The organism is Erysipelatoclostridium sp. MSK.7.34 (genome assembly GCF_019041935.1).
In the GTDB taxonomy this organism is placed as follows: domain Bacteria; phylum Bacillota_I; class Bacilli_A; order Erysipelotrichales; family Coprobacillaceae; genus Thomasclavelia; species Thomasclavelia ramosa.
This window is the reverse complement of record NZ_JAHPYJ010000025.1, coordinates 1-52,988: the sequence shown is the minus strand read 5'-3', so window position 1 is coordinate 52,988 and position 52,988 is coordinate 1. Positions and strand designations below refer to the sequence as shown.

Below are 52,988 nucleotides of genomic sequence, written 5' to 3'. Positions count from 1 at the left end.
ACTTCAACTTAAATACATAATCATATTTCATATAAAAACCCTCCTTACTGGTTTGTCCAGTAAAGAGGGTACGCATCATTGCCCAAACAGAGGGGTTCACTACATATTAGGAGGATGTTTTTATATTAATTTTATTTTTCTTCAGTAATAAACATTTTGTAAATAGCACGAATTGCATTTTTGAAATGAATATTTTTTACACCAACAATAATATTTAATTCTGATGAACCTTGATCAATCATTTTTATGTTAATATTTTCTTGAGCCAGGGCTGTGAAGATTTTAGCAGCAGTTCCACGACCATCTTTCATTCCGCGCCCAACAATTGCAATTAATGCTAGATCAGATTCTAATTCAATTGAATCTGGTTGAACTGCACGATGAATACCGGCTAAAATTTCCTGCTCTTTATCAATAAAAGATTCAGTCTCAACGACAATTGTCATTGTATCAATTCCTGAAGGAGTATGTTCAAATGATAAATCATTATCTTCTAATACTTGTAGTACTTTACGACCAAAACCAATTTCACTATTCATCATATCTTTTTCAATCATGATTGTAGCAAATCCCTTTTTACCGGCGATTCCGGTAATAACATGATCTGGTTTATGACAAGTTGTTTCAACGATCAATGTTCCTTCATCTTCAGGACGATTAGTATTTTTTATTTGAATTGGAATTCCTTCATTACGAATTGGGAAAATAGAATTCTCATGAAGAACACTTGCTCCCATATAAGATAATTCACGTAATTCTTTGTATGTAATTGTACCAATAGTATCAGGATCTTTAACAATTCGCGGATCAGCAATCAAGAAACCAGAAACATCAGTCCAGTTTTCATATAAATCAACATGACCATTTCTTGCAACGATTGAACCAGTTACATCACTTCCTCCACGGGAAAATGTTTTGATTGTTTTGCTGCCATCATTAGCAGAACCATAAAAACCTGGAATAACGGCATTTTTAACGTTACTTAAACGTTTAGATAAAACTGGATCAGTCATTTCTTGATCATAATTACCATGTTCATCAATAAAGATAACTTCACTAGCATCAATAAATTCAAAACCAAGATAGTTAGCTAATACAATTCCATTTAAGTATTCCCCACGGCTAGCGGCATAATCAATTCCAATTTTATCTTGAAAAGCTTTCTTAATAATTTCAAATTCTTTTTCTAAAGAACAATTTAATTTTAATTCGTCAATAATATCTTGATAACGAGCTTTAATTAATTTAAATGTTTCTTCAAAAGTCTTATTATCTTTAGCATTATAAGCTTGATATAATAGGTCAGTCACTTTGATATCATCTTTAAATCTTTTTCCCGGTGCGGATGGTACCACGAAACGACGAGATTTATCACTTTTGATAATATTAGCTACTTTTTTAAATTGAGTTGCATCAGCTAAAGATGAACCCCCAAATTTAACAATTTTATTCATACTGTTCCCCTTTATATAAATGTTTAATAAAAAAATACCATTTTTTAGTGGTTACATCAAGAAATATTTAAGAAAATGATAAAATAAATGAACTTGTCAAAGTATTTTCATGAATTGAAATATTTTTCAGATGATGAAAGGACTAATTAGAGATAAGGATGATACGGTATAATGATAAATATATTAAGGAGGAATAAGAAAAAATGAGTTTTCCTAAAGGATTTTTATGGGGTGGCGCAACAGCTGCCAATCAATTTGAAGGTGCATATAATGAAGATGGTAAAGGACTAAGTACTGCTGATGTAATGACTAATGGAACGCATCAAGAAGCTCGTAGAATTACATACACGATGCCTGATGGAAGTAAACATAGTCAAGCAGTAATGCCATTTAAATCACTTCCTGATGGTGCGGTATTAGAATGTCATGAAGGTGAATATTATCCTTCACATCAAGCAATTGATTTTTATCATCATTATCAAGAAGATATTAAATTATTTGCTGAAATGGGTTTTAACTGTTTTAGATTATCAATCAACTGGGGAAGAATCTTTCCTAATGGTGATGATGAAACACCAAATGAAAAAGGACTAGAATTTTATGATCGAGTTTTTGATGAATGTTTAAAATATGGAATTGAACCGGTAGTAACAATTTCTCATTATGAAACACCATTAAATTTAGCAAATAAATATGGTGGATGGTTAGATCGTCGCTTAGTAGGCTTTTTTGAAAAATATTGTGAAACTATTTTTAAGCGTTATAAAGATAAAGTTAAATATTGGATGACTTTTAATGAAATTAATATTATGGATTTTATGCCACCGTTTGCAGGTGGAGTCTTAAAAAATGATCCACAAAGCCGTGCTCAAGCCGTGTATCATCAATTTATCGCAAGTGCAAAGGTTGTAATCATGGGGCACAAAATTAATCCTGATTTCAAGATTGGGATGATGACAGCTTATGGATCAACATATGCCTTAACATGTAATCCTGATGATGAATTAAAATTAATGTTATCTGACCAACAAAGACATTTCTTTAGTGATGTTCAATGTCGTGGTTTTTATCCAGCTTATAAATTAAAAGAATTTGAGCGTGATGGAGTTAAATTGATTAAAGAACCTGGTGATGATGAGATTTTAAAAGAAGGAACAGTTGACTATATTGGATTTTCATATTATTCAAGCTCTGTAGTCACTACTGATGAAAGTAAAAAAGTAACGGATGGAAACATGTCTACTTCAGTACTTAATCCTTATTTAAAGGCAAGTGATTGGGGTTGGCAAATTGATCCAACTGGCTTAAGATTAGCTTTAAACAGGTTACAAGAACGCTATAACTTACCTTTATTTATTGTTGAAAATGGGTTGGGAGCTATTGATAAAGTTGAAGCAGACGGCTCAATCAATGATGATTATCGTATTGATTATTTAGCTAAACATATTGCTGCAATGAAAGATGCGGTTGAATATGATGGTGTTAATTTAATGGGCTTTACTCCATGGGGATGTATTGATTTAGTTTCAGCTGGAACTGGAGAAATGCGCAAGCGTTATGGTTTCATCTATGTTGATAAGGATGATGATGGTAAAGGACCACTAACAAGAATGAAAAAGAAAAGTTTTTATTGGTATCAAAAAGTAATTAAATCAAATGGAGAAGATTTAAGTAATCAATAATTTAATAATTCTTGGTATTGTGTTACATTTGTAACATATATCAAGGATTTTTTAAAATTAATTTTTCATTTAAAATGATAAATAATAAATGAGCAGATTGAAATTTATTATAGTTATAAAATTATGAGGGTGATTTAAAAGCGCTGATGTCTTCTATGTAGGATTATTGAATACCGGGATTGCCCAAAAAATGTATTGAAACACATAGTATAGTGATGAAATAGAGGTAACTTCTATCCTTAATCAAAAAATATTCTTTACAATTGACTTATATAAATAAAAGGGAATGATAATGATTATATTTCATTATCATTCCCTTTTAGTATTTTTGGCTACTTTTATATTTTAACATATTCGGCAAACAAAAACATTAAATATTTAATGTTTTCTTTTTGTGCAAAAAATATTTTTTGTATAGACAAAAGTGGTATGATATTAATAAAGAAGTCATAACATAAGGAGGATAAAAAGTTATGAAGAAGTTAGGGAAAGCGATACTTGGCTTAGCTTTAGCACTGTCGATGTGCTTTAGTATGTTCATTCCAGTGTATGCTGAAGGGGAAACAGTAGATACACTAGTTGGCAGTTTAATCGGTTATTATCGAGATGGTGCTAGAACAGACGTTTTGAGAACTTTGGATACTTTAAAAGAGGTTTCTAAAGATGATTATGATCAATGGCAATCAATCATTGATTATTGGGACTGGATTGAAAACGATATGGTCGAAAATATTGGTGTAGCTCCTGATGGTCTACCAAATGATAATACCCATGCTTTTGTTGTACTAGGTTTTGCATTAAAGAGTGATGGAACAATGCAGCCAGAATTAGTAGGACGATTAGAGACTGCTTTGGCCAGTGCTCAAAAATATCCTAATTCATATATTTTAGTAACTGGTGGTGTAAAGAAAAACGGTTGGACTGAAGGGGACCGGATGCACGACTGGTTAGTTGAACATGGTGTAGCAGATAATCGAATTCTAGTTGAAAATAAATCAGCTAATACAGCACAGAATGCTGAATTTAGTTTTGATATTCTTTATAATCATCCAACAATTAAGAGTATTTCTATGATTACTAGCCAATATCATTTAAAACGTGGAACAATCTTATACTATGCGGAATCATTAATTCGAGCACGTGAGTTAGGGAAGACGCCAATTAAATTAAATGGTAATGCAGGATGGTACCGGGAAGATAAAACTAGTGAAACATTATCACAAAAAGCTAGCAGTTTATCACAAATTGCTGGAGTTTCTATTCCTTATGGTGAAAAATTACCAAAATCTAAATTAACAGGAATTGAAGTTACTGGTAAAAAAACTTATACTGTTGGAGATGCATTAGATATCATAGTTACTTCAACTTATGATACTGAATATAGTCGTGATGTTACAGGTCTTGCTAAAATTATTGGATTTGATGCTAATAAAGTCGGTAAACAAAATGTAGTTGTAGTTTATACGGAAACTTTACATCATTCTACAAGTAGTTCTGAAGATGTAACTATGACAGCTGAATTTGAAGTTGAGGTAAAAACAGCTCCAATTACAGTTCCAGTAAACCCACAGCCAACCCCAGATAAACCTGTAAATGCAGTAAATACTGGAGATAACAGCCCATTGGCAATAATGACGATGGTAGCAGGGTTAGCAGCTGCTGGAATGTTTTTAGCAAAAAGAAAAGAAAATTAATAGCTATAGTGAAAGCTGAATCGCAAAATGATTCAGCTTTTTTTAGTATATCAATGATAATGGAATTAAGTTTTATTTATTGAATAATATTTGTTTGACCGTAATCTTAAAATATTGTAAGATTATATTAATAAGACGGGAACTGCCCGTCATTTTCTTTAGGTTAGAGGTTATAATTATGAAAGATAAAAAATTAACAATGAGTGATATTGCAAAAATGGCTGGTGTTGGCAAGAGTACAGTATCACGGTATTTTAATGGTGGTTATATCAAAGAAGAAACGCGTTTAAAATTAAAAAAAGTAATTGATGAAAATAATTATGAACCGAGCACATTAGCGCAATCATTGAAAGCAAAATATACTAAGGTAATTGGTATTGTAGTACCTTGTCTTGATTCAATTACAACATCTCGTGTTTTGATGACGATGGATCAGTATTTAAAAGATCATGGTTATACAACTTTAATAATAAATACCAATCATGATGAAATGCGAGAATTAACTTCGATTGAACAGTTATGGCGAATGAATGTTGATGGAATTATTTTAATGGCAACGGCAGTAACGATGGCACATCAAAATATTGCTGCAAAATTAGATATTCCACTATTATTTGTGGCACAGCGTTATGGAGCAGGAGTCTCTATCATTAATGATGATTATAGTGCTGGATATGAAGTTGGAAAATATGCAGCATATATGGGGCATCGTAAGATTTGTTATATCGGTGTAAGTGGTAAGGATGAGGCTGTAGGAATTTATCGTAAAGATGGTGTGATCAATGGTTTAAGGGACAACGGAGTAAGCAGCGTTGATTTATTAGAAACTGATTTTTCATTAGAAAAGGCTCATCTTATTGCTCTTGATTATCTAAAAAAGAAACAGCCAACTCTATTTATCGGAGCAACTGATAATATCGCTTTGGGGTGTTTAAAAGCAATTAATGAGTTAAAATTAAAGATGCCTGATGACATTTCTTTAATTGGTTTTGGGGGTTATGAGACTTCTCAATTTATTAATCCCAGTCTTTCGACAGTTAGATTTAATAATGAAGAAACTGGAATTAAAGCAGGTCAAACAATCATTGATTTAATTGAAGGGAATGTTGTTGATAATTTACAGTTAATTGGATATACCTTAATTAAGGGACAAAGTGTCAAAGATTTAAATAAATAAATAAAAGTGATGATGTTTTAATAAAAAACATCTTTTTTTATTAAAAATATGGTATCGGTTTCAGCTTTTTGTTAAAAAGTATTGACAGGGTCACAACAATCGCTTATAGTATATTTGTGGAACCGATACCATAGAGGAGGATAAAACATGGATTATAACAAAATTGCCAAAGAAATAATTAATTGTGTTGGTGGTAAAGAAAACATTACGGGGGCAATGCATTGTGCAACTAGGCTACGTTTAAATCTAGTTGATGAAAGCAAGGTTGATGAAGAATCATTAACTGATATTGATGTTGTGAAGGGAACTTTTTTAGCTAAAGGGCAATATCAAATTATTTTAGGACCAGGTCTAGTTAATTTGGTATGTGACGAAGTAACAAATATTTTAGGAATTAAAACTGACAGTACGCTCCAAGTAGAAAAAGTAGAAGAAAAAGGAAACTTATTACAACGTGCAGTTCAGTTATTAAGTGATATTTTTGTTCCAATTATTCCTGCCATCGTTGCTGGCGGATTGTTAATGGGAATTAATAATATTTTAACAGCTCAAGGACTATTTTTTGCTAATAAAAGTTTGATTGAAGCATATCCGCAATGGGCTGATTTAGCATCAATGATTAATTTATTTTCAAACGCTGCATTTACTTTTTTACCAGTGTTAATTGGATTTAGTGCTACTAAAAAGTTTGGTGGGAATCCATATTTAGGTGCAGCTTTAGGAATGATCATGGTTCATCCGGATCTACTAAATGCTTATTCGTATGGTAAAGCAGGAGTAGAAGTACCAGTATGGAATATTTTTGGACTATCAATTGAAGCAGTAGGGTATCAAGGAACGGTTTTACCTGTATTAGGGGTATCTTGGATCTTAGCTAACATTGAAAAACGTTTACACAAAGTGACACCAACTTGGCTGGACAATCTTACAACACCATTATTAGCAACGTTAATTACTGGTTTTATTACTTTTATTTTAGTTGGCCCATTATTAAGAGAAGCCGGGGTCTTATTATCTGATGGAATATCATGGATGTATAATACGCTAGGATTATTCGGAGGTGCAATCTTTGGATTTTTCTATGCACCAATTTGTTTAACAGGAATGCATCATAGTTTTATTGCAGTTGAAACACAATTATTGGCATCGATCAAGACAACAGGTGGATCATTCATTTTTCCAACTGCATCAATGTCAAATGTTGCTCAAGGGGCAGCAGTTATTGCAATTTTATTAGTAACTAAAGACAAAAAATTAAAAAGTATTTGTTCAGCTTCAGGTATTTCAGCGTTATTAGGAATTACTGAGCCTGCAATGTTTGGAGTAACTTTAAAACTTAAATATCCATTTATTGCAGCTATGGTAGGTTCAGCAGTTGGAAGTGCTTATTTAGCGGCAACAAAAACACTTGCTAATGCTTTAGGGGCAGCAGGTATACCAGGTTTCTTATCAATCGATCCTAAGAATTATTTGAATTTTGCAATTGGGATGGTCTTAAGTATTGCAGTGTCATTTGTTTTAACAATTATATTATATAAACGTGATATGGCTAAACAACCTACTCAAGATAGTGAACTGCCAACTGAAGCTAAAGAAGTAAAAACAAACATTATCACTGCACCGCTAGCTGGGAAAGTAGCTTCAATAACGGAAGCACCAGATGAGATTTTTGCACAAAAAATGATGGGTGATGGGGTAGTTATCTTTCCTACAGAAAATATTTTAGCAGCTCCGATTGATGGTGAAATTACAATGATCTTTCCTACAAAGCATGCTTTAGGAATTAAAAGTAATGATGGAATTGAAATTCTTATTCATGTAGGTTTGGATACTGTAAAACTTGAAGGAAAACCATTTAATTTATTTGTTACTGAAGGTCAAAAAGTAAAACAAGGTGATAAATTAATGGAAATTGATTTTGCGATGGTTGAAGCAGCAGGATGTCCAATTGCGACACCATTAGTTATTACAAGTCAAAATCAATTTGAAATTATTAATCTTGGAACATGTAGTTTAAATCAAGATATAATCAAATTAGACTAGGAGAAATAGTTATGACCTGTTTAAATAATGAACAAATCAAAAAATTAGAAAAACAAGCAAGTAATGATGAATATCGCCTTAATTATCATTTAATGCCACCTACTGGATGGTTAAATGATCCTAATGGATTATGTCAGTTTGAAGGGATTTATCATCTTTACTATCAATATGCACCAGACGATTGCTTTGGAGGTGATAAATATTGGGGACATTATAGTACAAAGGATTTTATTACTTTTAAAAATGAACCTGTTGCCCTGTTTCCTGATTGTTCTTTAGATGCTGGAGGTGCTTATTCTGGCTCAACAATAATCAAGGATAATAAAATGTATGTTTACTATACCGGTAACGTAAAATATCCTGGGAAACATGATTATATTCATACTGGTCGTGACCATAATACAATTATGGTTATAAGTGATGATGGAATTAATTTTGGTGAAAAAGTATGTCTAATGAAAAATGACGATTATCCAGATGACTTGACTTTGCATGTTCGAGATCCGCAAATTATTAAAAATGGTGATCATTATTATATGATTTTAGGAGCTAGAACAAATCAAGATGTTGGCTGTTGTTTATTATATCGAAGTGATGATCTGGTTAATTACAAACTAGTTAATCGCATTATTTCTAATGAACCATTTGGCTATATGTGGGAATGCCCTAATCTAGTTAAATTTGATGAGCAGATGATTTTATTTTGCTGTCCGCAAGGAGTAGAAACAGCAGGTTATGATTATGAGAATCTATATCAGAACGGTTATTATTTAATCAACGGTGATCTTGAAAAAGATTATAGATTAAGTGAATTTATTGAATTTGATCATGGCTTTGATTATTATGCTCCACAATTATTTATTGATGAGCAAGGAAGAACTATTATTATTGGCTGGATGGGGATGCCCGATGTCCCTTATACGAATCCAACAACCAAATATAATTGGCAACACGCTTTTACGCTTCCACGTGAGCTAACCTTTAAAAATAATAAAGTATATCAATTACCAATAAGTGAAACTAAATCGTTGAGAAAAGCTAAAGAAATAATTAATTTGTCTAATCATGAAAAAATATCTTGTAAAGGCAATATATATGAGTTATATTTACCGATAAATAATCGTGATTTTACTCTAACATTACGAAATGATGCAGTTATTGATTATCACAATAATTTGTTGACATTTTCAATGGGTGCAAGTGGTTATGGTCGTGATTCACGACATATCGTTATTGATGATCTATCAAATATGACGATTTATAGTGATACTTCATCATTAGAAATATTTTTCAATGATGGAGAATATGCACTTACAACACGTATATATGATCATAGTAGCAACCTTGAAATATCTATTGACACAGAAATTCAATGTACTTACTATGAGCTAAATAGTTATCAGATAGTTTAGGTATCTGAAGAGGTCGTGACCAGGTTACGACTTTTTTATTTTCTTAGTATGACATTTGTCACTTTAAAATTGTGATGAAAGCAGTTACTATATAATTACAAATGTAATGTATAAAGAAATAGGGGGAATTTATGGAAATCAAAAATAATCAAAAAACAATTGTTAAAATGATGGTATTTCTTTGCCTCTGTATTACGTTGATGATTTTTGGATTTTATAGTTATCCAGATTTTAAAGCAACAGTAGGACAACAGCGTTTTGGGGCAACCTATATGACGATGAATAATCCATTTTTTGAAGTGATTAATAATGAGATAAAAAAAGCGGTTGAAGCGAATGGAGATGTCTTGATTACACTTGATCCAATTTTAGATGTTGATAAGCAGAATGAACAAATATTAGATTTGATTGACCAGCGTGTTGATGCGATTTTTGTTAATCCGATTGATGCTAAAAAAATAGAAATTGGATTAAAAGCAGCAAAAAAAGCTAAGATTCCGGTTATTGTAGTTGATGCCCCTATTTATGATGAGTCATTAGTAAATTGTTCAATTGCTTCTAACAATTATGATGCAGGTGTTTTATGTGCAAAAGATATGATGAGTAAACGAGATCATGCTAAGATTATTTTATTAGAGCATGCTACTGCAAAGTCTGCGGTAGAACGTATTCAGGGATTTCTTGATACTATTGCTAGTAATGCTAATTATCAAGTTATAAATCGTGCTGACTGTGATGGTCAAATTGAGATTGCAATGCCAACGATGAAACAGATGCTAAAAGAAACTCCTGCTGTAGATGTTGTTATGGCATTAAATGATCGTAGTGCTTTAGGAGCATTGGCAGCGATTGAATCAATGGAAATAGATAATGTTTTAGTTTATGGAGTCGATGGTTCGCCTGATGTTAAAGAATTGATCAATACTGGACTGATTCAGGCAACAGCAGCTCAATCACCTGTCAAAATGGGACAGTTAGCTTATCAAAAAGCGAAAGCGTTATTAGAAAATAAGAAGATTGAAAAGAAAATAGAAGTACCAGTAGAGTTGATTAGCCGTGATAATATTTCTAACTTTGAGTTAACGGGGTGGCAATGATGCAATACAGTGAGTATCGCTCTGTATCGTCAATTAAAAATATGATGATCATAATCAATTTTATTATTATTTTATTTGAAGCTAGTATTATTTTATTTTCAACAAAATATGTTTGTAATAATTTGATGGGGCGCGATTTTTTAGATACATTAGCATATTTACCAAAGAATCCGACTAAAGTATTTATTTATTCAATTATAGGATTTGCATTGTTGGTAATGATTATGTTCATTAGAAAATCTGAGAATTTTCAAGTTCGAAATGGACGAGTCATTTGTAATGGATTAGAAATAATTTTATGTTTCTGGATTATTTATAATCTTTATATGGGCTATAATGGAATAGCTTTATTAGTGTTTGCAGATATAATTTTTAATACCAAAAATGGGCGCAATACAATGGTTATTATCGGGTTTATTTTAATTATTTTTTTGTTATCTAACTATGACATTATTTCTAATATAATTCCAATGGTTTCTTTAGACAGCTATATACAGGTTTATGATGCCGCGACGAAAACTGCGATTTTAATAGCTAAAAATATTCTTGAATCAACAAACCTAGTCTTGTTTATTATGTTTTTAATTGTCTATATTGCAAATCAAATTAGAGAAAATGAGAACATTTCAAAAGAACTTTCTATGATCAACGAAGTTAATAAACAATTGAAGGATTATGCTGCGGTGACAGAAAAAATTGGCGAGAGTAATGAAAGAAAACGACTGGCACGAGAAATTCATGATACACTCGGTCATGCTTTGACAGGAATTGCAGCTGGAATTGATGCATGTATTGCAATGATTGATATCGATCCTAATGTAACTAAACAACAGCTTTTAGTTGTTTCTAAGGTTGTCCGTGAGGGGATTAGTGATGTCCGGCGGTCACTTAATAAATTGCGGCCTGGAGCTTTAGAAGAGCACACATTAAAAGAAGCAATTCAAAAAATGATTAAAGAATTTAGCGATGTTTCAGAGGTTGAGATTATGCTTGATTATCAGTTAGATAAAGTTGATTTTGAAAATACTAAAGAAGATATTATTTTTAGAATTGTTCAAGAAAGTATTACAAATGCATTAAGACATGGACGAGCTAAAAAGGTTGAAATCAATATTTACCAAAGGGTATCTGATTTAGAAATTGTTATTGCAGATAATGGAGTTGGCTGCGATGATCTAAAATTAGGTTATGGGTTAAAACAAATGCAAGAACGGGCTGCTATTTTAAATGGACGTTTAGAATACTATAGTAAAGAAGGTTTTACAGTTAAGGTTACAATTCCAATGAAAGAGGGGGAACGATATGATTAAGGTATTAATCGCTGATGATCAAGAATTAATTAGGGAATCATTGAAAATTGTTTTAAATACACACGAAGATTTACAAGTGATCGATACAGTAGAAGATGGTTTTGGTGTATTAGACAGTCTAAAACGAAATATTCCAGATGTTATTCTAATGGATATTAGAATGCCAAGAATGGATGGGGTATATTGCACAAAGATGGTTAAAGAAGCCTATCCGGATGTTAAAATAATTATTTTGACAACATTTGATGATGATGATTTTGTTTTTAGTGCATTAAAATTTGGAGCTAGTGGATACCTTTTAAAAGGAGTATCAATGGATGGATTGTATCAGGCTATTTTAACTGTTGTTTCTGGAGGTGCAATGATCAATCCGGATATTGCGACAAAAGTATTTAGACTTTTTTCGAAGATGGCAAATACTAATTATGCAATCAATGTTAATGATGATAATGTTAGGGAATTAAATAAACCAGAATGGAAAGTAATTCAACAAGTTGGTTTTGGTTTATCAAATAAGGAAATTGCTCAAAAATTATTTTTATCTGAAGGAACCGTTCGAAATTATTTAAGCTCTATTTTATCAAAGCTAGAACTTCGTGATCGTACTCAGTTAGCTATCTGGGCAGTCCAAACAGGTCAAACAACAAAGGATCTTGACGATGATTAAAAAGAATAAAATAATGATTATTGTCTTAGTTTTAGTTATGGGAATCGGGTTAATATATTACCACAATCAAAAGAAAGTTCTAACAATCGGAATATTTGCGGGAAGTAATTGGGATGTTCCTACGTTCGATTATTATGAAATGATTGATAAAATAATTGTCCGTTTTGAAAAAGAGCATCCCAATGTTGAAGTTCAATATAAAAGTGGAATTCTTAAGGAAGATTATTCTTTATGGTTATCAAATCAGTTATTAATTGGTGCTGAGCCTGATTTATACATGATTTTAAATGAAGATTTTAATTCCCTATCAGCATTAGGCGCATTAAAAAATTTAGACTCGATCATTACTGATGATCAAGATTTTAATAGTGATGAATTTTATCAAAGTACTTATCAGGCAGGACAGTATCAAGGTAAACAATATGCTTTGCCTTATGAAGTAAATCCTACTTTAATGTTTGTAAATAAAACTTTGCTACAACAAGAAGGAATCAGTCTTCCAAAGGACAATTGGTCGCTAGAAGAATTTTATAATGTCTGTCGACAATTGACTAAAGATAGTAATAATGACGGAATTATCGATCAATACGGCTGTTATAATTATGAATGGATCAACGCTATTTATGCTAGTGGAATAGAGTTATTTAATGAAACTGGAACGACCTGTGATTTTAATAATCACGAAGTAAAAAGTGCTATTCAATTTATTGAAAAACTGAATGCTTTAAATCGCGGCTTTAATATTACTTCCAATGATTTCGATCAAGGCAAAGTAGCTTTTGCACCAATGCAGTTTTCTCAATATCGAACATATAAGCCTTATCCTTATCGAGTAAGTAAATATTCTACATTTGAATGGGATGTGATTGAAATGCCTCAAAGTTCTGAGCAACATTTAACACAATTATCATCTTTAATGATGGGGATGTCGATGCGAACTAGTGCTCCTGAGTTAGCTTGGCAACTATTAAAAGAATTTACTTATAGTCAAGCTTCACAGCAGGATATTTATGAATATAGTCAAGGGGTATCTCCATTAAAAGAGGTGACCGAATCTAAACAGGTTTTGAAATTGTTAGAGGAAGATACGCTTGGTGATAGTAAAATTGATATGCGGGTATTAAGCCAGGTAATGGAGTATCCAACCACAAATACGCGATTTAGAAAATATGAGGCAGCAATGAAGATTGCTGATAATCAGATTAATCAAGCACTTCAAAACAATCTGGATTTAGATACTTCATTAACTGCTTTACAAAAAGAAATAACTAATTATTTAAACGAGTAGCAAGTATGACTATTCGTTTTTTATTATGACAAATGTCATTAAAAAAATGACATTTGTTTATGAAAAGAAATGACAATGCTCAGATGTATTGAAAGGGGTTACTTGATAAGATATAGATGTCAAAAGAAAGGGAGGCTAAAAATGAAATATGTAATATTAGTTAGTCATGGGAACTTCGCTGAAGGGTTACTAGATTCTTTAAAAATGCTTACAGGTAATCATGATGATGTAATTGCAATAGGATTAAAAGATGGAATTACAGCTGATCAGTTTGCTATAGACTTTACTGAGATGATCACTAAAATTCCTAAAGAAAGTGAAATTATTGTTTTAGCTGATATCATAGGTGGTTCACCTTTATCAACTGCAATGAATGTATTGGCACAATCAGGATTGATTGATAAAACGACAGTACTTGGGGGAATGAATTTACCATTAGCTTTAACAACAATATTAATGAAAGATGTTTTAGATACTGATGCTTTAATTACAAATGTGACGAGTGAGGCAACAGGTGCAATTAAACAATTTGTTTTAGAAACAAATGATGAAGATGATGATATTTAGGAGGAGAAGATTATGTCAGTTTCATTTGTAAGAATTGATGATCGGATGATTCATGGTCAAACTTGTACGCGTTGGGCTAGAGAATATCCTTGTGATGGATTAATTGCTGTAAATGATAAAGCAGCAACTAATGATGTTTTAAAAGCTGCCTATAAAGCAGCAAGTGGTAAGAAAACATTTGTTTGGACATTAGCAGATTTCGCAAAAAAATCACAAAAAGTTTTAGATAGTGACACAAAATATTTCTTGATTGCTAAAAATCCAATTGATATGTGTACGATTTTAGTAGATCAGGGATTTGATCCTGGTGTTAAAACTGTTATTGTAGGACCTTGTAATGATCGTGAAGGGGCTACTAAATTAGGTAATAACCAGTCAATTACTCAAGCGGAGGCTGATGCGTTTGAACGTATCCATAAAGCTGGTTATACAATAAAATTTGCTTTATTACCAGACGTTTCGATTGGGACATGGGATGATTTCAAAAGTAAATTTGGTTATTAAAATATAAATGTAAAGGGGATTTTTATTATGGAAATAAGTTGGATTCAAGCCGCCTTACTTGGATTATTTGCTTGCTTATCAAGTATGCCAGGTTTAGGGGGAACATCATTTGGTAACTACACATTAGGTCGACCTTTAGTTGGTGGTTTAGTTTGTGGAATTATTTTAGGTGATATTCAAACTGGAATTTTAGTAGGGATTGCAATGCAAGTAGTTTATATCGCTCTTGTTACTCCAGGGGGAACAGTTTCGGCTGATGTACGGGCAGTAAGTTATATAGGGATTCCACTTGCTATGATTGCAATTAAAAGCTATGGTCTAGATGCTGCCTCAAGTGACGGAGCTGCACTTGCAACATCATTTGGAACAATGGTTGGAACTTTAGGAACAGTTTTATTCTATGGTACTGCAACGATTAATCTAGCATGGCAGCATATTGGCTGGCGGGCAGTAGAAAATGGAGATTATAAAAAATTATATATAGTAGATATGGTATTACCTTGGATTTCTCATATTTTATGTTCATTTATTCCTGCGATGATCATGTGTAAAATGGGAGCTCCGATGGTTGACTTGATAAAAACCTATTTACCAATGGATGGGGTTGCAATGAAAACATTATTTACAGTCGGTTCATTATTACCATGTGTCGGAATTGCAATCTTATTAAAACAAATCGTTACTAAAGCAATTGATTTTATTCCATTTTTCTTTGGTTTTACTTTAGCAGCTGCTTTAGGAATTAACTTAGTTTCTGCAACTGTTGTTGCGGGAATGTTCGCATTGATCAATTATCGAATTAAAATGTTGACACTTGGTAAAGTCGCAGTTGCTGTAGTTGATGATGACGAGGAGGATATATAAGATGGAAAAGAAATTATCAAAAAAGACCCTAACCAAATCTTTTCATAATTGGTATTATGGGAATTTAACATGTTTTTCTCAAGAACATATGCAAACATTTGGCTATTTGTGTTCAATGTTACCAATTGTTGAAGAATTGTATGATAAAAAAGATGCTCGGGCAAAAGCCATTAAAACGTATACTGCCTTTTTTAACACCGAACCGCAAGTAGGTTCCGTGATTGTTGGAATGACAGCGGGGTTAGAGGAGGCTCGTGCTAATGGTGCTGAAGATGTAGATGATGAAACAATAAATGGATTACGTGCAGGATTGATGGGACCGTTAGCAGGAATAGGAGATTCTTTAGTAGTTGGAACGATAATTCCTATTTTATTAGGGGTTGCAATGGGAATGTCTACAGGTGGTTCACCATTAGGGGCTATTTTCTATATTATTGTTTGGAATTTATTTGCTTATTTTGGAATGAAGTTATTATATTTTAAAGGTTATGAATTGGGTGGTAAAGCTGTAGATTTTCTAGTTGGACCTCAAGGAGAAGCTTTACGAGAATCAATTACAATGTTAGGTGGTATTGTGATTGGGGCAGTAGCAGCTACATGGGTTAGTGTAAAAACAAGTTTTTCGATGACTGCTGCTGGAGCTAAAGAACCGTTTTTAGATTTACAAAAGACGTTAGATGGTGTTTATCCTGGATTTTTAACTGCTTTATTCGTGTTATTATGTTGGTATTTATTGTCTAAAAAGAAAATGTCACCAATCAAAGTAATGTTATTATTAGTGGTTATTGCTCTTATTGGAGTATTGGTTGGATTCTTTAACCCGGGATTAACATATTAAAAAGGAGAACTTAAAATGGATCAAAGAGTAAAAAAAGCATATTTTGAAGAAATAGAATATCAGACTAAACAAATTAATCGATTAAAAATATGGCTAAAAAATTTATTAATTATTTCCTCTCTTATTATAGCTATCATATTTTTTGTAGATAAAATAAGTATGATTATTACTGTGATTTCATACATTGCTTTAATAATAATCATAATTTCTTTGATTATTATTAACTTGGCGATTCGTAATGGTTCAATGAATGTAAACAATATTATTATTAAAATGGAACATATTAAATAATAAATTAAACAAGCCCCTAAAGGAGTATTTATGGTTTAGTAAAAAAAGGGGCTCTGATGATTTTAATAGAGCTTATATTAGCTGGAAACTAGGAAATTTTAAAATTTCCTAGTTTTTTTCGAAACATTTGTTTTTAGTTTGACACACTATTAAATCTTGAGTAACATAAGTACATTGGAGGTGTACTATGCTGTTAATAAATAAAACATTAATTAGAATGTCCGAAGGAATTAGAGGTTGGATTGCAATAATTACCGGACTTAAAATATTAACATTAGTAGGAACAGTAATGTTTGCTAAAACTATTTCATCCTTTTTAAGTGATTTATATCATCCGAAAATGTCACAAGATCAGTTGCTGGCAGCAATAATCAGTGCATTGATTGCTTCATGTTTGATTTTAATAGCTGATCTATTAACTGGAGAAGCCGAATATCGCTGTGGGGCCAAAGCACGGATTAATTTGCGTAAAGAGATTTTTGAAAAAATGCTTCAATTAGATGTTGGTAAAATTGAAAGGATTGGAGCAAGTAATACAATTAGTAGTGTTGGCGATGGAGTGGAGCTAATGCAGGTTTATTACACTAAGTATTTACCAAGTTTGCTGTATTGTTTCTTTGCGCCAGTTTATTTATTTTTTCAGTTAAAAGATACTTCGCTGCTAGTAGCGACAATACTACTGATTATTTCATTAAGTTTACCGTTAGTAAATAATTATTTTAGAAAAATGATTGATCAATTAAAGAAAGAATATTGGACTAGTTTTCAAGATTTAACAAGTTATTATTTAGAAAGCTTAAAAAGTTTGGTTACTTTGAAATTATTTAATCAAGATCGACGTAGACATGATAATTTGAGGCGAAAAGCGGATACATTTAATCAAAGTACAATGTCGATTATGAAAATGAACTTTTCATCATTTTTGGTTTCAGATGGATTAATTTATTTAGGTGTTATTCTGGCAGTAGTAATTGGCTGTTCACAATTGGCTAAAGGAACGATTGATTTAGCACAGGCAGTTTTATTGTTAATGTTGTCATATAGTTTTTTTAGTTCAATTAGACAATTGATGTCTGCGACGCATGATGCTTTATCAGGGATTGCGGCAACAATAAAAGTAGATGAAATATTAAATTTAGATGCTTCAAGAATTCATAAGAGTGAGGCTGAAACAGCTCACGAAATAGCGGTTAAATACAGTCAGGATACTTTAGCTTATTTGCAGGATTATTCGGGGATCATAGTAAAAGATATTGTTTTTAATTATCATCAAAGGCGCCAAGTTTTAAAGCAGTTAAGTATTGAAATACCAAAAGGTAAAACAACTGCAATTGTAGGTAAGAGTGGTTGTGGAAAAAGTACGTTGGCAAGTATGCTAATGCGTTTTATTGACCCAGATCAAGGCTATTTATTTCTTGATGGTCAAAGTTATTTTAGTTTAACGCCTGAAGAAGTTAGAAAAAACATTGTTATGGTACCACAACGGGTTAGTATTTTTAGTGGTTCATTAGAAGAAAATTTGAAACTGGCTGCACCAAATGCTTCAACAAGTGAATTATTAAACGTTTTAAAACAAGTGCATTTATATCAATGGTTGCAAAGTTTGCCAGAAGGCTTATCGACAGATTTGGGTGATAGTGGTGCTAAATTATCTGGCGGGCAGCGTCAAAAGATTGGAATCGCCAGAGCTCTATTAAGTGGTGCTCCATATTTAATTTTTGATGAAGCAACTTCAAGTGTTGATCGTGATAGTGAAGATGAGATTTGGCAATGTATTAATGAGCTTGGTTTAACTAGAACATTAATTATTATTTCTCACCGCTTATCGACAATTCAACGTGCTGATAATATCATTGTGTTAAATCAAGGAAGATTAGTTGAACAAGGGAATCATCAAGCATTATTAAAATATCATGGTGAATATTATCAGTTGGTAAAAGAACAAGAAGCTTTAGAAGCAGCGGGAAAGGTAGGATAGATTATGGAACATAAAAAATCATTATTAACCTTAACCAAACGATTATTGAAAATTGCTGCCACATTAAAAAAATTCTTTGTTATTTCTACAATTGTCAGTATAATTGGAAATATTGCTCAAATGGGGCTAATGGGATTTGGAGCTGCTTTTATTTTGAGTGTTGCCGGAAAGTTAAAATATGCCAATAGCGTCACATATTGTATTTTAATGATTATGAGTGGAATTTTAATTGTTACTTGTCGTTATCTTGAAGGATATTTTTCACATGCTGGTTCGTATGAATTATTAGCTAAAATGCGAGTTGACATGTTTGGAACTTTACGCAAGTTGGCACCAGGGAGTTTGATCGGACGGAATAATGGCGATATCATGGCAATTGCAATTGCTGATATCGAAAGTATTGAATTTTTCTTTGCACATACGATTGGGCCATTATTTACCGTTATTTTACTTCCGTTAGTGACTTTGATTATTGCAGGAAGTATTGATATGCTCTTTGTCTATGCACTGTTACCAATCTATTTAATTATTAGTGTTATTATTCCTATTTTAGCCATTAAACTGGGTCGTAATATAGGAATTGGTTATCGTCAAAAGTTAGGAGAATTAAAAATATTTTTATTAGATAGTGTATATGGATTATCAGAAATTCAAATTTTTGATTATGGAAAACGTCGTAATGAAGAATTAGAAGCTGTTAATCGCAATATAAATCGTTCAATTCATCAACTTGCTTATCACCGCCAATTAGTTGTTTCCACGCCAACGTTTTTCATTTATCTTGCTCGAATTGCTGTAATTGCAGTAGCTTCATATCTTGCTTTAAAAGGAAATATTGATACAACCGGAATTATTATCTTATCATTTTTAGTTTCGGCTTCATTTTCATCGACGCAATCATTAACGACTGTAGTTTCAAGTTTACTTGAAACTTATGCGGCGGCACAACGCTATTTTGATTTGGAAGATATGGTTCCCGTCGTAAATGAAATTGTTGAGCCTAAAGAATTGAAAAATATCGACAAAATTGAATTTATTAATGTAAGTTTTAGCTATCCTGAAATTAATAGAAAAATTATTGAAAATATGAATCTTACCATTAATTTTAAAGATAAAATTGGTCTTGTTGGAGAAAGTGGAATTGGCAAATCAACTTTGATTAGATTGTTATTACGTTTTTATGATGTTACAAGTGGTCAAATTTTAATTAATGGTATAGATATCAAAGAATACTCTTTGCAAGATTTACGTCAACGAATTGGAACACTTGAACAAGACACTTTTCTTTTTAATGATTCTATTGCTGCTAATATTGCTTTAGGAAAACCAAAGGCGACAAAAGAAGAAATCGTAAAGGCTGCTCAAATGGCAGGAATTCATGAATTGATCATTAGTTTACCAGGACAATACGATACTATGATGGGAGAACTTCAGAATCGATTGTCAGGTGGTGAGAAGCAAAGAATTGGAATTGCACGGGTTTTATTAGTTGATCCTGATTTTTTAGTCATGGATGAACCAACAAGTAGTTTAGATGTTATTAATGAAAAAGGTTTATTGAAGACATTGGCTGAACAATTTGAAAATAAGACATGGTTAATTGTGTCACATCGACCTTCTTCATTGACGGGATGTGATCGGGTGATTAAATTAGAAAATAAACAAATTTATGAATTAGGAGGAAAAGCTTAAGGCTTTTCTTTTTTTATATGCTAAAATATGTTCAGGAGGAAATAAGTGTGAAAGAAAATATGAAATATTTAACTAACCATTATCAGTTAAGAGAATTTACTTTAATAAGAATGTTAGAAATTATTAATCAAAATAAAAATATAACTCCTGGAGGAACTGTTTTTTATGGGGATTCAATTACTGAGTATTGTGATCTGGACAAGTATTATCCTGAGATAGAGACTAAATATAATTGTGGAATAGCGGGGATTACTTCAGGAATGCTTTTAAATTTCATCGACGAAGGGGTTATCAAATATCAACCTAAAAACGTGGTTTTGATGATTGGAACAAATGATCTTGGTAATACGGTCATGGAGAGCCCCCGTGATATTGCTTTAAATGTTAAAGAAACAATCGAAATTATTCATTATAATTGTTTGGATACTAAAATTTATCTTGTAGCACCATTACCATGTTTAGAAATGCTTCATGGTTATAAAGCAACAAAGCAAGGATTACGCAGTAATGATACCTTAAAGATGGTCTTTAAAGAGTATAAAAATATTATTCCGTATGATTATGTTACTTTGATTAATCCTTTTATGGCACTTTGCAATAAAAAGGGCCAACCAGTTGAAAATTATTATCTTGATGGTCTTCACATTAATGATGATGGATATCGGGCCTATACAGGGGTAATCAAAGAAAAACTGATAGATTGAATTAGAAAATGGGGATAGCTAATAGATTGTTTAATTACAACAATGATGCTAGAATACTACTAATGGTTGATTTGGGGAGGAAGATATTATGGATACAATTATCATCGTTATAAAAGATAGTGATGATTGTTTAAGATTAAAGGAGTTTTTAAGTAGTGACTATCATATTGTTATATGTAGTGAACTTGAAAATATTATTGATAACCTTAATGATAATCGAATCGTTGCTATTATTATGGACTTAGATGATGCGACTGAAGTTAATGTCGCAAAGTATTCTAGTTATAAAAATATTGATAATATTCAAATCCCTTTAATCGTAGGTGGGAACTTTACGGGAAATCTTCTTAATTTATTAAATTTAGGAGTTAGTGAGGTAATTGTTAAGCCTTATAATGAAGCAATTATTAAATTACGAATCAATAATGCAATTCGTCGGGCCGAAGATAATGAATATAGAATAATGGCTGATTTTGATACTTTAACCAAGATCTATAACCGTACTGCTTTTTATCGCGAAGCTAAAAAATTAATTACGCAAAACCAAGATATTAATTATGATCTTGCTTGTTTTGATATTGATCGATTTAAGATTATTAATGATATTTATGGTAGTAGTGTCGGTGATGAACTATTGATTTATATTGCTAACACGGGAGTTAAGCGGATGAAGAAACTTGGCGGATTAATTGGACGTTTAAGTGGGGATTTATTTGCAATCGTAGTTCCTCATCAAGCGAATATTGAAGACCTGTTGCTTCAACAAATGAATGAAGACATTGGTAACTTTGATCTTGGAATCAAGGTTGTAGTCAGTTTTGGTTATTATAATATTGATGATCTATCATTACCAGTCAATAATATGTGTGATCGGGCAATGATGGCGATAAAAAAAGTAAAAGATAAATACAATACCAGCTATGCAACTTATGATGATGAACTTCGAGATCAAGTTTTAGAAGAACAGAGAATTATTGATGAAATGGATCGTGCATTTGAAAATGATGAATTTATTCCTTATTATCAACCCAAATTTAATATGGTAACGAGGACATATATTGGTTATGAGGCATTGATGCGTTGGCAGAGTCCGACTCGAGGAATGGTGTTACCAAGTACCTTTATTCCAGTTTTTGAAAAGAATGGTTTTATTTCTAAAGCAGATCGGGTAATTTGGCGTAAAGTATGTCAAGATATGGTTATTGCCCGCCAAAAAGGACATGTCTTATTACCTGTATCTGTAAATGTTTCTCGAATTGAATTATATGATCCGGAATTAGGAAATACTATCTTAAAACTTTTAGCGGAATATGAGCTGTCGATTGAGTTATTTCAATTAGAAATTACTGAAACGGCATATATGCAGGATAGTAATCAAATGATTGAGGCTGTAGTAAAGTTAAAGGAACTTGGCTTCACTATTTTAATGGATGATTTTGGTAGTGGTTTTTCATCGTTGAATATCTTAAAGGAATTGCCGTTTGATATAATTAAAATTGATTTGGCGTTTTTGGAACATTTTGATAAAAATAATAAAGCTGAAAAGATTTTAAAATCAGTGATTCAAATGGCGAAACGCCTTAATATGGAAGTAATTGCTGAAGGAGTAGAAACCAAACGCCAAGAAGATTTTTTAGTAGAACTAGGTTGTAATCGTGCTCAAGGGTATCGTTTTGCTAAACCAGCTAGTGCTTCAAAAATTGCTTATATGGTTGAAAATGGTGTCATCGGAGTAGGTGATACTAAAGATGAGGATAGTGCAATAGTTAATATTGATGATATTTTAACGACTGTTTATCAGCAAGGGGAAGTAGATTGGTATCGACAGGCACTGTTAGAATTAAATGCTCAAGTTTTCGAATATGATTTTAAGCGTGATAATATGATTGTTTTTGATACTCCAACAAAGGAAAATGGTTCTAATTTAGCTAAGATGGAAATTCCCAATTATCTTTACAATGTAAGTATTGGTAGAATCGTACATTCAAAAGATGTAAAAAGATATCAGACTGTTTTCAATGGTAATCAGGAATTTAAGGTTATCTATCGACGTTTTATGATTAACCATGGTTCTGGTTATACTTGGGTTAAAGATACAGGAAGAATAATTTATGATGAAGATAACAAACCAAAAATATGTATTGGTGTAAGTCGTGTTATTTCAGATGAAAAGCTTAATGAACAAATGATGAATGTTTTATCAGTAATGGAGCAGTCAACTGATTTTGATTCATCAATCAACCATATTTTGGCAGAGATCGGGGAAGATTTTTTACTTGATCGGATTACGTTATTACTAGAAGAAGGAAACAATTATCGTTCTGTCTATGCATGGCAAGATGAGTCGATTGAGCTTGAGATTAGTGATACTTTCCCAATAGTGAGGACAGAGCTTCAAGAAATAGTCACATATTTTAAGGAGCATCAAATAATTGTTGTTAATAAAAATGAAGGTAATCAATTTAGTAAACAAATTAATAAAAATTTCTTTGATAATCAAGTAAAGACACTTGTTATCATTAGTCTAAACGATGATATTGGTGAATTTATCGGGTGTATTGTTTTTACAATGATAAATGATTATCGACAATGGCGCGATGATGAACTTTGGGCATTACAAGAATTAGTAAAGGGGATAAATGTCTATTTAAATAAAGAGAAAATTTTTAATCGTTTAGATAGCATATTATTAACATATAATCGTGTTATGGAAAAATTGAATGATGGAATATTGATGTTTACATATGAGTCTCAGCCCCAGCTGCTATTTATTAATGAAGCATACCGTAAGATATTAAATATTGATGATATAAATGTTACTAATTTTCTTAGTACGTACTATCGGAGCGTCGATTTGGATGTTCAAAAGCAAATTCATCAGGCAATTGAAAAGTGTGTTGAAACTGGGGAAGAACAGACGCTTTATCATCCACTTAAAACTTGTGAAAAGCAGATTATTAAGGCTAAAACTATTTATAATCTTTCGCCAGTTAAAGAAAATGGTAAATTGGTAATTATTAGCATTACTACGAAACAGTGCACTTAAGTGCTATTATTTTATACTTGTGTATAATTGTATCTAGGAGGTCATAATAATGGCAGAAATATTGATTATTGAAGACGAAGTTAAATTGCGCCAAGAACTGGAAGTATATTTAAATAATAATGGATATTTGACTAAAGTAATTGAGTCTTTTGAAAATACTTTAGAACAAATGAATCAGTTTGATGGGGATTTAATTTTATTGGATATTAATCTTCCCAATGTAAATGGACAGTTTTTATGCAAAGAATATCGTAAGAATTCAAGTAAACCAATTATTATTGTAACTAGTCGCAACAATGAGATGGATGAATTGATGTGTATTAATTATGGTGCTGATGATTTTGTCACGAAACCGTATAATCCATTAATTTTATTGGCCCGAATCGAAGCGGTCTTAAAACGAACACAGCCTACAAGTGATGTTTTGATTAGTTATGAAAAGATAAAATTAGATGTATCTAAAAGTAGTATTATTGATAAAAATAAAGTGATTGAATTATCAAAAAATGAGTTAAAAATATTTTACTTTTTATTACTGCACCGTGGGAAAATTAAATCTCGAGAAGAATTAATGGCATATTTATGGGATAGTGATATGTTTGTGGATGATAATACATTGACTGTTAATATTAATCGCTTACGTAAAAAGTTAGAGGATATTGGTTTAAATGATGTAATTCATACTAGACGTGGTCAGGGGTATATCATTTTATGAGATTATTTGATTATTTAAAAGATGAAATCATTACGGTTACAGTAATGATTTCTGTGACTTGTTTGGTAATGTTGATTTTGGCAGTTTTTAATTGTCCAACTTTTTTAGTAGTCTACATTCCACTTCTGCTCATTAGCTCATTTGTAGTAGTATTAATGTATGATTTTTTTCGGCGTAGAAATTTTTATAATAATTTGATAGGAATCTTAGATCATCTTGATGAAAAGTATCTTATTACTGAATTGATTGGAAATCCTCATTTTCTAGATGGTAAAATTATGGTTAACTGTATTTATGAAATTGATAAATCAATGAAAGAACATTTAAATGATGCAATTTATCGACAAAGTGAACTCAAAGAGTATATTGAGATGTGGTGTCATGAAGTAAAAACACCTGTAGCTACAAGTCAAATGATTATTGAAAATAATCTAAATCCAGTTAATGAGAGTATTAAAGAAGAACTCATAAAGATAGATAATTATGTTGAACAAGTACTCTTTTATGCTCGAAGTGAGAATGTTGAAAAAGACTATTTAATTAAAGATGTTAAACTTAGTGAATTAGTTAATTCAGTAATTAAACGTAATAAAAAAGATTTAATCAATAAACATGTTAAAATTGAATTAGAGAATCTTGAAATAGATGTTGCTAGTGATAAAAAATGGTTAGAGTTCATTTTAAATCAGATTATTAATAATGCAATTAAATATGTTGATGAAACACCAATAATTAAACTATTTGCAAAACAATATAAAGATCGTGTTGAATTAATGATAAAAGATAATGGAATTGGAATCTTAGAAAATGAATTGAATCGTGTTTTTGATAAAGGATTTACGGGAACAACGGGACGAACTAAACAAAAGAGTACGGGAATTGGTTTATATTTATGTAAAAAATTATGTTATCGATTAAATCATGAAATTAAAATAGATTCAAATTCACATGGTACGGTAGTAACTTTGGTTTTTCCGCACAGCTCACACATAACCTTACAATAATGTAAGGTTATGTTATTTTATTCGATGGTAGAAATTATTATGACGGCTATAATAGTTGTTGAGGTGAAGAGAAATGGAAAAAATTTTAAGAATTGAAAAAATTGAAAAATATTATGGAAATAAAAACAACATTACAAAGGCTGTCGATAATATTAGTTTCGATGTTAACGGTGGTGAGTTTGTAGCCATTATGGGGGCTAGTGGTAGTGGGAAAAGTACTTTACTAAATTGTATTTCAACGATTGATAAAGTTACTAGTGGTCATATTTATTTAAAGGATGCTGACATTACTAAACTAAAGGGATATAAATTAACAAAGTTTAGAAGGGATTCGTTAGGCTTTATCTTTCAAGATTTTAATCTTTTAGATACATTGACTTCATTTGAAAATATTGCTTTGGCTTTAACGATTCAAAAATCAGATTATAAAAAAGTAGATGAGAAAGTAAACAAGGTTGCAGCAGCTTTAGGAATCAAAGAAATTTTATCAAAGTATCCATATGAATTATCTGGTGGTCAAAAACAAAGAGTTGCTTGTGCTAGAGCTATCGTTACTAATCCTGATTTGATTTTAGCGGATGAACCAACTGGAGCTCTTGATAGTAAATCAGCAAGAATGTTATTAGATAGTTTGAATGCGTTAAATGAAAAATTGAATGCAACAATTTTGATGGTTACTCATGATTCATTTACAGCTAGTTATGCTGATCGAGTAATCTTTATCAAAGATGGTAAAATCTTTAACGAAATTGTTAAAGGTGATAATTCTCGTAAAATGTTCTTTAATAGTATTATGGATGTTCAAACATTATTAGGTGGTGAACTAAATGAAGTTATTTAGTTTAGCACTTAGAAATATTAAAAAGAGTATAAAAGATTACTCAATTTATTTTATTACACTAGTTATTGCTGTTGCTATATTTTATATCTTTAATTCGATTGATAGTCAAACAGCAATGATGTCAATTAGCAAATCAACAATGGAAATTGTGCAGTCTTTAGTAAATGTTTTATCATATATTTCGGTTTTTGTTTCGGTAGTTTTAGGATTTTTAATTGTTTATGCAAATAATTTCTTAATTAAACGCCGAAAAAAAGAAATCGGTATTTATATGACTTTAGGAATGTCAAAGTTAAAAGTATCTACGATTTTAGTACTTGAAACAGTTATTGTTGGAGTGATTTCATTAGGAATCGGTTTACTCTTAGGAATTGGCTTATCTCAATTGTTATCAATTTTTACTGCAAAATTGTTTGAAGCTGATATGACCAAATTTACATTTGTTTTTTCTAGTGGAGCACTTTTATCAGCGATTATTAATTTTGGATTTATTTATATTATTGTAATGATTTTCAATATTATCACACTAAATCGATTTAAGTTGATTGATTTATTATATGCAAATCGCAAAAATGAAAAGGTTAAAATAAAAAATGGCTGGTTAATTTTTATTATTTTTATTATCTCTATTGTTTTGATTGGGTACGCATATAAGTTATTGTATGATGGCGCTTTATATGTTGTGGGTTCTGATTTTTTGATCATGATTATTCTGGGGACGATTGGAACTTTCTTGTTTTTCTTATCAGTATCAGGTTTTTTATTAAAAGTTGTTCAAATGCGCAAAAAGACTTATTATAATGGTCTGAATATGTTTGTATTAAAACAAGTAAATAATAAGATTAATACACATGTTATTTCTACAACAGTTATTTCCTTAATGTTATTGTTAACGATCGGGATATTATCATCGTCTTTAGCGATGGCCTCAGCAATGAACACTACTTATGAGGGAAATAGCCCAAGTGATGTTACTGTATTTTCTAGTAATACTGAAATTATTGATAGATTTAAACAGGAACCGGTGTATCAACAAATCATCAAAGAGGATTATCAGTTCAATTATCTTAATTTACAAGGATTAAAACAAGGTATTTTTATTGATTCAAAAGATAATGCTTATACTAATATAGAAGCAGTAAAAAATCAACCGATGCGGGTAATCAAAGAAAGTGATTTTAATAAAATCATGGAATTAAATGGTAAAGAAGATCAAAAAATACAATTGGCTAATAATCAATATGAATTAGTAGCAACTTATCCTGTAGCACTTGAATATTATAATAAGTTTCTAGCTGGCGATAGTACAATCAAAATAGGAGATACTACGCTTCAAAGTAATACGGATCAAGCAGTAGAATTGGCAATTACTAACGATAGCGGCAATGAAGGGTTTGTTGTTGTAAATGACCAGATTGCAAATAAATATGTGGAAGAACAAGAAAGTTATTTAACTTATCTAGTGGCAGACTATCAAGGTGATAAGGAAGAATGTGAGGAACAATTCCAAGATTTGCTTAAATCTTTTAATGAACAGTTAAGGACTGAAAGCAGTCCAACAGTTATTAGTTTTACCCGGATTGGATTAGGGCAATCGGGAATTGGAATGAGTGCTTTGTTTACTTTTGTTGGACTGTATTTAGGAATTGTATTTGCACTTGCAAGTGGTACTGTGTTAGCAATTGAACAATTATCAGAATCTTCTGATAATAAAGAACGTTATCGTATCTTAGGACAGTTAGGTGCAAGTAAACCAATGGTAAATAGAAGCCTTTTAGTTCAAATTGGAATCACATTTATGTTTCCATTAATCGTAGCTTTAATTCATAGTTTTGTTGCACTAAAAGAAATAAATTATATTATTAGTTTGATGGTCAGCATTAATATCGCTGATAACATCTTGGTTACGACGATCTTTATTGTAATTGTATATGGAGGTTATTATTTAGCGACTTATTTAGCTAGTAATCGAATCATTAATGAATAAAAAACCCGTTATGGGTTTTTTAGTTTAAGAGCGTATGCGGAAGTTCGTAGATTATATCGTCATGGCTGTATGTACGAATTTGTTTATGAGGTAAAATAGACTGGCGATCTTCTAACAATCCATCAAATACAATCTTGTGTCGATAGGGGAGCAGTGCTAAATTACAGACCTGGGGCAAAGTTGAATTAGGATAAATTTCTTTAAGATGATTAACAAGCCCATAAATAGCATAAACACCAGTTTCATTACTAACGAGCGTATAGTCATCAAGATTTGTTAAAATTAAAAAGTCATCAATAAAGCCAGCTTTAAAATCATTAATAATAGTCAGTTCATAATTGGTTAGGTGCTCAGGATTTTCACTGATATAGTGGTCGATTATATTTGGATTATCAAATAGTAAGGTTCGAATTTGAGAAAAATCATCTTGCTCAATATAATCAAGATTTTTCATTGAAATATCTGTAATTTTAAAAACTTGGTTAGTATACTCTAATAAACTTAAATACAGCTGATAAAAGGTAGAACTCTCTTGCTCACTGAAATAAGAATCTTTGTTGATTGTCAAATAGTAATCATACGGGGATAATCCATAAAAAGCAGCACTATGAATTAAAGGAACTGCAGCACGTAAATTCTTTTCAAGATGTTCAATAACTTGATTATTTGTAATTTTTAATTCATTAATCATATAAATCAAATCGTTAAGGTCACCATGAATTTGACAAAAAAGCATAATACTATCTCTAAATAATTCTCTTACAAAAAGATTATCAATTTGTTCGACTGCTTCATAGAGGTTAGTGATGGCTGGTTCACTTAAGTCAAAGCCATATTTAGCGATCGTTCTTAATTGTTTGGCGGTATAAGCCGCAGGAGTTTTTTTTACTAATGTTTGGAGCTGTTCAATTTTTTGGATAATCGGCCGATATGGCTCATAAGCTAATAATAATTCAGTTTCCCCTTGATAAATAAAGTAATGCTGAAATAGATAGTGATTTGTATCTAAATGAGTGTTTACTTCATTACGTGAAAGTGAAGGATCATAACTATGATAAATATTTACTAATTCTTGTGGTTCAATAATACCTCTAATGGCTAGAATACCAATCAATAATTCATTGATTTGATCTATTTGAATGACCTTGTCAATATCCGCTTGTTCTACAGCATTAATAACATTTATCTTTATGTCTTCAGGGATTTCTAAATAGTTATTATTATTAGGATTTTTAATTAGTAAGCATTTGTTGATCAATGTATTGATTGTAGGGATATCTTTACGATAACTTTTGGTTTTTTCAAAATTTTGTAAGAAAACGATTTCGTCATAACATAAAATATCTAAAACATTTTGAATACTGCCATTGTAGTATGCTACGATCTCTTGATAAATCTGTTTTGAGGTAATTTGATGCGGTGGTTTAGGGGTGGCAACAATCTTAAAATAACGCTGGTAAATATGCTGACATTCAGGTGTTGTAATTAATTCAACTAGTTTCATTAAACCACCTCCTTATACTTATAGGATACTACAATTTGCTGGGAGTTTAAAATGATATACAAAGAATCTTTACAATAAAGATAAGCTATGCTTATAATAATCAGGTGAGGTGTAAGATGAAAAGAAGAGAGCCGGTAATTCATGATTTAAATAAGTGTTCATTTCATGAAATAGAAGATAATTATTATCAGTGTTTATTTAATGAAAATCCTCAACAAGTTATTCCAATTAAAAATTTAACGATTGAGGAATGTAAATTTATTAAGATTGATTTTAATATGATCGAATTAGTTAATACTCATATAACAGATTGTATTTTTGAAAACTGTGATTTATCAAATTTAGAATTTAATAAGGTTAGTATCCATCGTTGTCACTTTATTAACTGTAAGATGACAGGGCTAAATTTTATTGACTGTTCTTTACAAGATCTTTTATTTGAGGGAGTACAAGGACGCTATATGAATATTAGTCTTGGAAATATTCGTTGTGTTGAGTTTAATGATAGTACATTAGATGAAAGTAGTTTTATGGAAGTGAATGTTAAAAATCTTGTTTTTAAACAAGTTAGTTTTATTGCTGGAGAGGTATTTAAAACAAGCTTAAAAGGGATGGACTTTAAGACCACTAATATTGAGGGAATTAGAATCGATGATTATAGTTTAAAAGGAATCCATGTTGATATGTATCAGGCAATCGCTTTAGCTAGTTTATTGGGAATCATCGTTGATTGAATTCAATGACAAAAAATGAAATTAAGGGCTATTTAAGCCCATTTTTATATCAATTAAAAAAAATAATGACAAAATACAATTCTGTGATATAATGATGAAGTTATAAGAGAGGTTGAGTAAATGAAGATAAGAAATATTGCGATTATTGCCCATGTCGATCACGGTAAAACAACACTTGTAGATCAATTATTAAAATTATCGGGTACATTTAGAGATAATGAACAAATAGCAGAACGTGCAATGGATAGTAATGCCATTGAACGTGAGCGTGGAATTACTATATTGGCTAAAAATACAGCCATCAATTATAAGGATTATCGCATCAATATTATGGATACTCCTGGTCATGCCGATTTCGGTGGTGAAGTTGAAAGAATCATGAATATGGTTGATGGGGTATTATTAGTGGTCGATGCTTATGAGGGAACAATGCCTCAAACACGTTTTGTTTTAAAGAAAGCATTAGCAGCTAAAGTAAAACCAATCGTAGTAATTAATAAAGTAGATCGTCCAGTAGTAAGAATTCAGGAAGTAATGGATGAAGTATTAGAATTATTTATGGAATTAGGAGCTGATGATGATCAGTTAGAATTCCCGACTGTCTATGCTTCAGCATTACAAGGAACTTCTAGTTTGGACCCTGATTTATCAACTCAAGACCCAAGTATGGACTGTTTGTTTGATATGATCATTGATGAGATTCCAGAACCATTAGTTGATGAAGAAGGACCATTACAATTCCAGCCGGCTTTATTAGATTATAATGATTATGTGGGAAGAATCGGTGTTGGACGAATTCAACGTGGTAAAATACGAGTTAATGAAAGCGTAACTTGTGTTCGTGCTGATGGTTCACACAGTCAATTTAGAATCCAAAAATTATTTGGTTTTATTGGCTTGCATCGAATTGAAATTGAAGAAGCAGGGGCTGGAGATATTGTGGCGATTGCTGGTTTAGCTGATATCGGTGTTGGTGAGACTGTATGTACTACGGGAAAAGAAGAAGCTTTACCATTATTAAAAGTAGATGAACCAACTATTCAAATGGTTTTTGGTACTAATACTTCGCCATTTGCAGGTCAAGATGGAAAATTTGTAACAGCTCGTCAAATTGAAGAACGTTTATTTAAAGAAACTAACCGTGATGTATCTTTAAAGATTGAAAGAATTCCTAACAGTGAAGAATGGATCGTTTCTGGACGGGGAGAGTTGCATTTGTCGATATTAATTGAAAATATGCGTCGCGAAGGATATGAACTTCAAGTTTCTAAACCAAAAGTAATTATTAAAGAGATTGACGGTGTACTTTGTGAACCATATGAAGAAGTTAATATTGAAGCACCCGATGACTGTATTGGTAATGTTATAGAATCATTAGGATATCGTCGAGGTGTACTTGAAAATATGGTTAGTAATGAAGGACAAACAAGTGTCACATATACAATTCCTTCAAGAGGGATGATTGGTTTTATGACAAACTTTTTAACAATGACAAAAGGTTATGGAATTATTTCTCATTCATTCTTAGAATATCGCCCAATGGAAGGTGAATCAGTTGGAGAAAGATCACTTGGTGTTTTAGTTTCGATAGATAATGGTCAAACTACAGCCTATGCTTTAGGTGGGGTTGAAGATCGTGGAGTTATGTTTATTGGTCCTGGTGTTGATGTTTATGAAGGGATGATCGTTGGTGAACATAGTCGTGACAATGATTTAGTAGTTAATGTTACAAAAGGTAAACAACTAACAAATACCCGTTCTTCATCAAAAGACTCAACAGTTGTTTTAAAAAGACCTCGGACATTTAACTTAGAAGCTTGCTTAGATTATATTAATGATGATGAATTAGTTGAAGTAACACCTGAAAACATTCGTTTGAGAAAACGTTATTTAACAGAACAAGCACGTAAACAACAAAACCGTTTAAAACAAAATAATTCATAAAGCAGGAAATTTCGATTTTCTGTTTTTTCTTTTTTATTCAATTTTGTTAGACAAACTTTGTAGGAATTTTCTAAAAAAAGATAATATTTTTATCGTTAATTCTTAAAAAATGATGATTAACACTATAAAATTTGCATATTTGGCTTGAATATGATATTATTGATTCAAGAAGAAACGGGGGAATTATTTAAAGATGAAAGCAATCGTAGAAGTACAATATCATGGGAAAAACGTAACAGCAACTGATATTGAAAAATTGGTAAAAGAGGACGTTAAATCACAGGGAGTTAAAATTTCAACTGTTGATACGTTGCAAATATATTATACACCAGAAACTTCATCAGTTTATTACGTTGCGACTACAAAAGATGGTAAATCTGTAAATAACGAAGAACCATTAGTTATTGAGTAGTCTTAATATAATATCCAAAAATATATCCAAAGCAAGAAACGATAATTTAGATTATCGTTTTTTGTTTTATTATCATCAAAGGTTTGTGGTTTATCGACAAAAAACATGCTATAATTATTTTGTTTTGAAGGAGTGAAAAAAATGAAAAAAATTACAGCTGGTTTATTAGCATTTTTAATGCTAACAGGATGTTCAAATATAGATAACGATCAAACATTGTTTGTAGCTAATAATAAAGAAAAATATGCGCTTATGGATTATGAAGGTGATAAGCAGACTGAATTTATTTATGATAAGTATGAAGAAGTTGGAAGTTCTGGTTATATTGTAATTAAGGATAAAAAGTATGGATATCTTCTTCATGATGGTGAAGAAGCAATCAAATTAGGAAAATATGATAAACTAGAATCAATTGGAAATATGATTGTTGGTTATGATAAGAATGAAAAAATTAGTATTTTAGATGGTGAAGGAAAAGAATTATACAAGGAAGATAAAAAGACAGAGATTTCTTTATTCGGGTTACCGGTTATTCATCAAGGTAAAGAATATATTGTTTTATATAATGATGGTGAGGTATTAAAAAAGAGTAAGGAGAAGATTATAAGTGCATATACAGTTGATAGTGATTATGCGGTTATTAATTTTGAAAAGACCTCATCTATTTACAATTTAGTTAATGAAAAGCATATTGAAGGAATCAAGATTGGTGGCAATAATCAGTTGATGGATCATAGTAGTAAAAAAGGTTATTTGCTTTATAATCGTAAAACTCATGAGATCAATGCATTGGATTTAGAAGGAAAAATAATTTTTACTACAACACTTGAATTAGATGATTTATATTATGATAATTCAAAAAATATTATTGGAGTAAAAAATCAAACTACATATTTATTTAACAAAGATGGTGAAACAGTAACATCAAACAGTTACTATCGTAACTATAAAAATTATGTTGTAAAGAATAAAGAAATGATTTACGGACCACATAAATTCGTTAATGATGGTAAAGAAATAGAGGTAAATGGGATTCAGTTAGACCCAATGGCATCATTTACAAAGAGTAAGATTTTCCCGGTGTATGTGCGTGATGAAGGTTACCAATATTATGGTTTTGATGGTAAGGAAGCAATAAAGGAATCTTATAAGAGTGCTGAAGCTTTTGATGAAAATAATCTTGCTGTCGTTTCTAAAAAAGAAGATAAATATTATTTAATTAATAATAAAGGCAAAAAAGTATCTGAACAATATGTACGAATTATGTATTTAGGTGAAAAATATTATGCTGGATATACTACTGGCAGTAAGTATGAAGTATTTGATGTAGAAGGAAATAAAGTAATTAATGACTATTTTATGGACGAAGGGACAACCTTTGTGTATAATGATGTAGTTTATGGTATCTTCAACAAGAGTGGAAGCAGTTATATTTATGATATGAATGAAAATGAAGTGGTTTTCTCAGTTGAAGGTGATTTAGAATTCAATGAAAAAGGGTATTTTGTAACAGTTGATGGTGATGCTTATTATTCATTGAAAGGCGAGAAAATTTATAAGAGGTAAAGAAATGGAATATTATATTTACATGCTTATTTCGTTGGCAGTAATGTTGACAGCAATCAAATTGATTTTTTGTGAGTTAGAAGGTAGAACGGCACAAAAGAAAAGTATTTTAAGCTGGTATACTAAATTAAATGAACCGTTTAAGTATACTCGAACAAAAAGTATTATCTTTATGTGTGTGATATGCTATGCTATTGCGTCAGTTCAGGCGATGTTTACAACTGAATGGTTTGTTGAAATGTTAGGATTTATCGCAGTTGGAGTTATTTGTGATGGGATTAGCCAGTATATTGGATTTTATTACAATAAAATCCGTTTTAGGAAGAAAATCAATGAGGCTTTATTGATGAAATCAGAAATTGCCAAAGCGATGAATGAAACAGCTAATGCGCTGGTACAGCAAAGTTTACCAACTTATTCAAGCCATGAGATTGCCGCCCGTTATTTTAATGATGACACTCATTTAGCGACTATCTCATTTGATGGGGGAGAATATGTTGCTGCTTTTGAACATTTACCACCACTTACATATGTTGTAGAAGCTCAATATGAAAAAGCTGAAGAAAAATTAGCTGATCGCAATGTTAAAGTAACAAAATTAACAAATGAAGGGAAATTACCATTTAAAGATGAGCGAATCGATGTCATTGTTAATGAATTATCTAATTATGATAAGTATGATTTGTATCGGGTCGTAAAACCAGGTGGGTATATTATTGTTAATCAAATGGGTAGTGATAATTATAAAGAATTGATCAATATTTTCTTACCTTTTAAGTTACATGGTCGTTGGGATCGTGAGGCTAGTTGTCAGACATTGAGTGACATTGGTTTGGAGATTATTGATAGTGTGGAAGAACATGGGTATGTTCGTTTTGACACGCTGGCATCATTTATTCAGTTCATGAAAGGAATCACTAAAGCTGATATTACTCAAGATCGTTTTATGAATTTTTATAGTCATGTGTTGAAACAGATCAAAGATAAGAAATATTTTGAATTAACGACTCATCGTTTTATGGTAGTGGCAAGAAAAAAAGAGTTATAAGAGTAAGGTTAAATTGAAAAAAATTTTCAATTTAACCTTTTTTTATGGAGAAAAATTAATTATTACGGAAAATGATAATTAAACTGCCAGACAATTTTTTTAGGAGAGTTTTATCTGCGCTATGAACAGAAGGTGTTTATAACGTTGGCAGGGTTGTCTAAGATCATATTGAGATATGTAAGTCTGTGACTAGAAAATTATTGCTTTTTGTAACGATGTTGGTTCACGTATCAGAAATAATATGTACTGCTGTTATGAAGTGGATATTAAGCTGTTTAGAATCTCATTGCCGGAGGAGTAATGGGTAACTGATTATGGGCAAACGCTTAAAAAAATGTCGTAAATTCATATTTAAAATTGTATTAAAGGATTTTTTACAGTATTGATAGAATAAAAAGAGATGGTTTTATGATTGTTAAGAAAAAGGCTTTAAATCTAAAAAGATTTAGGAGCTGATAAGGTAGGTATACTTCCAATCTCGACACTAAAAGAATTGTTAATTAGAATATTATATTATTGAATTTAATATACAACATTAAATTCATGAAGTAACATGGCTAAACAGTAATTAAATCAAATATCAAGCAAGGTTAAGAAAAGTATCACTTGTCACACCGTATGATCAATAAACAAAAGATGCAAGTTATGTAGCTAATACAATGCGGTAAAATTATCAAGATGAGTTATTTAGAGATTATTTAAATTAGATTGAAGAAAATAGTTAATAAAGATGATGAGGTTATTTTTATTCATCCAATAATGCTGGCAGGAGATAATAAAATTAAAGATCTAGTATTTTAAATCAGATCATTAGTCGAAAAATGGAAGTTTAACTTCCATTTTTGATTCTTTATTGTATAATTAAAGTAATTTAATAACGCATATTTAATGGTTGTTGTACATTAATAAGGAATCTTGTTAGAAGCAAGAGCGGTCCCGCCGCCGTAATGAGGAGTTAAGACGATAGACCACTGGTGAAAACTGGGAAGGTGTTAAGACGATGAATCTAAGCCGGAATACTTGCCATTATCTTAGGATACACTTTACGGACGATAGAGTAGTTCTACATAAACGTGATCCTTTTGTGCGCCATTTTTTAGAAAGGGTCTTTTATTATGTCAAAATATTTAAAAATTTCATTAGTATTTATCTTGGTTTTATTGACTGGATGTGGAACAGTAACAAAGGGCAATAATATTGTGAAAACCAAAACAGAATCAACTGAACAACAATGGGCTAATGAGGTGACAGCAACAATTGATGCAGCTGGTAATGTAACAGTCATAAGTGAAAATAGTCAGACAGATAGCGCTACAGATGCTGGTGATGAGCATAATAAGGGAACAAATAGTTCTGCTTTAGATTCTAATCAGACATCTAATGATGGTGCTAATACTGATGTTGGTAATAAAGATAATTCTACAAATAATAAGCCAGCTGATAATGATAATCAAATGATTAATGTTAGCATTTCAATTGATTGTAAAACAATTTTAAATAATATGAATGATCTAAAAGATGGTTATGAACAATTTATCCCAACTAATGGAATGATTCTTAGTACTGAACAATTTAAAGTTAAAAAAAATACAACCGTAATAGATGTTTTAAAGAAAGCAACAAGTGAAAATGAGATAAAACTGGTTACTGTTTCTTCAGGTTTTGGGCTCTATGTAAAAGGGATTGGTCAAATTGAAGAAAAAATATGCGGTTCATCGAGTGGCTGGATGTATAAAGTTAATGGTAATTTTCCTGAATATGGTGCAAGTTCTTATCGATTAAAAGATGGTGATAAAATAGAATGGCGTTTTACTTGCAAACAAGGGGATGTTTAAATGCTCAGTAAAATTAATATAATAAAAAACAAATTAGTAATCAAACCTTTTAAAAATAGTCATCCAGTAGTATTATTTGCTTATTTTCTTTCAGTTATTACTCTAACAATTATTCAACAAAATTATTATTTAATCATTTTGTCGATAGTTAGTGCGATAATAATTGATTATTATTTTAATTACCTAACTTTTTTTAAAGATATGAAATATACTGTTGTTTTGGTGGTTATTATAATGATTACAAATCCTTTATTTGTAACGGAAGGATTTGATATTTGGTTTCAAAATGACTATGTCACGATTACTAAACAAGCTCTATTTTATGGATTAGTATTTGGCTTGCTGTTATCATGCATGTTATTGTGGTTTCGCATAATGAAAACATGCTTAACAGATAGTCATATTGTTTATTTATTTGGTTCAATATTACCTACCTTAGGGTTAGTTATATCGATGTGTTTGAATATGATTAGTAAATTAAAAAATCAATATCAAAAAATTAGAGAGGCTAATATAAATATGCCCAGTCAAAATAAGTTGGGTTACTACCGAAATATGATAGTTGTATTAGTTACATATGCTTTTGAATCATCGCTTGATATGATGAATTCAATGCAAGCTAGGGGTTATGGACAAGGTAAGCGAACTAGTTTTCATCTGTATAGTTTTAGAAAAGATGATGCTTTAAAATTAATAGTAATAATAGGACTATTTATGATAAGTTTATTAGGATTTTTAATCCGCTATCGTAGTTTTTATTATTTTCCACTTATTCAAGAATTTAGTTTACAGTGGCAAGATGGTTTATTTATGCTAGTTTATATAGGATTAATGTTATTACCAATTTATTTAGGAGGAAAGAAAAATGTATAAAGTAAAAAATGTATGTTTTACTTATCCTGATAATGAAAAAGTGATTGATAACCTTTCCTTTGAAATAAATAAAGGGGATTTTGTTGTTATTTGTGGCGAGAGTGGTTGTGGCAAAACAACATTGTTGAGATTGTTAAAATCAAGTTTACAACCGACAGGAACACTTGAAGGAACAATTGAACTAGACGAACAAATAAAAAAAGATATTCAGATTGGCTTTGTTTTTCAAAACCCTGATGATCAAATTGTTATGGATAAGGTTTGGCATGAAATTGCTTTTGGACTTGAAAATCAGGCAATCCCCTTAAAACAAATGAAACGTCGAGTAGGTGAAATTGTTAATTATTTTAATTTACAAAATATTATTAACAATGATACACAATCATTATCTGGCGGAGAAAAACAACTTGTTAATTTAGCTAGTGTAATGGTAATGAATCCTAGTGTTATCTTACTTGATGAAGCTACGGCTCAGTTAGATCCAGTTAATCGTGATGAATTTATTAGAATTTTAAAACAGCTAAATGATGATTTTGATATTACGATTATTTTAGTTGAACATCAATTAGAAGGCTTGTTGGATGTTGCAAATCGTTTGATTTTGCTTGATCATGGCCAAAAAGTTATTGATGATCAAATTGAAAAGGCAGTAAAAAAGATGTTAACAGAGGATGTTTTTGTAGCTGCTTTACCTAATTATGTACGAGTTTCAACATTAGCTAATGCACTTTGTTTAACTGTAAAACAAGCACGTGAAGCACTAAAAGACTATCATGATTTTGATATTAAGGAGCAGGAGGTTGTCGATACTGGACTTTTATTGAAAATTCGTGATTTGAGCTTTGCCTACGATAGTACGGTTTTAGAAAATCTTGATTTAGATGTTAGACAAAATGAGATATTATCAGTAGTAGGAGCTAACGGTAGTGGGAAATCATCATTTTTGAAATGTATCGCAGGGTTAGTTAAGTATCAAGGTAATATAACTAAAGTAGGAGTTGTAGAAAAAATTGGTTATTTACCCCAGGATCCCACAACATTGTTTATAACCGATAAAGTTATAAATGAATTATTAGTAGTAGAAAATAATTTAAAAACAGTTGAAATTGAAATGGAGAATATTGGAATTAGTAATTTACGAGATATGCACCCGTTTGATTTGAGCGGTGGTCAAAAGCAATTATTGGCATTAGGAAAAGTTTTACTGACAAGACCGCAATTGTTGTTATTAGATGAACCTACTAAAGGAATAGATGCAGTGAGCAAAGATAATTTGGCGAGTTTGATTCGTAGTTTAAGCAAACATATGACGATAATTGTTGTTAGTCATGATTTAGAATTTGTCGCTAAAATAAGTGATCGAGTTGCTATGATTTTTAATGGACAAATGGAATCAGTAGACTCGATGCGAAATTTCTTTAGTAATAATTTATTTTATACTACAACGATTAATAAAATAGTAAGAAATAATAACTCTGAAGTTGTTTTATTAGAGGATTTAGGGTTATGAAAATAAAAAAAAGTATCTTTATTTTAATGGTTATTGTTTTAATAACGATCTTAGGAACTGTTTTATATAAAGATGAAAAATATAATTTAATTATTATTGCTTCGTTTGCATTATCTTGTTTACCATTTTATTTTAAATATGAAAATAGCAAACCTAAAATAAGGGAAGTTGTGGTTTTGGCAACAATGATTGCCCTAACAGTTGTTTCTAGAACGATTTTTATGTTAACACCCAGTTTTAAACCTGTAACTGCAATGGTTATTATTTGTGGGATAGTTTTTGGTCCGGCATCTGGTTTTATGTGTGGGTCGTTGTCAGCAACATTATCAGACTTTGTTTTTGGAATAGGACCATGGACTCCATTCCAAATGATCGCATGGGGAATAATTGGTTATGGAGCTGGAATTTTTAGTAAAAATTTGTTTAAAAATAAATTTTTATTATATGGATATAGTGCTATTTGTGGACTTGCTTTTTCCATGGTAATGGATTTATGGTCAGTTCTTGCTTTTGAAACAAGTTTTAATTTAACACGATATTTGGCAATAGTATTAACTTCATTACCAACGACGTTAATATATATTGTTTCAAATATAATTTTTATGTTTTTACTTAGTAAGACGATGTTTCAGATCTTACAAAGGGTAAAAATAAAATATGGAATAACGGAGGGAAAAATTGAATGAAAAAATTAATGCGGTTTACTGTGGCGTTAGCGCTTGTTTGTGCTTGCATTGTGCCAATCAATGCGCAATCTTCAACTTTAGCCAAAGCTCAAAGCTATTGGTTGAATAACAATGAATTATCTGGACTGGATGCCGTTTTGGCTGTAGAATCTTTAGGATTAGATGTTGAAGATGAAAAGAATAATTTTACTTTAAACTATTCTTTTGAAGCACCAACAAATTCTTATGGTGATGAAATTACTTATGAAGAAATGGATGCTGGTTATTTGGCTAAAAATATTATGGCTTTAGCGGCAATAAAATCAGATCCTGCTAAGTTAAAACTAAAAGATGGTTCAACGATTAATCTAATTGATTTATTAAAATCAAAAATTGATGAAAATGGTAATGTTGATTATGGGTCAGCAAATCCAGAATCAAGTACTGCATATACAATGTTTGCCTTAGCTATTGTTGATGAAAATTATAATCTTGATAAACTAGGATTAAACTTGACTGAGATGCAGCTTAGTGATGGCTCTTGGGGCTATAATGGAGCTTGGGGTGGACCTGATATTACTGGATGGGCATTAGCTGCTCTTTCATTATGCAACAATACATATCAGGCTTCAATTGATAAAGCTTTAGCTTATTTAGCATCAATTCAAATTGATAATGGCGGTTATAATAGTGGCTTTGGCGTTAATTGTAATAGTCAAGCTTGTGCCGTATGGGGAATTTTAGAATACGATATTCAAGGTGTAAAAAATGGTACTTACAATAAGGGTACAGGCAATCCATATGATCTATTATTACAATTTATGCAAGAAGATGGTTCATTTGGCGCTAGTTTAGATGTAGATTATGGCAATGCTTATGCAACAGTTCAAGCGGCCCTTACTGTTGGGGTATATGAAAATGGTTCCTTAATTGACAATATTAAAGCTCAATATGATGAGATGTTGAATCCTAAAAATGATCAGCCAGAACCAACACCAGCTCCTGCTCCGGTTACACCATCTACACCTGCTGATAAGTCAATTACATCAGTTAAGACAGGTGATGATGCAGTCATTGCACTAACAGTATCTTCATTGATTATTAGTGGTGGAATGTATTTGTTTATTAGAAAAGAATCTTAAAAAAGTGTAAAATGTAGTGACCCCCAAAATGATATGTACCCTCCTTACTGGTTTGTCCAGTAAAGAAGGTACACATCAAAAAGGAGGTCACTTTTTATACGGAATAGTAAAAAATTTAAATTAAAATATATTTAAAAATATAAGGATGGGAATATCTAAAAGATCTATCGGGTGTATGTCATAAGGATTTTTGACTCAACGAGTGGAATAAAATTAGAACATATAAGCTGACTTTATCCATCGAACAAAAAATGGAACTGATAAATAGAGTTGGAAACAGAGAAAATTATCGGTTAGTAGCTTTAGCTGCCAGTATAGGACGATGTATTAATAAAAAACTGAACATCTTAGTTTGCAATTATTATTCAAACCTTAAAGGATTAATCTTTCATTTAGATCAAGAATGACATTGTCACAGCATAAAGCCTATCAAAAATGGTTAAGTGATAAAGAAAATTGCATGAACAATTCAAAGCTGCAATGAGTGAATATATCGAATATTATAATAACGAGAGAATCAATACAAAAAGAAAAGGATTGAGTCCACTTGTATATAGACAACAATCCTTTCAAGATCTAACTTTAATTTAACGTGTCCAACTTTTCGGGGCACTACAAAAGCACTTTTTTATTTATTATATTTTTGGTGGTTTTTACGATATTGTAAAGGAGAAAAATTTGTACTTTTTTTAAATGCTTGAGCAAAATATGAAAGCGAGGAGAAACCAAGAATTGTTGAAATCTGTGAAATTGATAGGTCGGTATCTCTAAGTAAATATTTGCTCTCATATATTCTTCGCTGAAGTAGATAGCTGATTGGTGAAACACCGACATCATTTTTAAATTCATGAGCAAGATAGAATTTATTCATATGAGTTTTTTCAGCTAAAGTATCCAAAGTTATTTCTTTATGGTAATTACGATCAATGTAGTTCTTGATCATAAAGATTTCCTTGCGAATAGTCTTACCTTGTGTTAAAGATACATTAATACGATTTAATCTTAAAATATTTATTAGTAAGACTTGCATTAGTTGTTGGCACATATCATCATATAGTTCATTCTTAGCTTGTGATTCTTTTACCATTAAATTTAAGTAAAAAAGAATCTCATTTTTATAATTAGCATAATTACAGCTAATATAATCTTTTAAACTATCCTCAGGTATTTCAAAACTAATCCCATCAATAGCAATTACAATATATTCCAATGGATTTCGATCACGAGAAACTTCAGTATGCATCGTGTTAGGGTTGATAATAACAAAATCATTTTCTTGAACATTAAATTCGTCTGCTCCGATTTTAAAGCCACCGCATCCTTTAGTTACATAAAATAATTCAGTAAAGTGATGGGAGTGTAACTGAGAATGCCAGTCACCTTCATATTTTGAACTACTAACATATAGTAAGCGAGCTTGATTATTAATTAATGCCGGCTTTTCGATAAATTCAATTCTTTCATTGCTCATAATTTTCACCTCGAGTTTATTATAACTAATATAACGTCAAATTTATATAAATTTTTATATTTTTATAATAAAATAAAGCAAGATATATAAAAAAGTAAGCAATTATCGCGTAGTAAAAGCGCTTACATTAAAATATAATTTAGTTGTAATTAATCATAATAAACAAGGAGGAAAACGAATATTATGAAGAAAATTTTAAGTACTGCCCTTGTATTATCGTTAGCAGCAGGGATGCTGACTGGTTGTGGTGGCGGGAAATCAGATGACACCAATACTTTAAAAATTTCGGGACTAAATGGTGGTTATGGGACAAAAGGATGGGAAGCTGTAGTTAAGGCTTTTGAAAAAAAAGAAGGGGTTAAAGTTGAATTAAATTTAGAAAAAAATATTGCTGAAACTTTAAGACCGGTAATTACTTCAGGAAAAGATGTACCTGATTTGATTTATTTATCAGTAGGATCTGAAGGTGGTTTAGTAGATACAATGATTTCTGATAAAGCAATCGCTGAAATCAGTGATGTTTTAGATATGAAAGTTTATGGTGAAGATGTAAAAGTTAAAGATAAAATTATCCCTGGATTTACTAATTCATTTGCAACTAAGCCATATGGTGATGGAAAATTATATTTAGCACCATTTACTTATGATCCTTGCGGCTTATTCTATAATGCTGGTTTATTTGAACAAAAAGGTTGGACAGTTCCAACAACTTGGGATGAGATGTGGGAATTAGGTGAAAAAGCAAAGGCAGAAGGAATTGCTTTATTCACTTATCCAACAACTGGATATTTTGATGCTTTTTTCTCAGCGTTATTAAACGAAACTGTAGGTGCTGACGCTTATACTAAGTTAATGGAATATGATACTAAAACATGGCAATCTGCTGAAACTAAAAAAGCATTTGAAATAGTCGGAAAATTAGCACAATATACTGAAGCTAATACGGTTGCAAATGCTAATAAAGATAATTTTACAAAAAATCAACAATTAATTTTAGATAATAAAGCATTATTCTGTCCAAATGGTACTTGGTTGCCAGATGAAATGTCTGAAGCACCACGTGCTGAAGGTTTCAAATGGGGATTTATGGCATTACCAAAAGTAAGTGCAGAAGGAGATTCATATTCTTCTACATTCTCTGAACAAGTATATATTCCTTCAAAAGCCAAAAATGCTGATTTGGCTAAAAAATTTATTACATTTATGTACAGTGACGAAGCTGCAAAATTATTTGCTGAAGAATCTGGATGCGTTTTACCAACTACAACTGCTTCATCATATTTACCAGAAAAAGTAAAAGATAAAGATGGTAATGAAATTGATAATCAAAAAACACTATTCTACCAAATTTATGATAATGGGGCTAAGAGTTGTACGGTTGGATTTAAATCTGTTGATGCAATTGAAGGGGTTGATCTAACTAGTGCTGAAGGTATTCTTTATGGAACAGTTAATTCTGTTGTAACAGGAGATAAAACAGTTGATGAATGGTATAATGCTGTGATTGATGCTGTTAAAAAATACGACAAATAATAATTGATAAAATAATAGCGGTGGTGTCATTCCACCGCTATTTTAGAAAGTAGGTGCAGCAATGAATAAGAAAAAAGAAAGACGCAGATTCATTATTTTATGCCTTGCCCCAGCGGTAATCTTATTTGGAGTGTTCATGATTTTGCCGACCCTTAATGTCTTTTGGATGTCAACATTAAAATGGGGCGGGCTATCAGCCGATAAGACTTTTGTTGGATTTAATAATTTTGTGTTATTAATGCAAGATATGAATTTTATTCGTGCTTTACAAAATACCATTTTGATTATTGCGGTTGTAACTGTAATTACGATGGCTGTAGCAATTCTTTTTGCTTCGATTTTAGTTAGAGAAAAAATAAAAGGACAAAATTTCTTTCGGGTAATTTTTTATATTCCTAATATATTATCAGTAGTCGTTATCTCTTCGATTTTTTCTGCAATCTATGATCCCTCAGAAAATGGTATGATCAATAGTGTTTTAATGTTATTTAAACCAGAAAGCTGGGAAACTGTTAAGTTTCTTGGAGATCAAAGTATTGTTATTTATGCCATCATAGGAACAATGATATGGCAAGCTATAGGTTATTATATGGTTATGTACATGGCTTCGATGAGTTCGATTCCCGAACACTTGTATGAAGCTTCAGCACTTGATGGAGCTGGGAAAATCAAACAATTTTTTTCAATTACACTACCTTTGATTTGGGATAATATCCGAACAACTTTAACTTTCTTTATTATTTCGACGATTAACTTAAGTTTTTTATTTGTTAAAGTTATGACTAGTGGTGGACCTGATGGAGCTAGTGAAACGGTCTTAAGTTATTTATATAAACAAGCTTATAACAACGCATCATATGGATATGGAATGGCGATTGCCGCAGTAGTTTTTATTTTTTCATTTATTTTGAGTTTTATTATTAATCGTGCTACAGAGCGTGATACGTTAGAGTTATAGAAAGGAGCAGGAAAATGAAAAAGTTATTTAGCAGTGATAAACTTTATAAAATATTTATTTATGTAGCTTTGATTACTCTTGCGGTTTCTATTATTGTACCGGTAGCATGGGTATTTATGGCTTCAATCAAAGAGAATTCTGAGTTTTATGGAAATCCCTGGTCTATTCCGGCAGGAATCTATTTGCAAAACTTTGTTAATGCATTTGAACAAGCGAATATGGGAGAATATTTACTTAATTCTATTTTAACAACAGCGATGGCACTGGTGATTTTATTAGTCGTTTCATTACCAGCGGCGTATGTATTGGCGCGTTATAATTTTAAGGGAAGAAGATTTTTTAACACCTTATTTATGGCAGGGTTATTTATTAATGTAAATTATATTGTTGTACCTATCTTTTTAATGTTATTAGATTGGGATGATTTTATTTATGAATTACTCGGAGGAAATTTCTTTTTAAATAATATTTTTGTTTTAGCTGTTGTATACGCAGCGACAGCTATTCCGTTTACTGTTTATTTATTAAGTGGTTATTTTAAGACTTTACCAAAGGCTTATGAAGAAGCAGCGTTAATAGATGGATGTGGATATTATAAAACAATGGTTAGAGTAATGATTCCCATGGCAAAACCAAGTATTATTACTGTAATTTTATTTAATTTTTTAGCATTTTGGAATGAATATATTATTGCCTTGACATTATTACCAAGTACTTCAAAAACATTACCTGTAGGATTGTTGAATTTGATGCAGGCAACCCGGGGGAAGGCTGAGTATGGTATGATGTATGCTGGATTAGTAGTAGTTATGCTGCCAACGTTGATTCTATATATTATAGTTCAAAAGAAACTTACACAAGGAATGACCTTGGGTGGATTGAAAGATTAGAGGAGAAAACTATGGATGGAAAAACTAAAATAATTATCATGGTTGTTGTATTTATAGTTTCAATGGCTTTGATTTTTATTGGACAAAAAAATGTTGGTTATACAGGATTAGCGACTGAACTGGTGGGCTTAGCTGGATTGATCGGAGTAATTTACACATATAATAAAGGCTATAAGTAAAGGAGAAACAAGATGGCGAATTTAAGCTTAAAACATATTGATAAGATATATGATAATAATGTTCAAGCTGTATTTGATTTTAATCTAGAAATCGCAGATAAGGAATTTATTGTTTTTGTTGGTCCTTCTGGTTGTGGGAAGAGTACTACACTTAGAATGATTGCGGGATTAGAAGAAATTTCAGCAGGAGAGCTATATATAGATGGAAAATTGATGAATGATGTGGCTCCAAAAAATCGAGATATTGCAATGGTGTTTCAATCATATGCATTATATCCTCATATGAGTGTATATGATAACATGGCTTTTGGTTTAAAAATAGCAAAAAAGCCAAAAGATGAAATTGATCAAAAGGTTCGTAAAGCAGCTAAAGCTTTAGATATAGAACAATATTTAGATCGTAAGCCTAAAGCTTTATCCGGTGGACAAAGACAACGGGTAGCATTAGGGCGAGCAATCGTTCGAGAACCAAAAGTATTTTTAATGGATGAGCCATTGAGTAATTTAGATGCTAAATTAAGAGTTCAGATGCGAACAGAGATTTCAAAATTATATCAGCAATTAGGAACAACATTTATTTATGTGACTCACGATCAAACTGAAGCGATGACGATGGGAACAAGAATTGTTGTGATGAAAGATGGTCGGATTCAACAAGTAGCATCACCAGCATATTTATACAATCATCCCGTCAATAAATTTGTTGCTGGTTTTATTGGGAGTCCACAAATGAATTTTTTAAATGGTAAAATTAATGAAAAGGACGGTGCTATTATTATTGAACTGAGTGATGTTAGTTTAAAGGTTGAATCAACTAGAGCTAAGCAGCTTAGAGAAAAAGGATATTTAGGCAAGACGGTAATAATGGGAATAAGGCCGGAAGATATCAGTGTTGATAATGACTACATTAATGAGCATCAGGAGTATTGTTTTGAGGGGAAAGCAGAAGTAGTTGAATTTATGGGTTCTGAAAGTTATATCCATATGGTTAAAGATGAAAAACCGTTTATTGTTAAAGCCCCTGGCGGAACAACTCTGACAAATGGGGTAATTGGGAGATTTGCTTATAAGATGGACAAAATGCATTTCTTTGACATAGACAGTGAAGAAGCTATAATTGAAGGAGAGTAGACATGGAAAAATACGGGAGATTAACGTTACCTACTGATTTAGATGTAATTGACCAAACGATTGAATTAAAAAATAAACTTGGGGCTGATGCAATTCGAGATTGTGATGGGACCGACATGCCTCAAGAATTAATGAATTTGGATGCTAAAATATATGCAACATATTATACTACAAGAAAAGATAATGAGTGGGCTGAAGCTAATCCAGACGAGATCCAACAAGAATATTTGATAACGGACCGTTATACTGCTCGTGATACTAGTTTAACGATTGAGTTAATGAAAGGTTTTCATACTCAGCAGCTGAAAGTTAATGATATTGATGATCCTAAACGCTGGTGGGAAGTAATTGATCGTACTACTGGTGAAGTAGTAGCAGTTGATCAATGGGAATTTAATAAAGAAGTTGGAGCAGTAACAATTTCGACTATACCTTATCATGAATATACAGTTAGTTTTTTGGCATTTTTAATTTGGGATCCTGTTCATATGTATAATTTTATTACAAATGATTGGAAAGATGCGCCGCATCAATTAACCTTTGATGTCCGTCAACCTAAGACCAAGGAATTTGTTAAAGATAAATTACGGAAATTTTGTGAAGAAAATAAACATGTTGATGTAATTCGTTTCACCACTTTTTTTCATCAATTTACTTTAACATTTGATGATCAAAAAAGAGAAAAATTTGTAGAATGGTTTGGATATAGTGCAAGCGTTAGTCCTTACATTTTAGAGCAATTTGAAAAATGGGCAGGTTATAAATGGCGCGCTGAATATATTGTTGATCAAGGATATCATAATTCATTATTTAGAGTACCATCAAAACAATTTAAAGATTTTATTGAGTTCCAACAAATTGAGGTTTGTAAATTAGCTAAGGAATTAGTTGATATTGTTCATGGTTATGGTAAAGAGGCTATGATGTTTTTGGGTGATCATTGGATTGGAACAGAACCGTATGGTAAATATTTTGAAACAATTGGTTTGGATGCTGTAGTTGGTTCTGTAGGAAATGGTGTAACGATGCGAATGATTTCCGATATTAAAGGCGTACGTTATACAGAAGGGCGTTTTTTACCATATTTCTTCCCTGATGTTTTCTGTGAGGGTGGTGATCCGATTAAAGAAGCAAAAGATAACTGGTTACAAGCAAGAAGAGCTATTTTAAGAAGTCCGCTAGATCGAATCGGTTATGGAGGATATTTGAAATTGGCAGTGGAATGGCCGGGATTTGTTGATACAATTACCCAAGTAGTTGATGAATTTAGACAAATTCATGATTTAACAAAAGAAACAAAAGCCTATACCTCTCCATTTAAAGTGGCAATACTAAACTGTTGGGGAAGTATTCGACGTTGGATGAATAATCAGGTTCATCATGCTATCTGGTATCGTGAAATTTATTCTTATGTAGGGATAATTGAATGTTTAAGCGGGATGCCGATCGATGTTGAGTTTATTAATTTTGATGATATAAAAAAAGGAATTAATCCTGATATTAAAGTAATTATTAATGCCGGTACGGCTTACACATCATGGTCAGGAGCAGAAAACTGGATTGATGAAGAGGTTCTTACAACCATTAGAAAATGGATAGATAATGGTGGCGGTTTTATCGGGGTTGGAGAACCAACCGCTTATCAATATCAGGGAAAATTCTTTCAATTAAGTGATGTTCTTGGTGTTGATAAGGAAGTTGGCTTTACATTAAGTCATGATAAATACAATACAGTTGATCCTAATCATTTTATTGTTGAAGATATTGAAGGAGAAATTGATTTTGGTGAAGGAATGGCTAGCATTTATGGACATGGTGAAAACTATCAAATTATTCGTCAACATAAAGAGTTTGCTCAATTAGTTACAAATACTTACGGTGCTGGGCGTAGTGTTTATTTAGCTGGACTTCCTTATTCACCGCAAAATTGTCGTTTATTATTAAGAGCAATCTATTGGGCGGCAGCTAAAGAAGATGAAATGAAAAAATACTATGTAGATAATGTCAATGCTGAAGTAGCTGCTTTTGAAGCGGTAGGAAAGATCGTAGTTATTAATAACTCACTAGATGCTCTGGATACCTATCTATATGTAGAAGGAAATTTACGAAAAAAATTAAGATTAGCACCAATGGAAATGCGTTGGCTTGATATTTAATTGAAAGACTCATTTTCTTTGAAAGTGGGTCTTTTAAAAGGAGGATAAAAATGAATAAACCAGTATTAGTAATTATGGCAGCAGGTATGGGGAGTCGTTATGGCGGATTAAAGCAGATTGATCCAATTGATGAGGATGGTCATATAATTATTGATTTTTCGATTTATGATGCTCGACGAGCAGGTTTTGAAACTGTTATATTTATTATAAAAAAGGAAAACGAAGAAGAGTTTAAAGAAGTTATTGGAGATAGAATGGAGCAAATCATGAATGTTAAATACGTATATCAGGATTTGGCTAATATTCCAGCGGAATTTTCATTACCAGCTGGTCGTGTGAAACCATGGGGAACTGCTCATGCGATTTGGAGTTGTAAAGATTTAATAGATGGGCCATTTGCAGTGATTAATGCTGATGATTATTACGGAGTTACAGCGTATAAACAAATCTATGATTTTCTATTAAATCATCCCGATGGGGTAAAATATAATTATGCAATGGTAGGTTATTATATTGAAAATACATTAACTGAAAATGGTCATGTGGCTCGGGGTGTTTGTCAGGTAAATGATAAACAACTGCTGGTTGATATTCATGAAAGAACACAAATTGTTCGAAATGGTGCAGGTGCAAAGTATACTGAGGATGATGGTCAAAGTTGGGTTGAACTGCCTAAAGGAACAATTGTTTCAATGAATCTTTGGGGATATAATAAGAGTATCTTATTAGAGATAGAAAAAGGAATAAATAGTTTTTTTGAAATCGGTTTAAAAGAAAATCCGTTAAAGTGTGAGTATTTTATTCCTGCAGTTGTAAGTAAATTACTTGATCAAAATAAGGTAGAAGTTACGGTTCTAGAGTCTCAAGAACGCTGGTACGGTGTCACTTATCGTGAGGATAAACCAATAATTCAAATGGCGATTAAAGAATTAAAAGATGCAGGTGTTTATCCTAAGCATCTTTGGAAGGAGTGATCAATAGTGAGTGAAGAGTTATTAAACGAAGTAGTTGAAGCATTTTCATTTGAAGGTGTGTTGAAGAAAAAAAAGCCTTATGGAAGCGGACATATCAATGATACATTTTTATTGACTTTTGATATTGAAAGAATGGGAATGATTGATATCATTTTGCAACGAATGAATACTGCGGTTTTTACTAAACCGATTGAATTGATGGAAAATATTGCTAACGTAACAAGATTTTTACGAGATAAAATTATTGCTAGTGAGGGTGATCCCGAAAGAGAAACACTCAATATTATTTATACTTTGGATCATAAACCATATTATGTAGATTCAGCTGGTGGATATTGGCGAGCATACAAATTTATTACTTGTGCAACTAGTTATGATCAAGTTGAGAGTGCTGAAGATTTTTATCAAAGTGCATTAGCTTTTGGACACTTCCAGAGCCTTTTGGCTGATTATCCGGCAGCAACACTTCATGAGACAATCAAAGGTTTTCATGATACTAAAGCTCGCTTTGAACGTTTTAAAGAAGTAGTTGCCAATGATATTTGTAATCGTGCTAAAGATGTTCAAACAGAGATTGAATTTGTTTTAGCTCGTGAAGATGTGGCAAATGTATTAACAAATTGTAATTTGCCAATACGGGTCACTCATAATGATACGAAGTTAAATAATGTTATGATTGATGATAAAACTCATAAAGGTATTTGTGTGATTGATTTAGATACTGTTATGCCGGGTTTAGCAGTCAATGACTTTGGTGATTCGATTCGATTTGGAGCCAGTACAGGGGCAGAAGATGAAATTGATTTAGATAAAATCGAATGTGATATGGCGTTGTTTGAAATTTATGCTAAAGGTTTTATCAAAGGTTGTGATGGTAAATTAACGAAAGAGGAAATCAAAGCATTACCGATTGGGGCTAAGGTTATGACATTTGAATGTGGGATGCGTTTTTTAACTGATTATTTGGAGGGTGATATTTATTTCAAAATTCATCGCAAGAATCATAATCTTGATCGTTGTAGAACTCAATTTAAGCTTGTTAAAGATATGGAATCAAAATGGGAAATGATGAATAAAATCGTTGAAAAATATATGTGATTATATTAAAGAAGGTAAATTTTTAGCAATATATGGGAATAATTTGTAAGCGCTAAATTTTATGTAAAAAGTTCTTTAAAACCAAGGGGTTAGGTGTTATAATTGATTTATAGAAATTTTAAGGAGGAGTCATAAAATGGCAGAAAAATTATCTTTCGTAGTATCTGATCCTGTAGGATTACATGCAAGACCAGCTACTATCTTAGTTAACCAAGCTAGTAAGTTTACAAGCAATATTAAATTAGTATACAATGGTAAAGAAGTAAACTTAAAATCAATCATGGGAGTTATGTCTTTAGGTGTTCCTACTAAAGCTACAGTAGAAATCGTAGCTGAAGGTGATGACGAAAAAGATGTAATTGCTTCAATTGCAAAAGTTATTAAAGAACAAAAAGTAGCTGAATAAGAAAATTAGAAGTCCTCGGACTTCTTTTAATTACCTGTTCAAATTGAAAATTTGAACATATAGACTTAAGTCAGTTGAGCATACGAAGTATGCGAAATAAAAAA

Annotated in this window: 45 protein-coding genes and 1 riboswitch; of the genes, 42 read left to right on the top strand and 3 right to left on the bottom strand. The window is 31.4% G+C overall.

The window, feature by feature from the left end; genetic code table 11:
* Nucleotides 1-131 precede the first annotated feature (131 nt).
* Nucleotides 132-1,454, bottom strand: a complete 1,323-nt coding sequence (locus KTF99_RS14170) for an aspartate kinase (protein ID WP_003536170.1) — start codon at nt 1,452-1,454, stop codon at nt 132-134.
* Nucleotides 1,455-1,657: 203 nt separating this feature from the next.
* On the opposite strand from KTF99_RS14170, the gene KTF99_RS14165 reads away from it, so the two are divergent.
* The 22 genes from KTF99_RS14165 to KTF99_RS14060 all read left to right on the top strand — a co-directional run bounded on the left by KTF99_RS14165 (nt 1,658) and on the right by KTF99_RS14060 (nt 28,855).
* The gene (locus tag KTF99_RS14165; RefSeq protein ID WP_009009157.1) at nt 1,658-3,136 is read left to right on the top strand and encodes a family 1 glycosylhydrolase; all 1,479 of its coding nucleotides are present in this window, start codon (nt 1,658-1,660) and stop codon (nt 3,134-3,136) included.
* Between the two features lie 473 nt (nt 3,137-3,609).
* Nucleotides 3,610-4,830, top strand: a complete 1,221-nt coding sequence (locus tag KTF99_RS14160) for a YdcF family protein (RefSeq protein ID WP_029480624.1) — start codon at nt 3,610-3,612, stop codon at nt 4,828-4,830.
* Nucleotides 4,831-5,008: 178 nt separating this feature from the next.
* The gene (locus KTF99_RS14155) at nt 5,009-6,007 is read left to right on the top strand and encodes a LacI family DNA-binding transcriptional regulator (RefSeq protein WP_003536174.1); all 999 of its coding nucleotides are present in this window, start codon (nt 5,009-5,011) and stop codon (nt 6,005-6,007) included.
* A gap of 147 nt (nt 6,008-6,154) precedes the next feature.
* Nucleotides 6,155-8,050 (top strand): sucrose-specific PTS transporter subunit IIBC, encoded by a 1,896-nt coding sequence (locus KTF99_RS14150; protein WP_003536175.1) that lies wholly within the window; start codon nt 6,155-6,157, stop codon nt 8,048-8,050.
* Between the two features lie 11 nt (nt 8,051-8,061).
* Complete coding sequence (locus tag KTF99_RS14145) at nt 8,062-9,462, top strand: glycoside hydrolase family 32 protein (protein ID WP_008791330.1); 1,401 nt, start codon at nt 8,062-8,064, stop codon at nt 9,460-9,462.
* Between the two features lie 131 nt (nt 9,463-9,593).
* Complete coding sequence (locus tag KTF99_RS14140; RefSeq protein ID WP_003536179.1) at nt 9,594-10,559, top strand: sugar ABC transporter substrate-binding protein; 966 nt, start codon at nt 9,594-9,596, stop codon at nt 10,557-10,559.
* Nucleotides 10,559-11,869 (top strand): sensor histidine kinase, encoded by a 1,311-nt coding sequence (locus KTF99_RS14135; protein WP_008791331.1) that lies wholly within the window; start codon nt 10,559-10,561, stop codon nt 11,867-11,869. The genes KTF99_RS14140 and KTF99_RS14135 overlap by 1 nt, the downstream gene beginning before the upstream one ends.
* Nucleotides 11,862-12,536 carry a response regulator transcription factor gene (locus KTF99_RS14130; protein WP_003536183.1) on the top strand — a complete coding sequence of 225 codons (675 nt, stop codon included), beginning with the start codon at nt 11,862-11,864 and terminating at the stop codon, nt 12,534-12,536. Before KTF99_RS14135 ends, KTF99_RS14130 begins: the two co-directional genes overlap by 8 nt.
* A complete protein-coding gene (locus tag KTF99_RS14125; protein ID WP_003536184.1) occupies nt 12,529-13,824 on the top strand; it encodes an extracellular solute-binding protein in 1,296 nt (431 codons plus the stop codon). The genes KTF99_RS14130 and KTF99_RS14125 overlap by 8 nt, the downstream gene beginning before the upstream one ends.
* A 141-nt stretch (nt 13,825-13,965) precedes the next feature.
* A complete protein-coding gene (locus KTF99_RS14120) occupies nt 13,966-14,391 on the top strand; it encodes a PTS sugar transporter subunit IIA (RefSeq protein ID WP_009009163.1) in 426 nt (141 codons plus the stop codon).
* 12 nt (nt 14,392-14,403) lie between these two features.
* Nucleotides 14,404-14,895 (top strand): PTS system mannose/fructose/N-acetylgalactosamine-transporter subunit IIB, encoded by a 492-nt coding sequence (locus KTF99_RS14115; RefSeq protein ID WP_003536186.1) that lies wholly within the window; start codon nt 14,404-14,406, stop codon nt 14,893-14,895.
* Nucleotides 14,896-14,922: 27 nt separating this feature from the next.
* Complete coding sequence (locus KTF99_RS14110; protein ID WP_003536187.1) at nt 14,923-15,759, top strand: PTS mannose/fructose/sorbose/N-acetylgalactosamine transporter subunit IIC; 837 nt, start codon at nt 14,923-14,925, stop codon at nt 15,757-15,759.
* A gap of 1 nt (nt 15,760) precedes the next feature.
* Nucleotides 15,761-16,597: a PTS system mannose/fructose/sorbose family transporter subunit IID gene (locus KTF99_RS14105; protein ID WP_003536189.1), complete on the top strand. Its 837-nt coding sequence runs from the start codon at nt 15,761-15,763 to the stop codon at nt 16,595-16,597.
* A gap of 15 nt (nt 16,598-16,612) precedes the next feature.
* A complete protein-coding gene (locus KTF99_RS14100; RefSeq protein ID WP_003536191.1) occupies nt 16,613-16,888 on the top strand; it encodes a hypothetical protein in 276 nt (91 codons plus the stop codon).
* Nucleotides 16,889-17,075: 187 nt separating this feature from the next.
* Nucleotides 17,076-18,866, top strand: coding sequence for an ABC transporter ATP-binding protein/permease (locus tag KTF99_RS14095; RefSeq protein ID WP_029480621.1), 1,791 nt, complete (start codon nt 17,076-17,078; stop codon nt 18,864-18,866).
* Between the two features lie 3 nt (nt 18,867-18,869).
* Nucleotides 18,870-20,558 carry an ABC transporter ATP-binding protein gene (locus KTF99_RS14090; protein WP_029480619.1) on the top strand — a complete coding sequence of 563 codons (1,689 nt, stop codon included), beginning with the start codon at nt 18,870-18,872 and terminating at the stop codon, nt 20,556-20,558.
* A gap of 47 nt (nt 20,559-20,605) precedes the next feature.
* Nucleotides 20,606-21,262, top strand: coding sequence for a GDSL-type esterase/lipase family protein (locus KTF99_RS14085; protein WP_009300006.1), 657 nt, complete (start codon nt 20,606-20,608; stop codon nt 21,260-21,262).
* 88 nt (nt 21,263-21,350) lie between these two features.
* Nucleotides 21,351-24,308, top strand: a complete 2,958-nt coding sequence (locus KTF99_RS14080) for an EAL domain-containing protein (RefSeq protein ID WP_029480613.1) — start codon at nt 21,351-21,353, stop codon at nt 24,306-24,308.
* A 49-nt stretch (nt 24,309-24,357) separates the two neighbouring features.
* A complete protein-coding gene (locus KTF99_RS14075; protein WP_003536203.1) occupies nt 24,358-25,023 on the top strand; it encodes a response regulator transcription factor in 666 nt (221 codons plus the stop codon).
* Nucleotides 25,020-26,027: a sensor histidine kinase gene (locus tag KTF99_RS14070; protein ID WP_029480611.1), complete on the top strand. Its 1,008-nt coding sequence runs from the start codon at nt 25,020-25,022 to the stop codon at nt 26,025-26,027. Before KTF99_RS14075 ends, KTF99_RS14070 begins: the two co-directional genes overlap by 4 nt.
* Before the next feature lie 73 nt (nt 26,028-26,100).
* Nucleotides 26,101-26,868, top strand: coding sequence for an ABC transporter ATP-binding protein (locus tag KTF99_RS14065; RefSeq protein ID WP_003536205.1), 768 nt, complete (start codon nt 26,101-26,103; stop codon nt 26,866-26,868).
* Nucleotides 26,855-28,855, top strand: a complete 2,001-nt coding sequence (locus tag KTF99_RS14060; protein ID WP_217215619.1) for an FtsX-like permease family protein — start codon at nt 26,855-26,857, stop codon at nt 28,853-28,855. Before KTF99_RS14065 ends, KTF99_RS14060 begins: the two co-directional genes overlap by 14 nt.
* A 19-nt stretch (nt 28,856-28,874) precedes the next feature.
* Here KTF99_RS14060 and KTF99_RS14055 read toward each other — a convergent pair whose 3' ends face one another.
* Nucleotides 28,875-30,359 carry a hypothetical protein gene (locus KTF99_RS14055; RefSeq protein WP_003536207.1) on the bottom strand — a complete coding sequence of 495 codons (1,485 nt, stop codon included), beginning with the start codon at nt 30,357-30,359 and terminating at the stop codon, nt 28,875-28,877.
* A gap of 116 nt (nt 30,360-30,475) precedes the next feature.
* On the opposite strand from KTF99_RS14055, the gene KTF99_RS14050 reads away from it, so the two are divergent.
* The 11 genes from KTF99_RS14050 to KTF99_RS14000 all read left to right on the top strand — a co-directional run bounded on the left by KTF99_RS14050 (nt 30,476) and on the right by KTF99_RS14000 (nt 42,679).
* Nucleotides 30,476-31,093, top strand: a complete 618-nt coding sequence (locus KTF99_RS14050) for a pentapeptide repeat-containing protein (RefSeq protein ID WP_003536208.1) — start codon at nt 30,476-30,478, stop codon at nt 31,091-31,093.
* Between the two features lie 120 nt (nt 31,094-31,213).
* Nucleotides 31,214-33,037 carry a translational GTPase TypA gene (gene typA / locus KTF99_RS14045; protein ID WP_029480606.1) on the top strand — a complete coding sequence of 608 codons (1,824 nt, stop codon included), beginning with the start codon at nt 31,214-31,216 and terminating at the stop codon, nt 33,035-33,037.
* 193 nt (nt 33,038-33,230) lie between these two features.
* Nucleotides 33,231-33,449: a DUF6465 family protein gene (locus KTF99_RS14040; RefSeq protein WP_003536211.1), complete on the top strand. Its 219-nt coding sequence runs from the start codon at nt 33,231-33,233 to the stop codon at nt 33,447-33,449.
* Nucleotides 33,450-33,590: 141 nt separating this feature from the next.
* On the top strand, nt 33,591-35,015 hold the full coding sequence (locus KTF99_RS14035; RefSeq protein WP_029480604.1) for a hypothetical protein: 1,425 nt from the start codon (nt 33,591-33,593) through the stop codon (nt 35,013-35,015).
* A gap of 4 nt (nt 35,016-35,019) precedes the next feature.
* Nucleotides 35,020-36,063 carry a class I SAM-dependent methyltransferase gene (locus KTF99_RS14030; RefSeq protein WP_008791340.1) on the top strand — a complete coding sequence of 348 codons (1,044 nt, stop codon included), beginning with the start codon at nt 35,020-35,022 and terminating at the stop codon, nt 36,061-36,063.
* Between the two features lie 872 nt (nt 36,064-36,935).
* Nucleotides 36,936-37,105, top strand: a riboswitch (cobalamin riboswitch).
* Between the two features lie 73 nt (nt 37,106-37,178).
* On the top strand, nt 37,179-37,898 hold the full coding sequence (locus KTF99_RS14025; protein WP_029480602.1) for a DUF4430 domain-containing protein: 720 nt from the start codon (nt 37,179-37,181) through the stop codon (nt 37,896-37,898).
* Complete coding sequence (locus KTF99_RS14020; RefSeq protein ID WP_003536220.1) at nt 37,899-38,771, top strand: energy-coupling factor transporter transmembrane component T; 873 nt, start codon at nt 37,899-37,901, stop codon at nt 38,769-38,771. It abuts the gene before it with no gap.
* Nucleotides 38,764-40,281 carry an ABC transporter ATP-binding protein gene (locus KTF99_RS14015; RefSeq protein WP_003536222.1) on the top strand — a complete coding sequence of 506 codons (1,518 nt, stop codon included), beginning with the start codon at nt 38,764-38,766 and terminating at the stop codon, nt 40,279-40,281. Before KTF99_RS14020 ends, KTF99_RS14015 begins: the two co-directional genes overlap by 8 nt.
* Nucleotides 40,278-40,967, top strand: coding sequence for an ECF transporter S component (locus KTF99_RS14010; RefSeq protein WP_117562034.1), 690 nt, complete (start codon nt 40,278-40,280; stop codon nt 40,965-40,967). Before KTF99_RS14015 ends, KTF99_RS14010 begins: the two co-directional genes overlap by 4 nt.
* Nucleotides 40,964-42,088, top strand: a complete 1,125-nt coding sequence (locus tag KTF99_RS14005) for a prenyltransferase/squalene oxidase repeat-containing protein (RefSeq protein ID WP_029480598.1) — start codon at nt 40,964-40,966, stop codon at nt 42,086-42,088. Before KTF99_RS14010 ends, KTF99_RS14005 begins: the two co-directional genes overlap by 4 nt.
* A 456-nt stretch (nt 42,089-42,544) precedes the next feature.
* A complete protein-coding gene (locus KTF99_RS14000; protein ID WP_081446370.1) occupies nt 42,545-42,679 on the top strand; it encodes an IS3 family transposase in 135 nt (44 codons plus the stop codon).
* Nucleotides 42,680-42,716: 37 nt separating this feature from the next.
* Here the strand turns inward: KTF99_RS14000 and KTF99_RS13995 are convergent, their stop codons facing one another.
* Entirely contained in the window at nt 42,717-43,559 is an 843-nt protein-coding gene (locus tag KTF99_RS13995; protein WP_008791345.1) for an AraC family transcriptional regulator, read from the bottom strand.
* Between the two features lie 183 nt (nt 43,560-43,742).
* On the opposite strand from KTF99_RS13995, the gene KTF99_RS13990 reads away from it, so the two are divergent.
* The 9 genes from KTF99_RS13990 to KTF99_RS13950 all read left to right on the top strand — a co-directional run bounded on the left by KTF99_RS13990 (nt 43,743) and on the right by KTF99_RS13950 (nt 52,884).
* Nucleotides 43,743-45,092 (top strand): carbohydrate ABC transporter substrate-binding protein, encoded by a 1,350-nt coding sequence (locus KTF99_RS13990; protein ID WP_003536229.1) that lies wholly within the window; start codon nt 43,743-43,745, stop codon nt 45,090-45,092.
* Between the two features lie 61 nt (nt 45,093-45,153).
* On the top strand, nt 45,154-46,050 hold the full coding sequence (locus tag KTF99_RS13985) for a carbohydrate ABC transporter permease (protein ID WP_003536232.1): 897 nt from the start codon (nt 45,154-45,156) through the stop codon (nt 46,048-46,050).
* Between the two features lie 14 nt (nt 46,051-46,064).
* On the top strand, nt 46,065-46,940 hold the full coding sequence (locus KTF99_RS13980) for a carbohydrate ABC transporter permease (protein ID WP_003536234.1): 876 nt from the start codon (nt 46,065-46,067) through the stop codon (nt 46,938-46,940).
* Between the two features lie 11 nt (nt 46,941-46,951).
* Nucleotides 46,952-47,119: a DUF6903 family protein gene (locus KTF99_RS13975; protein WP_003536236.1), complete on the top strand. Its 168-nt coding sequence runs from the start codon at nt 46,952-46,954 to the stop codon at nt 47,117-47,119.
* 12 nt (nt 47,120-47,131) lie between these two features.
* Nucleotides 47,132-48,250, top strand: a complete 1,119-nt coding sequence (locus KTF99_RS13970) for an ABC transporter ATP-binding protein (RefSeq protein WP_029480594.1) — start codon at nt 47,132-47,134, stop codon at nt 48,248-48,250.
* A gap of 2 nt (nt 48,251-48,252) precedes the next feature.
* Entirely contained in the window at nt 48,253-50,406 is a 2,154-nt protein-coding gene (gnpA, locus tag KTF99_RS13965; RefSeq protein ID WP_217215617.1) for a 1,3-beta-galactosyl-N-acetylhexosamine phosphorylase, read from the top strand.
* A 50-nt stretch (nt 50,407-50,456) separates the two neighbouring features.
* Complete coding sequence (locus KTF99_RS13960) at nt 50,457-51,380, top strand: nucleotidyltransferase family protein (RefSeq protein WP_003536242.1); 924 nt, start codon at nt 50,457-50,459, stop codon at nt 51,378-51,380.
* Nucleotides 51,381-51,386: 6 nt separating this feature from the next.
* Nucleotides 51,387-52,478, top strand: coding sequence for a phosphotransferase enzyme family protein (locus KTF99_RS13955; protein ID WP_008791348.1), 1,092 nt, complete (start codon nt 51,387-51,389; stop codon nt 52,476-52,478).
* Nucleotides 52,479-52,614: 136 nt separating this feature from the next.
* The gene (locus KTF99_RS13950) at nt 52,615-52,884 is read left to right on the top strand and encodes a phosphocarrier protein HPr (protein ID WP_003536246.1); all 270 of its coding nucleotides are present in this window, start codon (nt 52,615-52,617) and stop codon (nt 52,882-52,884) included.
* Nucleotides 52,885-52,988: the final 104 nt, after the last annotated feature.

What these genes read in the sequence shown, in the direction of transcription:
- KTF99_RS14130 (WP_003536183.1), top strand. Translation starts at nt 11,862, where the DNA reads ATGATTAAGGTATTAATCGCTGATGATCAAGAATTAATTAGGGAATCA.
- KTF99_RS14090 (WP_029480619.1), top strand. Translation starts at nt 18,870, where the DNA reads ATGGAACATAAAAAATCATTATTAACCTTAACCAAACGATTATTGAAA.
- KTF99_RS14080 (WP_029480613.1), top strand. Translation starts at nt 21,351, where the DNA reads ATGGATACAATTATCATCGTTATAAAAGATAGTGATGATTGTTTAAGA.
- KTF99_RS14060 (WP_217215619.1), top strand. Translation starts at nt 26,855, where the DNA reads ATGAAGTTATTTAGTTTAGCACTTAGAAATATTAAAAAGAGTATAAAA.
- KTF99_RS14135 (WP_008791331.1), top strand. Translation starts at nt 10,559, where the DNA reads ATGCAATACAGTGAGTATCGCTCTGTATCGTCAATTAAAAATATGATG.
- KTF99_RS14040 (WP_003536211.1), top strand. Translation starts at nt 33,231, where the DNA reads ATGAAAGCAATCGTAGAAGTACAATATCATGGGAAAAACGTAACAGCA.
- KTF99_RS14165 (WP_009009157.1), top strand. Translation starts at nt 1,658, where the DNA reads ATGAGTTTTCCTAAAGGATTTTTATGGGGTGGCGCAACAGCTGCCAAT.
- KTF99_RS14125 (WP_003536184.1), top strand. Translation starts at nt 12,529, where the DNA reads ATGATTAAAAAGAATAAAATAATGATTATTGTCTTAGTTTTAGTTATG.
- KTF99_RS14110 (WP_003536187.1), top strand. Translation starts at nt 14,923, where the DNA reads ATGGAAATAAGTTGGATTCAAGCCGCCTTACTTGGATTATTTGCTTGC.
- KTF99_RS14170 (WP_003536170.1), bottom strand. Translation starts at nt 1,454, where the DNA reads ATGAATAAAATTGTTAAATTTGGGGGTTCATCTTTAGCTGATGCAACT.
- KTF99_RS13975 (WP_003536236.1), top strand. Translation starts at nt 46,952, where the DNA reads ATGGATGGAAAAACTAAAATAATTATCATGGTTGTTGTATTTATAGTT.
- KTF99_RS14150 (WP_003536175.1), top strand. Translation starts at nt 6,155, where the DNA reads ATGGATTATAACAAAATTGCCAAAGAAATAATTAATTGTGTTGGTGGT.
- KTF99_RS14075 (WP_003536203.1), top strand. Translation starts at nt 24,358, where the DNA reads ATGGCAGAAATATTGATTATTGAAGACGAAGTTAAATTGCGCCAAGAA.
- KTF99_RS13985 (WP_003536232.1), top strand. Translation starts at nt 45,154, where the DNA reads ATGAATAAGAAAAAAGAAAGACGCAGATTCATTATTTTATGCCTTGCC.
- KTF99_RS14100 (WP_003536191.1), top strand. Translation starts at nt 16,613, where the DNA reads ATGGATCAAAGAGTAAAAAAAGCATATTTTGAAGAAATAGAATATCAG.
- KTF99_RS13995 (WP_008791345.1), bottom strand. Translation starts at nt 43,559, where the DNA reads ATGAGCAATGAAAGAATTGAATTTATCGAAAAGCCGGCATTAATTAAT.
- KTF99_RS14070 (WP_029480611.1), top strand. Translation starts at nt 25,020, where the DNA reads ATGAGATTATTTGATTATTTAAAAGATGAAATCATTACGGTTACAGTA.
- KTF99_RS14005 (WP_029480598.1), top strand. Translation starts at nt 40,964, where the DNA reads ATGAAAAAATTAATGCGGTTTACTGTGGCGTTAGCGCTTGTTTGTGCT.
- KTF99_RS14095 (WP_029480621.1), top strand. Translation starts at nt 17,076, where the DNA reads ATGCTGTTAATAAATAAAACATTAATTAGAATGTCCGAAGGAATTAGA.
- KTF99_RS14145 (WP_008791330.1), top strand. Translation starts at nt 8,062, where the DNA reads ATGACCTGTTTAAATAATGAACAAATCAAAAAATTAGAAAAACAAGCA.
- typA (WP_029480606.1), top strand. Translation starts at nt 31,214, where the DNA reads ATGAAGATAAGAAATATTGCGATTATTGCCCATGTCGATCACGGTAAA.
- KTF99_RS14010 (WP_117562034.1), top strand. Translation starts at nt 40,278, where the DNA reads ATGAAAATAAAAAAAAGTATCTTTATTTTAATGGTTATTGTTTTAATA.
- KTF99_RS13960 (WP_003536242.1), top strand. Translation starts at nt 50,457, where the DNA reads ATGAATAAACCAGTATTAGTAATTATGGCAGCAGGTATGGGGAGTCGT.
- KTF99_RS14020 (WP_003536220.1), top strand. Translation starts at nt 37,899, where the DNA reads ATGCTCAGTAAAATTAATATAATAAAAAACAAATTAGTAATCAAACCT.
- KTF99_RS14105 (WP_003536189.1), top strand. Translation starts at nt 15,761, where the DNA reads ATGGAAAAGAAATTATCAAAAAAGACCCTAACCAAATCTTTTCATAAT.
- KTF99_RS14015 (WP_003536222.1), top strand. Translation starts at nt 38,764, where the DNA reads ATGTATAAAGTAAAAAATGTATGTTTTACTTATCCTGATAATGAAAAA.
- KTF99_RS14050 (WP_003536208.1), top strand. Translation starts at nt 30,476, where the DNA reads ATGAAAAGAAGAGAGCCGGTAATTCATGATTTAAATAAGTGTTCATTT.
- gnpA (WP_217215617.1), top strand. Translation starts at nt 48,253, where the DNA reads ATGGAAAAATACGGGAGATTAACGTTACCTACTGATTTAGATGTAATT.
- KTF99_RS14115 (WP_003536186.1), top strand. Translation starts at nt 14,404, where the DNA reads ATGTCAGTTTCATTTGTAAGAATTGATGATCGGATGATTCATGGTCAA.
- KTF99_RS13980 (WP_003536234.1), top strand. Translation starts at nt 46,065, where the DNA reads ATGAAAAAGTTATTTAGCAGTGATAAACTTTATAAAATATTTATTTAT.
- KTF99_RS14065 (WP_003536205.1), top strand. Translation starts at nt 26,101, where the DNA reads ATGGAAAAAATTTTAAGAATTGAAAAAATTGAAAAATATTATGGAAAT.
- KTF99_RS13950 (WP_003536246.1), top strand. Translation starts at nt 52,615, where the DNA reads ATGGCAGAAAAATTATCTTTCGTAGTATCTGATCCTGTAGGATTACAT.
- KTF99_RS14140 (WP_003536179.1), top strand. Translation starts at nt 9,594, where the DNA reads ATGGAAATCAAAAATAATCAAAAAACAATTGTTAAAATGATGGTATTT.
- KTF99_RS14035 (WP_029480604.1), top strand. Translation starts at nt 33,591, where the DNA reads ATGAAAAAAATTACAGCTGGTTTATTAGCATTTTTAATGCTAACAGGA.
- KTF99_RS14155 (WP_003536174.1), top strand. Translation starts at nt 5,009, where the DNA reads ATGAAAGATAAAAAATTAACAATGAGTGATATTGCAAAAATGGCTGGT.
- KTF99_RS14120 (WP_009009163.1), top strand. Translation starts at nt 13,966, where the DNA reads ATGAAATATGTAATATTAGTTAGTCATGGGAACTTCGCTGAAGGGTTA.
- KTF99_RS14030 (WP_008791340.1), top strand. Translation starts at nt 35,020, where the DNA reads ATGGAATATTATATTTACATGCTTATTTCGTTGGCAGTAATGTTGACA.
- KTF99_RS14025 (WP_029480602.1), top strand. Translation starts at nt 37,179, where the DNA reads ATGTCAAAATATTTAAAAATTTCATTAGTATTTATCTTGGTTTTATTG.
- KTF99_RS14160 (WP_029480624.1), top strand. Translation starts at nt 3,610, where the DNA reads ATGAAGAAGTTAGGGAAAGCGATACTTGGCTTAGCTTTAGCACTGTCG.
- KTF99_RS13970 (WP_029480594.1), top strand. Translation starts at nt 47,132, where the DNA reads ATGGCGAATTTAAGCTTAAAACATATTGATAAGATATATGATAATAAT.
- KTF99_RS13990 (WP_003536229.1), top strand. Translation starts at nt 43,743, where the DNA reads ATGAAGAAAATTTTAAGTACTGCCCTTGTATTATCGTTAGCAGCAGGG.
- KTF99_RS14055 (WP_003536207.1), bottom strand. Translation starts at nt 30,359, where the DNA reads ATGAAACTAGTTGAATTAATTACAACACCTGAATGTCAGCATATTTAC.